The organism is Aquibacillus koreensis, from assembly GCF_025154055.1.
Classification (GTDB): Bacteria; Bacillota; Bacilli; order Bacillales; family Amphibacillaceae; genus Aquibacillus_C; species Aquibacillus_C koreensis.
This window is the reverse complement of sequence record NZ_JAOALK010000054.1, coordinates 1-40452: the sequence shown is the minus strand read 5'-3', so window position 1 is coordinate 40452 and position 40452 is coordinate 1. Positions and strand designations below refer to the sequence as shown.

At 36.2% G+C, this 40452-nt stretch carries 37 protein-coding genes and 1 other annotated feature; of the genes, 5 read left to right on the top strand and 32 right to left on the bottom strand.

Annotated elements, in window-relative coordinates; genetic code table 11:
- Positions 1 to 451: 451 nt before the first annotated feature.
- From rplT to NYQ66_RS15680, 22 genes are all read right to left on the bottom strand, one after another.
- Positions 452 to 808, bottom strand: coding sequence for a 50S ribosomal protein L20 (rplT, locus tag NYQ66_RS15785; protein ID WP_259870759.1), 357 nt, complete (start codon positions 806 to 808; stop codon positions 452 to 454).
- Between the two features lie 44 nt (positions 809 to 852).
- Positions 853 to 1050 (bottom strand): 50S ribosomal protein L35, encoded by a 198-nt coding sequence (gene rpmI / locus NYQ66_RS15780; protein ID WP_259870758.1) that lies wholly within the window; start codon positions 1048 to 1050, stop codon positions 853 to 855.
- Between the two features lie 38 nt (positions 1051 to 1088).
- Complete coding sequence (gene infC, locus NYQ66_RS15775) at positions 1089 to 1592, bottom strand: translation initiation factor IF-3 (RefSeq protein WP_259870757.1); 504 nt, start codon at positions 1590 to 1592, stop codon at positions 1089 to 1091.
- A gap of 200 nt (positions 1593 to 1792) precedes the next feature.
- Positions 1793 to 1915, bottom strand: a sequence feature (ribosomal protein L20 leader region).
- A gap of 167 nt (positions 1916 to 2082) precedes the next feature.
- On the bottom strand, positions 2083 to 3057 hold the full coding sequence (locus NYQ66_RS15770; protein WP_259870756.1) for an aldo/keto reductase family protein: 975 nt from the start codon (positions 3055 to 3057) through the stop codon (positions 2083 to 2085).
- A gap of 134 nt (positions 3058 to 3191) precedes the next feature.
- Complete coding sequence (thrS, locus tag NYQ66_RS15765) at positions 3192 to 5138, bottom strand: threonine--tRNA ligase (protein WP_259870755.1); 1947 nt, start codon at positions 5136 to 5138, stop codon at positions 3192 to 3194.
- Between the two features lie 410 nt (positions 5139 to 5548).
- Positions 5549 to 6382, bottom strand: a complete 834-nt coding sequence (ytxC, locus tag NYQ66_RS15760) for a sporulation protein YtxC (protein ID WP_259870760.1) — start codon at positions 6380 to 6382, stop codon at positions 5549 to 5551.
- 178 nt (positions 6383 to 6560) lie between these two features.
- A complete protein-coding gene (dnaI, locus tag NYQ66_RS15755) occupies positions 6561 to 7490 on the bottom strand; it encodes a primosomal protein DnaI (RefSeq protein WP_259870753.1) in 930 nt (309 codons plus the stop codon).
- Between the two features lie 27 nt (positions 7491 to 7517).
- Positions 7518 to 8879 carry a replication initiation and membrane attachment family protein gene (locus NYQ66_RS15750; RefSeq protein WP_259870752.1) on the bottom strand — a complete coding sequence of 454 codons (1362 nt, stop codon included), beginning with the start codon at positions 8877 to 8879 and terminating at the stop codon, positions 7518 to 7520.
- A 78-nt stretch (positions 8880 to 8957) separates the two neighbouring features.
- Positions 8958 to 9419: a transcriptional regulator NrdR gene (nrdR, locus tag NYQ66_RS15745; protein WP_259870750.1), complete on the bottom strand. Its 462-nt coding sequence runs from the start codon at positions 9417 to 9419 to the stop codon at positions 8958 to 8960.
- Between the two features lie 28 nt (positions 9420 to 9447).
- Positions 9448 to 9843 carry a cytosolic protein gene (locus tag NYQ66_RS15740; protein ID WP_259870749.1) on the bottom strand — a complete coding sequence of 132 codons (396 nt, stop codon included), beginning with the start codon at positions 9841 to 9843 and terminating at the stop codon, positions 9448 to 9450.
- Between the two features lie 153 nt (positions 9844 to 9996).
- Complete coding sequence (gene speD / locus NYQ66_RS15735) at positions 9997 to 10374, bottom strand: adenosylmethionine decarboxylase (RefSeq protein WP_259870748.1); 378 nt, start codon at positions 10372 to 10374, stop codon at positions 9997 to 9999.
- Positions 10375 to 11346: 972 nt separating this feature from the next.
- Positions 11347 to 11943 (bottom strand): dephospho-CoA kinase, encoded by a 597-nt coding sequence (coaE, locus tag NYQ66_RS15730; protein ID WP_259870746.1) that lies wholly within the window; start codon positions 11941 to 11943, stop codon positions 11347 to 11349.
- Positions 11944 to 11964: 21 nt separating this feature from the next.
- Entirely contained in the window at positions 11965 to 12597 is a 633-nt protein-coding gene (gene ytaF, locus NYQ66_RS15725) for a sporulation membrane protein YtaF (RefSeq protein WP_259870745.1), read from the bottom strand.
- Between the two features lie 73 nt (positions 12598 to 12670).
- Positions 12671 to 13495, bottom strand: a complete 825-nt coding sequence (gene mutM, locus NYQ66_RS15720; RefSeq protein WP_259870744.1) for a DNA-formamidopyrimidine glycosylase — start codon at positions 13493 to 13495, stop codon at positions 12671 to 12673.
- Positions 13496 to 13512: 17 nt separating this feature from the next.
- Positions 13513 to 16149, bottom strand: a complete 2637-nt coding sequence (gene polA, locus NYQ66_RS15715) for a DNA polymerase I (protein ID WP_259870742.1) — start codon at positions 16147 to 16149, stop codon at positions 13513 to 13515.
- Between the two features lie 167 nt (positions 16150 to 16316).
- Positions 16317 to 17249 carry a protease modulator HflC gene (gene hflC / locus NYQ66_RS15710; RefSeq protein WP_259870740.1) on the bottom strand — a complete coding sequence of 311 codons (933 nt, stop codon included), beginning with the start codon at positions 17247 to 17249 and terminating at the stop codon, positions 16317 to 16319.
- The gene (gene hflK, locus NYQ66_RS15705; protein WP_259870738.1) at positions 17242 to 18219 is read right to left on the bottom strand and encodes an FtsH protease activity modulator HflK; all 978 of its coding nucleotides are present in this window, start codon (positions 18217 to 18219) and stop codon (positions 17242 to 17244) included. Before hflK ends, hflC begins: the two co-directional genes overlap by 8 nt.
- Before the next feature lie 164 nt (positions 18220 to 18383).
- On the bottom strand, positions 18384 to 19766 hold the full coding sequence (gene pnpS / locus NYQ66_RS15700; protein WP_259870736.1) for a two-component system histidine kinase PnpS: 1383 nt from the start codon (positions 19764 to 19766) through the stop codon (positions 18384 to 18386).
- Positions 19767 to 20462, bottom strand: coding sequence for a response regulator transcription factor (locus NYQ66_RS15695; protein ID WP_259870734.1), 696 nt, complete (start codon positions 20460 to 20462; stop codon positions 19767 to 19769).
- Between the two features lie 745 nt (positions 20463 to 21207).
- Entirely contained in the window at positions 21208 to 22479 is a 1272-nt protein-coding gene (gene icd / locus NYQ66_RS15690; RefSeq protein ID WP_259870733.1) for an NADP-dependent isocitrate dehydrogenase, read from the bottom strand.
- A 94-nt stretch (positions 22480 to 22573) separates the two neighbouring features.
- The gene (citZ, locus tag NYQ66_RS15685; protein ID WP_259870732.1) at positions 22574 to 23689 is read right to left on the bottom strand and encodes a citrate synthase; all 1116 of its coding nucleotides are present in this window, start codon (positions 23687 to 23689) and stop codon (positions 22574 to 22576) included.
- A gap of 258 nt (positions 23690 to 23947) precedes the next feature.
- Positions 23948 to 24412: a DUF441 domain-containing protein gene (locus NYQ66_RS15680; RefSeq protein ID WP_259870731.1), complete on the bottom strand. Its 465-nt coding sequence runs from the start codon at positions 24410 to 24412 to the stop codon at positions 23948 to 23950.
- A 161-nt stretch (positions 24413 to 24573) separates the two neighbouring features.
- On the opposite strand from NYQ66_RS15680, the gene ytvI reads away from it, so the two are divergent.
- The gene (ytvI, locus tag NYQ66_RS15675; RefSeq protein WP_259870729.1) at positions 24574 to 25698 is read left to right on the top strand and encodes a sporulation integral membrane protein YtvI; all 1125 of its coding nucleotides are present in this window, start codon (positions 24574 to 24576) and stop codon (positions 25696 to 25698) included.
- A gap of 22 nt (positions 25699 to 25720) precedes the next feature.
- Here the strand turns inward: ytvI and NYQ66_RS15670 are convergent, their stop codons facing one another.
- From NYQ66_RS15670 to dnaE, 7 genes are all read right to left on the bottom strand, one after another.
- Positions 25721 to 26113, bottom strand: coding sequence for an FxsA family protein (locus tag NYQ66_RS15670; RefSeq protein ID WP_259870727.1), 393 nt, complete (start codon positions 26111 to 26113; stop codon positions 25721 to 25723).
- 98 nt (positions 26114 to 26211) lie between these two features.
- A complete protein-coding gene (gene pyk / locus NYQ66_RS15665; RefSeq protein WP_259870726.1) occupies positions 26212 to 27972 on the bottom strand; it encodes a pyruvate kinase in 1761 nt (586 codons plus the stop codon).
- A gap of 119 nt (positions 27973 to 28091) precedes the next feature.
- The gene (gene pfkA, locus NYQ66_RS15660; protein WP_259870725.1) at positions 28092 to 29051 is read right to left on the bottom strand and encodes a 6-phosphofructokinase; all 960 of its coding nucleotides are present in this window, start codon (positions 29049 to 29051) and stop codon (positions 28092 to 28094) included.
- 247 nt (positions 29052 to 29298) lie between these two features.
- Entirely contained in the window at positions 29299 to 30258 is a 960-nt protein-coding gene (gene accA, locus NYQ66_RS15655) for an acetyl-CoA carboxylase carboxyl transferase subunit alpha (RefSeq protein ID WP_259870723.1), read from the bottom strand.
- A 12-nt stretch (positions 30259 to 30270) separates the two neighbouring features.
- A complete protein-coding gene (gene accD / locus NYQ66_RS15650; protein ID WP_259870722.1) occupies positions 30271 to 31113 on the bottom strand; it encodes an acetyl-CoA carboxylase, carboxyltransferase subunit beta in 843 nt (280 codons plus the stop codon).
- 54 nt (positions 31114 to 31167) lie between these two features.
- Positions 31168 to 31773 carry a FadR/GntR family transcriptional regulator gene (locus NYQ66_RS15645; protein ID WP_259870720.1) on the bottom strand — a complete coding sequence of 202 codons (606 nt, stop codon included), beginning with the start codon at positions 31771 to 31773 and terminating at the stop codon, positions 31168 to 31170.
- A gap of 411 nt (positions 31774 to 32184) precedes the next feature.
- The gene (gene dnaE, locus NYQ66_RS15640; RefSeq protein WP_259870719.1) at positions 32185 to 35535 is read right to left on the bottom strand and encodes a DNA polymerase III subunit alpha; all 3351 of its coding nucleotides are present in this window, start codon (positions 35533 to 35535) and stop codon (positions 32185 to 32187) included.
- Between the two features lie 301 nt (positions 35536 to 35836).
- On the opposite strand from dnaE, the gene NYQ66_RS15635 reads away from it, so the two are divergent.
- From NYQ66_RS15635 to NYQ66_RS15625, 3 genes are all read left to right on the top strand, one after another.
- Complete coding sequence (locus tag NYQ66_RS15635; RefSeq protein ID WP_259870718.1) at positions 35837 to 36169, top strand: YtrH family sporulation protein; 333 nt, start codon at positions 35837 to 35839, stop codon at positions 36167 to 36169.
- On the top strand, positions 36169 to 36675 hold the full coding sequence (gene ytrI, locus NYQ66_RS15630; RefSeq protein ID WP_259870717.1) for a sporulation membrane protein YtrI: 507 nt from the start codon (positions 36169 to 36171) through the stop codon (positions 36673 to 36675). The genes NYQ66_RS15635 and ytrI overlap by 1 nt, the downstream gene beginning before the upstream one ends.
- Positions 36676 to 36817: 142 nt before the next feature.
- A complete protein-coding gene (locus NYQ66_RS15625) occupies positions 36818 to 37003 on the top strand; it encodes a hypothetical protein (RefSeq protein WP_259870716.1) in 186 nt (61 codons plus the stop codon).
- Positions 37004 to 37075: 72 nt separating this feature from the next.
- Here NYQ66_RS15625 and NYQ66_RS15620 read toward each other — a convergent pair whose 3' ends face one another.
- Entirely contained in the window at positions 37076 to 38032 is a 957-nt protein-coding gene (locus NYQ66_RS15620) for a DHH family phosphoesterase (protein WP_259870715.1), read from the bottom strand.
- Positions 38033 to 38146: 114 nt separating this feature from the next.
- On the opposite strand from NYQ66_RS15620, the gene NYQ66_RS15615 reads away from it, so the two are divergent.
- On the top strand, positions 38147 to 38440 hold the full coding sequence (locus NYQ66_RS15615; RefSeq protein WP_259870713.1) for a YtpI family protein: 294 nt from the start codon (positions 38147 to 38149) through the stop codon (positions 38438 to 38440).
- 134 nt (positions 38441 to 38574) lie between these two features.
- Here NYQ66_RS15615 and NYQ66_RS15610 read toward each other — a convergent pair whose 3' ends face one another.
- Positions 38575 to 39888, bottom strand: coding sequence for a DRTGG domain-containing protein (locus NYQ66_RS15610; RefSeq protein ID WP_259870712.1), 1314 nt, complete (start codon positions 39886 to 39888; stop codon positions 38575 to 38577).
- A gap of 75 nt (positions 39889 to 39963) precedes the next feature.
- Complete coding sequence (locus NYQ66_RS15605) at positions 39964 to 40191, bottom strand: hypothetical protein (protein WP_259870711.1); 228 nt, start codon at positions 40189 to 40191, stop codon at positions 39964 to 39966.
- Positions 40192 to 40452: the final 261 nt, after the last annotated feature.

Genomic DNA, 40452 nt, shown 5'->3' with positions numbered 1-40452 from the left:
GCTTTCCGTGGGGAACGCCTCAGCCTCCTCATTCGCAAAGAGCGCTCACTGCGGGGTCTTCAGACTGTTCCTTTCCCACAGGAGTCTCGTATTTTCCCTCCGCTTCGTACACATTCCTTTAATTTTGAGAAAGATCATAAATGAGTCGCCAAAATATCCATTAGCCAGAAAATATAATACAGTGGAGGCAGAATACGAAGACTCCTGCGGGAACAGCGCGAGCCGAAGATCCACTCAGGAGCGCACTTTGCTACTGAGTTAGCTGAGGCCGTGCCCGCGGAAAGCGAAGTATTCTGCCGGAACGGCGTTATAGCACACACCTGTTTAACAAAATCAAATAAATATAACTGCACATTTTACGATTGCTGTGTCAGATTTAATTTTGAAGTATGTATATAAAAAACAAACTCGACACTCCTATGATGAGTGTCGAGTTTTATAAAGTAAAGTCCTATTTAATAGCAGCTTTTGCTTTTTCAGCTAATTGTGCAAATGCTTTTTCATCGTTAATTGCTAACTCAGAAAGCATTTTACGGTTAACTTCGATACCAGCTTGCTTTAAACCGAACATTAAACGGCTGTAAGAAAGACCATTTAAACGAGCTGCAGCATTGATACGTGCGATCCATAATTTACGGAAGTCACGTTTTTTCTGTCTGCGGTCACGGTAAGCATATTGACCTGATTTCCATACTTGTTGTTTAGCTGTTTTAAATAATGAATGCTTGGCACCATAATATCCTTTAGCAAGCTTTAATATACGTTTACGACGTTTGCGTGTAACTGTTCCACCTTTAACACGTGGCATAGTAATTCCCTCCTAGTATATATGAACGAGTCTCTCGTAGTTTATTATTTGTTTGGTATCATTTGCTTGATGCGTTTGTAATCTCCTGCAGAAACAAGTGCGTCTTTACGAAGTTTACGCTTTTGCTTTTGAGATTTGTTCGCAAATAAGTGACTAGTATATGCATGGGAACGCTTTAGCTTCCCAGAACCTGTTCTTTTAAAACGTTTTGCAGTACCGCGATGAGTTTTCATTTTTGGCATGAGTAGTTCCTCCTTGAATGTTATAACTAACTTTTTGTCTATTTTTCGTTTACTGGTGCTAGCATTAAGAACATACTACGACCTTCCATCTTCGGTTTTTGTTCAACCGTAGAAAGATCTTTACATTCGTCTGCCATTTTAACTAGAACTTTTTGACCAAGTTCTTTGTGGGTAATCGCACGTCCACGGAAACGAATCGATACTTTAACTTTGTCGCCTTTTTCAAGGAACTTTCTTGCATTACGCAATTTTGTATTAAAGTCATGATCTTCAATTCCAGGGCTAAGACGTACTTCTTTAACGTTGATAATTTTTTGCTTCTTACGAGCTTCTTTTTCTTTCTTTTGTTGCTCAAAACGGAATTTACCATAATCCATAATACGGCACACCGGTGGTTTTGCAGTCGGTGCAACAAGTACAAGGTCTAATTCTCTAGTTTGAGCAATTTCCAACGCTTCTTGACGTGATTTAACACCAAGTTGATCCCCATTTGAATCAATAAGACGTACTTCGCGTGCACGAATTTTCTCATTGACGTTCATATCTTTGCTAATAGTCAGCCACCTCCGAGAGTTTTTAAAGCAAAAATTTCAATGATCTTCTACCATAGTCTAGATGACAATAGCAACATGACCACATATTGGTCACTCGACAAGTTGGTTGCTAGTTTCCATAGAAATTAATGATTTTCATTAATTTCTAATTCTGCAGGTCTCCCTGTAGAATTTTTACACTATTACATAGCATAAAAAAAGTGTCGGTACACACTGCACCCACACATATCCTGTATTTAATCAGAATTGTAACCTGCCAACTGCTACATTAGCGTCAATCAGGTGAGAAGCGGGTGCCTCTACTTGTCATTGATCATATTCAATTTCACTCATAAAATTATATCATGGTTGAATATTGAAGTCAACCACTTTTCATATTTAATGTCTATTTATGATATTAGCACACTTTATAAAGTTAAGCAATATAAAAAGAAGAAATGATCACTAGTCAGTGGAAGTGATCATTCCTTCAAAATTCTTATCTTGCTGGGTGAAAATCTTTAATCTCTTCTAATATAATTTCCATTTTTTGAAGTGTATCCTCCGATAGTTCTATATCAACTGCTTTTACATTCTCTTCTATTTGACCTGGTCTACTTGCACCTATAATGGCTGAACTAACTCCTTGTTGGCGAAGAATCCATGCTAGTGATAACTGGGTAAGTGAGACCTCTAGCTCCTTTGCAACATCATTTAATTTTTGAACCGTTTGAAGTACGTCGTTTCGCATGTAACTATTGATAACCATGTTCGTGTCATCATTAGCAGCACGACTATCATCAGGAAGGGAAGCATCTGGTTTATATTTCCCAGTTAGTACTCCTTGTGCTAATGGTGAAAACACGATTTGACCTAACCCTAACTGATTAGATACAGGAAGCACTTCATCCTCAATATACCTTTCAATCATATTGTAGATAGGTTGATTGGAAATGATTGGATGCAAGCGGTAATCTTTGCCGATATCTACTGCGCTTTGAATTTGTGCAGCAGTCCATTCACTTACACCTGTATACAATACTTTCCCTTGCTTAACTAGATCGTCTAATGCTAAAAGTGTCTCCTCAACAGGTACACTAGGATCGAAACGATGACATTGATATAGATCAATATAATCTAGACCTAGGCGTTTTAAGCTTGCGTCACATTGCTCTATGATATGTTTCCTTGACAGCCCGCGATCATTTGGACCAGAACCCATTGGAAAAAATACTTTAGTTGCTACAACATAACTGCTTCTTTCATAGTCTTTTAAAGCATTGCCTAATACCACTTCTGCCTTACCAGCTTCATAAGCATTCGCAGTATCAAAGAAATTAATTCCTAATTCGTAAGCTTTATGTATGCAATCTTCAGCTGTTTTATCTTCTACAGCTTTACCATACGTTAACCAACTACCTAAGCCCAATGCACTTACTTTCAGTCCACTTTTACCTAATTGTCTATATTTCATTTAAAAATCCCTCCTATACTATACAATAATACGATTGAATGAAAAGGCATACATTTTAGCTCAAAATTTTTTGCGCATTTATTTGAGTTATTAGAAAAGCCCTTCCCAAAATGAAAGGGAAGAGCTCCAATCTTTTACTTTCTTAGTGTTTTCTTTTCGATTTCTTCTTTTATGTCTGCTATAAATGTAGTTAAAGCTTTTGTTTCTGAATCTTTCTCTCCATAACGACGAATGTTCACGCCTTCTGCTTCTACTTCCTTATCCCCAACAACTAATGCAAACGGTATTTTTTGAATTTGCGCTTCCCTGATTTTGTATCCGATTTTTTCATCTCTTTCATCTATTTCAACACGGATCCCATTCATTCGTAGCTCGTCTTCTACCTTTTTCGCATAGTCAAGGTGTACATCCGCAGATACTGGGATGATTCTTGCTTGAACAGGAGCAAGCCATGTAGGGAAAGCACCTTTGTATTCTTCAATTAAGAATGCTACAAAACGTTCCATTGTTGATACAACCCCGCGGTGGATTACTACTGGACGATGTTCTTTGCCATCCTCACCGATATACGTTAAATCAAAACGCTCTGGTAAATGGAAGTCTAATTGAACTGTAGAAAGTGTCTCATCTTTACCTAATGCAGTTTTCACTTGTACATCCAGCTTAGGGCCATAGAATGCCGCTTCGCCAATAGCTTCCACATAGTCAAGCTCCATGTCTTCCATTGTTTCTTTTAACATGGCTTGCGCTTTTTCCCACATTTCATCATTATCAACATACTTTTCTGTATCTTCAGGATCACGATAAGAAAGTCTGAAGTAATAATCATCAATGCCAAAATCTTTATAAACGTTCTGTACTAGTTGCACAACACGGATGAACTCATCTTTTAATTGATCCGGTCTTGCAAAGATATGTGCATCATTTAATGTCATTGCACGGACACGTTGTAAACCAGCAAGCGCTCCAGACATTTCATGACGGTGCATCGTTCCAAGCTCCGCAATACGAACTGGAAGATTACGATAACTATGCAGTTCATTTTTAAAGACCATCATGTGGTGTGGGCAGTTCATTGGGCGAAGCACTAAATCTTCGTTATCCATTTCTAGCGTTGGGAACATGTCATCTTTATAATGGTCCCAGTGCCCACTCGTCTTATATAAATCTACACTACCTAAAACCGGAGTATAAACGTGGTTATAACCAAGGCGTTCTTCAAGGTCAACAATGTACCTTTCAATTGTACGACGAATCGTAGCTCCCTTAGGTAACCATAAAGGCAAGCCCTGACCAACCTTTTGAGAAACAGTAAATAGGTTTAATTCTTTTCCTAATTTACGATGGTCACGTTCTTTCGCTTCTTCACGTAAACGTAAATACTCATCTAGCTCACTTTTCTTTTCAAACGCTGTTCCGTAAATACGTTGTAGCATTTTATTTTTACTATCACCGCGCCAATACGCACCAGATATACTCAACAATTTAAATACTTTAATCTTACTTGTTGAAGGAACATGCACCCCTCTACAAAGATCAAAGAATTCCCCTTGCTCGTAGATGGTCACTTTTTCGTCAGCCGGAATGGCATCTAAAAGCTCCAATTTAAGATTATCGCCAATTTCTTCATACATTGCTTTTGCTTCATCTCTTGTTACTTCTTTACGAACAACTTCAAGATTCTCGTCAGCAATCTTTTTCATTTCTTTTTCGATTCGTGGCAAATCTTCTGGTGTAATCGACTCTTCCATATCAATGTCGTAATAGAATCCACCTTCAATAGTTGGACCTACACCCAATTTCACATTGTTATATAAGCGTTTAACCGCTTGTGCCATTAAATGAGCTGTAGAATGACGCATAATTTCAACGCCATCTTCATTTTTGATCGTAATAATTTCAATTGCACCATCACCTGGTAAGGCAGTACGAAGGTCATATAGTGTACCATCGAGTTTTATTGCTAATGCTTGTTTTTTTAATCCAGGGGAAATAGATGCAGCTACATCTTCACCTGTTGTTCCTTTTGGGAATTCCTTGGCATTGCCATCTGGAAAAATAATTTTGATTTGTTCAGCCATTACAATCACTCCTTTTGTTTATGTACTTGTTTTTTAATGCGATAGTTGTATACCATTCCTATTGAATTGATCCATAATAAAAAGCCCATCCCCTTGCTTATTACAGCAAAGGGACGAGCTTAGCTCGTGGTTCCACCCTAGATTTCCATATAAACATAGACAAATAATTATATGGCTCAATAGCACCTGTAACGTAGGTGAAACGCTGTAATCTACTTAAAAGTAACGTTCGAAAACAGAGTTTAGAGGTGGTAACCTTATGACGGATGAACAAGAAGCTTTCAGCAAGTACTTCTCTCTCTATAGAACTCCAATCACAAAATCATGTCCTCATCAATACTTTTAGAATGTTATATGAATGTATGATCGTATTATAGCGAGACAAACTTAAAAAATCAAGTACCACTTTATTAAACCTTCTGATCATGAAAAGGAAATGATTGATAGGCTTCAAATGTTACTCGTTCCTGAAAAATATTTATGATGGTCATTGTTTTTGCCTCTGATGGATGATCTCCGTACACCTTTATTTTTCTGGGAGCCATTGCAATAAGTGGAGTCAAGTTCATTTCATGCTCGTCTAATCCTACTATGTATAAAGGTTCACTTCTAATCATTTTCTTCAAGTCATCTTCTACTATCCTTCTTCCATCTTCGTAAAAAAAAGTGAAATTATCTCCTTGTACCACATAAATTTCTTCACTTTTAATTTCCTTTTTTGCAATATACTCTCTTAATGATTGAATAAATGATTGATACTCTTCTTCTCGCTTAAATTCATCAATGGCTAGTCCTACAAGATTGATCAATTCTTGTCGGTAAGCATGTAATCGAAATTGCACAATGGAATCAAAGTGAAGATGATCTTGATCCATGTTGGTCTCAAAAAGCGTTACCAGCATATCTCTTGGTTTCCCGCTCCTCATAATATGACCCAAATCTTCATCTTCATTTGAAATGATCGATTGACTTAGGTCGATGATTCTTTGAATTTCCACTTTGTTTGTGAAATAGAACTTTCGTTTGATAATATGCGTAATCCAGTTTAATTCGCGTTTTGAAATAAACACATCAGCCATTGCAGATGCAACACATTCCAGTTCCATATCATTGTGATATTTCGCTTCAATTTTAATCTTGTTTCCTAATTCTAGTTCCGCTTGCCAATTAGCTTTCAAATTACCGTCATATTGAACCAACCTTTCACAAAAATAAGTTGCCTCATCCTTATTCTCAAAATACACCTCAAGCAATACTTATCACCCTCACCACGCTCAAACTGTTACATTATATGGGTGAATGATGAAAAAAATGTATTGTCTAGTTAAATTACCGTTACTAGACTTGTACTAGATTGATTTCTCTATCAAAATTGTTGTAAATACAAAAAAGAAACACCGTTTAAGATTGGTGTTTCTTTCCTTAACTTTGATCTCTTCTATTATCGCCAAATAGTGGTACTTCTTTACTCACTTGTTTAATTCGCTCAATGATACGGCCAGCCTTCAACGTTTCTGTATCACCGCGATTAGAAGTAGCAAGATGTTGTTCTAATTGTTCTAGACTATAGTTCGAGCTGAAAAATACAGGCAATCTTTCCATCATACGATATTGTAAAATGGAACCTAGTATTTCATCACGAAACCAAGACGATATGGATTCGGCCCCTATGTCATCAAGCATTAAAACCTTCACCTTTTTGAAATAATCTATTTTTTGATTAAGCGAGTCGTCCTTTAATGACGATTTTATTTCTCTCACAAACTCTGGCATATAGATCAATGTAGAGGAAATATTTCTGTCCGCTAATTTATTTGCAATTGCTCCCAGAAAATAGGTCTTTCCCACACCAAACGGTCCATATAAATACAGACCTTTCTCCGCTTTCTTGGTTCCAAGCGATTCCAAATAGGTAGCTACTTCCTGAATAGCGTTTCTCCGCTCTACTACATGATGATCTAAACCTTCCATTGACGCTTCTAATATATCCTTTGGCATATACAAACTGTTTACTAATTTTTGCTTACTTTGCTGCTCTTCATGTTGTAATTTTTGTCTACATTTATCATACGTAAGATGGATATCTTTACCTTGCACCTGATAATGCGGCGTATAGCCTGGTAAAATATTTTTACATGCTTGAAGTGAAGGACAGTCTTCACAATTCTTTGATTGCGTCTTATATTCATACAATTTTATTAGATTACGGTCTAGATCTAACTCTGGGTGTTCCGCTACAATAGGACTTATTTCGCTATCACTAAGTAACTCTCTTTTCATGTGATTAAAATTATCTTGAAAACTTTTATTCTCACGCATCCATTTTTTCAACGAAGCTTGAATGGGTTCCATTTAAATCATCCTTATCGATAACTATTTTTACGAATCTCTAAGTTTCTTCATTAGTTCATCAATATCAACGTCACTACTAGTTGATTGCTTTTCTTTTTCTTGTTTCACCGGTTGCTTTGTCTGCTTTCTATCTTTAAACCAATCTGGTATAACTTCTTTCTTTGTTGGTTTTTTATAATAAGACTGTTTACTAGTCCCCCACTGTTGATATTTATTGTGCTCTGACTTTGCTAATGTCATTGCCTGTCTTACTGTTGTAACATTTTTTCTAGCCCAATGACTAGCGATTTTTTCAAGATATGACTTCGTTAACTTCATATCGGTTTTAAGTAAAACATAATGGATTAAAACATTCATAACTCCAGGAGTCAAGTTTTGTTGACTCATTACTTCACTAACAATTTTAAGGTCTTGTGTTGATGCGTAATTACCACCCGATAAATCTTCTAATAATTGACGTGGTGAAATCTTTTCAAGCATTTCAATAAATTGCTCTTCTTTTGTCACTGGCTTTTTAGCTTTACTTTCATTTCCGTCTATAGAAGTCTTGCGGTCCAGAACCTTTTCATTCGGTTGCTGCTTTCTTCTTGTTTGATATAGGTCTAGACATGCAGACTTAAACTCGTCTGTAATTAAACTATTTTCATCACTAAGTGCCCAGAGCAAAGCTTTTTCTATATCCTGATTTGTTAAATTATATAAAGCATACATTTGTGCAATGAGCTTTTTGTTAACAGGGCTTAAAATCTGTTCGACTGGAAGCATCCGTTGTTCTAACATTTGGGACATCAAATTGTAATCAACCGCCTCTATATCTACATTTGGTCCATCATTCGGCGCGGTATTAGGTTTCGCAACACTTACATCTTCTTCTGAACTATAAGACGTAAAAACCTCCCGGAAGCTTGCCGATACTTTATCACCAAGAATATGTTGTCTAGGATAATGTAGTTTAAACGCCTGATAAAGCTTATCACACTTGTCACTTCCTAATTCATGATATAAAAGTTGTGTTAGCATATCATTACTAAAAAACTCGGTTGGTGTACACGGCGCATATAGCTTGTACACATATACTTTATTTTGCTCCGATTCTTGCTGGTACGTATCCAATAAACCGATCGCTTCTAATTTTAAACGAGCTTCATAGATCTGATCCAATGGTAAAGAAAGGTAAGTCATCAACACATGATGTGTTTGAGGATTATCCCAATCAGAACTCCAAAGCGATTCATTCAATAGCGTTTGGTATAATGCAATCGCTTGAATACCTATGAGTGGTTGGTACAAATGCGTTAATGAGTGGAAATAAGTGGATGAGATGTCACCTTCATAAACCACCGTGTATCCTTCGATGGGTAGAAGTTTACCAATATATTGCTGTTTCATTTTTATTTCCTACTCCTCTCTAAATTGAGAAAACACTTCGATATAAGAAAAAATGAGCCGACTCGGCCCATCGGCAAACTATTTTTTGTCAGCTCTAATTAAATCTTTCAATTCATCTAAAAATACACTTATATCTTTAAATTGTCTATATACAGATGCAAAGCGAACATAGGCAACATCATCCACTGAGGACAATCGGTCCATCACCATTTCTCCTATTTCCTTACTTTGCGTCTCCGATGTTCCACGATTTCGCAATTCTTTTTCTACTTCCAGTGCAATTTCTTCAATCTGCTCTAATGCAACTGGTCTTTTTTCACAAGCCTTAATTAATCCTCTGATTAATTTATCCCTGCTATATTCTTCTCTTGTTCCTTCTTTTTTAACTACAATTAAGGGAACTTCTTCAAGTCGCTCAAACGTTGTAAACCTAAAGGAACAGTCTTCACACTCACGTCTTCTTCTAATGGACCGACCTTCTTCTATAGGTCTTGAATCCAATACTTTTGTACTTTTATATTGACAATTTGGGCATCGCATATGTAATCAGTCCCATCATTTATAGCCTTTATCTTTCTGAAGATGTCCCTATGTAAGCAAGCTCTTTTTTAAGATCATCATAAATTTTTGGTATTAATTTATGACTGTATCCTAAATCAAAGGGAACAATGGATTCTGTTGTAATCGAAAGGTCGATCGCTGTTCGGAATGGTTGAACCATGATAATGGTTGCTGTGACAAAAGCTTTACGCCTTCCTAGGAAATTAACACTTATTTCACCATGTTGTTCGGACATACCAACAATTTCATATTTTGAAGAACGTCTAAAGAAATCCTCCACTGCTTGAAATCCTCTTTCTTTTGTTGTCTTAAAATAATGTGTTCGGAGTTTTGGGTCCCAGTGATTTTCCTTTGTTTCGGAATGCGTATTAAAAAACTTATCAAATTGTTGTCGAATAGACATACATGCACCTCATTATTTTATTATTATTCCATAATTAGTTATCTTTATTTTAACATGTTTTCGCATGTAAGACGATAAACAACCTTTTTTATTCTGTTATTCTTGTCTAAATATGAAAAACCCTTGCTGTTTCCCAGCAAGGGTTTTTCATATTTATAATGTCTTAAATTTATCAACATTTACTGGCGCCATTCCTCGAGGAACTTCAACCTTTTCACAAGTTTTAGATTCTAGAGCTTCAGCAATATATGCTGTAGCCTCGTTAGGGTCAATGATATCACCACAAGTATATACATCGATACTTGCATAACCATGTTCAGGAAAACTGTGGATCGTCAAATGTGATTCTGAAATAATGACTACACCACTCACACCATGAGGCGCGAACTTATGAAATGCTACTTCCCGAACTTCTGCACCAGCTTTTAATGCAGCATTTACAAATATCTGTTCAATTAATCCTATATCATTTAGTTTATCTATATTACAATCCCACATCTCTGCAATGACGTGTCTTCCCATTGTATCCATTTTAAAACTCCCCCTTTTACATATCTCTTTCAAATAATCATGCATGAATTGCCACGGGGGAAAGTTAGTCCAGAGAGGTCCTAACCCTTTAAGCATTCAATTGCGCATGCATTTAAAAGTATAAAAAAAGCATAACATGTACACTTTTATTTTGTACACCTATAATGGTGCAAAAAAATATATAGGCTCTACCCCGTTTTGGCAAGATCGATTTTTAAGTTTTCAAGGACTAGCTATGGGCTTGGGACCTAGTCCTTAACTCATTAATATACAGAGGAACTTCATTAAAGGATAAGGTTCCATTACTTATTATAGTATATACATATATCTTTATCCGTATTGATCTGTGTCATACACGCTTTTACTATTCCTACGTTTGTTCTTCTTCGTTTGTTTCATATTTCATACAGGATATTGGATATTGGATATTGGTATGACGCATTAGATATAAAATGCGACGTAACGCTAGTCTATTCTAGGATAACTCCCAGATTATAATTAGCTTAGATTCCTTTTTCGAGATCTTCCGGCATCATAACTGACATTTGATTCCCTTTTGAGCTCCTCCGTCATCCTTTCGGGCATCATAACCGGCATTTGATTCCCTTTTGAGATCCCCCGCGATCATTTCGGGCATCATGACCGGCATTTGATTCCCTTTTGAGCTCCCGCGCGATCATTTCGGGCATCATGACCGACATTTGATTCCCTTTTGAGATCCCGCGCGATCATTTCGGGCATCATGACCGACATTTGATTCCCTTTTGAGCTCCTCCACCATCATTTCGGGCATCATAACCGGCATTTGATTCCTTTTCGAGCTCCTCCGTCATCGTTTCGGGCATCATGACTACTTTCTATTTGAATATAGATTGTTACGTCAAAGTTTATAGAAAATCTGAAATAGTTCATGATGAAATTAATGGCGCAAAAAAATACAAAACTTCAGCTAATCAGCCAAAGTTTTGTATGTTAAATTACGTTCCATTTCCGTAGTATATCTTCCAATTGTCGTCGCGACTCATCTATGGTTCCGCTATTGTCAATAACTTCGTCTGCCATTTTCGCCTTTTCTTTCGTGGGTATTTGTGATTGGATTCTTTTTAATGCTTCTTCTTCAGAAGATTGATCTCGATCCATTAAGCGTTTTAATTGAATTGATTCATCCACATAGACCACCAAAGTTTTTTCAACTAGAAAGGTTAAGTTCTTTTCAAAAAGGAGTGGTATATCAAATACAATCGTTGTTGCTCCTTGTTCAAGCAGTTCTTTTTTCCTTTCGATCATCCTTTCCCTAATAGCTGGATGAACAATTTGGTTTAGTTGTTCTAATTTTTCCTTATCCGAAAAGACAATTTGGCCTAATTTTTTTCGATTTAACTGTTGATTAACATCAATTAAATCTTCTCCAAAGACCTTAATAATATTCTCAAATGCGGTTTCACCTGGTTCAACCACTTCCCGCGCGATCAAATCTGCATCAATGACTGGAATATCATATGCTTTAAACATTTTTGCTACTGTACTTTTTCCAGTTGCTATACTTCCCGTTAATCCGATTATTGCCACATCTATCACACTTTCTACAACTTATGTCATTTTGATGATCCCTATAACGATTAAAATAACCCCTGGAATAAACGTTAATCTTTCCATCCACTTCCAATATGAGAACGAATAGCCAATTTTCAGTCCAATGAATAAAAATAAGCTAGTAGTAATCCCGATACCTAATGCCGCTAGCATTGGGACAAATCCTAACATCGCGGCTCCAATTCCTGCTCCAAAAGAGTCCAATGATAAAGCTAACCCTAGTAAGAATGCTTCTATTCCGGTTATCTTCCCTGATTGGTCTATATCCGCTACCATTGGTTTCTTTAATATCTGAATAACAATTCCAAGCGATTTTATTTCGAATTTAACGACCTTTGGTTGTTGGTCATTTTTTGAATTATCTGTCCTAAAAAACTGAATGATTACCCATATACCAACAATAATCAGAACACATCCGCCAATCGCCTCTGCAACATGAGGTGATAGAAAGGACGCAATTGATTTACCAATTAACATGGACAGGTAAAAGGTCAAGCAAGAAATGATTCCGATTATCATAATGGATCGTATGGGCAAGATCATCTGTCTTAATCCATACGTAAATGCAACCATAAAACTGTCTAAACTTACAGCAAACGCTAGTAGTAAAAAGGTAGTGATTTCAGCCATGTTAATAGCCCCTTCTCCCAATGATTTTACAATACTAGTAGTATATGGAGGGAGCTATTTTCATGTGCTTATCTTATTTTTGACAGGTTAAACAAAGATGTGTTCCTCGACCATTTACCTTCATTTTCTCAATTGGAGAACCACAATTTTTACAAGGTTTGTTCTCTTGTCCATAGACAAAAAGTTGTTGCTGGAACATGCCTATTTGGCCTTGACTATTTACATAAGATCTTATCGTCGTACCGCCTTGTTCAACTGCCTCGGCGAGCGTTTCTGTCGCGTATCTTTGAATTCGTTCTGCTTCTTCTTTTGATAAACTATTGCCTTTTCTTAGAGGGTGGATACCAGCTTTATACAACGTTTCATCCACATAAATATTTCCAAGCCCAGCGATAACTGTTTGATCTAATAAGATGTTTTTTATTGCTCTTTCACTCTTTTTAACTTTTTCATAGAAAGTATCGAAATGAAAACTCTCTTCAAATGGATCTGGGCCTATTTGACTCAGTGGTTTGTTAGTTAGCTCTTCACCTTTCTCAAACAAATGCATCGTGCCAAATTTTCTTACGTCGTTGTACCGTAATTCATGGCCATCGGTAAAATGAAATACTACATGCGTATGTTTTAGCACCGATTCTTTTTCGTTAAATACTCCATACTTTCCTTCCATTCTCAAATGAGATACTAGTATATAGTCCGTGAGCTCAAATAATAGAAATTTTCCCTTCCGACCAATCTCTAGAATGGTTTGCCCTTCTAACATTTGTTTAAAAATCTCAACATCATCTGGTTGTTTAATCATTTTTGGCCAAAAGACAGATACTTCTTTGATTGTTTTGTTTAACACTAACTGTCTTAAGGTTTTTCTAATCGTTTCTACTTCTGGTAATTCAGGCATTATACATTATCTCCTTGTTACTTGGCGTCGTACCATGTTCGTCCAAATGCATAATCCACTTTTAATGGAACAGCTAACTCGATTGCATTCTCCATAACCATAGGTACAAGTTCCTTAAGACGCTCTAGTTCTTCTTCAGGTGCTTCTAAAATCAATTCATCGTGTACTTGTAGCAACATCCGTGCTTGCAGGTTTTCTTCTTTTAATTTCGCATGCAAATCAATCATTGCTAGCTTTATGATATCAGCAGCCGTACCTTGGATCGGTGTATTCATTGCGGTCCGTTCTGCAAAACTTCGCACATTAAAGTTTCTACTCGTAATATCCGGCAAATATCTTCTTCTATTCAATAATGTTGTCACGTACCCATGTTGCTTTGCATCTTGAATAATGTTGCTCATGTATTCCTGTACACCTGGATAACTATCTAGATATCGATCTATAAATAGCTTTGCTTCTTTTCTTGTAATGCCTAAGTTCTGTGATAAACCGTAGTCACTTATACCATATACAATTCCAAAGTTAACAGCTTTCGCTTGGCGTCTCATGTTATCAGTGATCTCATCAGCACTAACATGGAATACATCCATCGCCGTTCTCGTATGGATATCCATCCCTTGTTGGAATGCTTCCGTTAACTTTTCATCCTTTGCGATATGTGCCAAGACTCTTAATTCAATTTGAGAATAGTCAGCCGCAAATATATACCAGTCTTTTTCTGAAGGTATAAACGCCTCTCTAATTTTCTTTCCTTCTTCTAGACGAATAGGAATGTTTTGTAGGTTAGGTTCAATGGAACTAAGTCGACCAGTTTGCGTTAATGCTTGGTTAAATCTCGTGTGAATCTTATTTTCATCTTGATGAACCACTTTTAACAATCCTTCGATATAGGTGGATTGCAACTTACCTAATTGTCTGTACATTAGAAGTTTCGGTATGATTGGGTGTTTTTCTTGTAATTGCTCTAAGACATCTGCAGAAGTGGAATATCCCGTTTTTGTTTTCTTTACAACAGGAAGTTCTAACTTCTCAAATAATATTGGTCCTAATTGTTTTGGAGAATTAATGTTGAACTTTTCTCCTGCTAATTCGTGTACTTCACTTTCAATACGTTTCAATCTTTCCTGTAGTTCTTCACCCATCCGTTTTAATCGCTCTACATCAACTTGGACACCAGTCGATTCCATTTCACCCAATACAAGTGAAAGAGGTAACTCTAAGTCTTGTAACAGTTCCAATTGACTATTTTCCGTAAGCTCTTGTTCTACTTGGTCTTTAAGTAAATAAATCATATTTGCTTTTCTTGTCACATGATTCATCAACTTTTCAACTTCAGGAACCTTTAATTTAGCACCTTTTCCATATACTTCCTCATCAAATAACACTTGTTTTTTACCAAAACGATGGCTAATTGCCGGGATATCATGGTGATTTTCCGATGGATCAATCAGGTAAGATGCAAGTAATAAATCAAATGAAATACCATGTATATGAATATCGTGTTTTAACAAAGCTACCGTTACTTTCTTGGCATCAAATACCCATTTCTTTTGGTTCGAATCCTCTGCCCACTTTTTAAATACGTTTGATTTTACAGCAACGTCAGTTGGGATAAAATACTTTTTATTTTCATTGACCAATCCTATTCCTTCAATTGGTGCGACATGATAGCTATCTCCTAACATTTCAACTTCTAGCGCTTCTATTCCAGTAAAAATGGATTCGTCAATGCTATCTAGCACTTCTATTTCGATGTCATTTAATTCTTCTTTGCTATCCTCTAAAGATACTTCCCCTTCCAACCTCGTTAACAACGATTGAAAACCGAGTTCTTTAAATATGCTACTAACTTGATTCGCCTCATATCCGGTATATTGAATGTCATCTAATTTAATCTCAATTGGTGAATCACATTTTATTGTTACTAACTCTTTACTCATAAAGGCATCATCTTTATGATTTTCTAATTTTTCTTTCAACTTCTTACCGCTTACTTCATCAATATGTTCATATAAATTTTCTAATGTTTGATATTGCTTTAACAACTTTACTGCCGTTTTTTGACCGACTCCAGGCACTCCAGGAATATTATCAGAAGCATCACCCATTAAAGCTTTCATATCAATGACTTGGTCTGGTGATATTTCTAACTTTTCTTCCATAAAAACAGGCGTGTATGTATCGACTTCAGACAATCCCTTTTTGGTTAAACTTACTTTTACGCGATCAGATACCAGCTGTAATAAATCCTTGTCACCAGATATGACATTAACTTCCCAATCTTCTTTTTGCCCTTGGGTTGCAAGTGTTCCAATAATGTCATCCGCTTCGTATTCACTTAGTTGATAATGTTTGATATTAAAAGCGTCCAACGTTTCCTTTAATAACGGGAATTGCTCAGAGAGCTCAGATGGAGTCTTTTGTCTACCACCCTTATATTCCCCGTATGTTTTGTGACGGAAAGTGGTTTTTCCAGCATCAAAAGCTACTAGCAAGTGTGTTGGCTTTTCGTCCTCTAAGATGCGTAATAACATCGTTGTAAATCCGTACACTGCATTGGTATAAACACCCTTGTCATTATTTAAAAGTGGTAATGCAAAAAAAGCTCGATAAGCAATACTATTTCCATCAATAAGTACTAGTTTATTTGTCATGTTTAGCACTCCTTCTTATTCAAAAACATTATTAGTTATGTATCCTATTACTTTTCTTCTACTTTCTATATTACCATGATCATGGTATAGATGAAAAAAACTGACCTGATGAAATTACTAACATCAGGTCAGTTTTGCTACTTATATTGTTTTCCTCTAACAAAGGATTACTCCGTATAACCAGATAATAATTCTGCATACGGAGAATTACTTGGTAAAATAATTGTTGTTTCGTTGTTAATAGTCTTTTTATATGACTCTAAGGTTCTGTACAACTGGTAAAAATCTTGATCACGAGAGAATGCCTCGTTATACATCACAGCTGCTTCTTCTTCACCTTCTGCACGAATTTGAGCTGCTTCTGCATTTGCTTTTGATAGCAACTCTTTTACATCACGGTCAGTTTGAGCAATGATACGTTTCTTTTCTGCTTCACCCTGAGATAAATACTCCTGTGCCTTTGATTCACGTTCAGAGATCATTTGTCTAAATACCGCTTGTTCGTTTTCTTCAGGTAAATCCGTTCTTTTGATACGTATATCATTTACTCTTATACCATATTCATCGCGTGCTAATAGTTCATTTACACGTGCTGTTACTCGCTGGTTAATATCTCCACGTGTACTTCCCTCATCATTTATTATTTGTCCATAATTCATGGTACCAAGTTCAGATCTTATAATAGAGAAAATAAACTCTCCCATTCTAGCTTCAGCGTTAATTTCAGTTTTAGCATTCGTAATCATCTGGGTTGGATTAATAATTTCCCATATAGCATAATTATCAATGATAATTCTCTTTTTATCTAATGTATTTATTTCTTTTTCAGTAACATCATATATCATCTTTTTATTTGGTAATGTCGTAATAGAATGTAGGATTGGTACACGGAAATGTAATCCAGGCGTATCCTTAATATCGATTACTTCCCCAAATTGCCGAACTACTTTGTATTCGCCTTCTTTTACAATAAACATACTACTGATAAACAAAGCTACAATAACTATCAGAAGGATACCTGAAATCCCCATCTTCACATAGCGTTTAACCTCATTGGATGATTTTTTACTATTCATGTCAAGTATATTTTCATCACTCATTCTTTTCACCTTCTTCTGTAGCAGTAGAATTGTTATTGTCATCAGAACTTGGAACCGGTGTAGTTGTTCGAGTATTTGTGTTGTTAGGGTTCAATGGTAAATATTTCAATGTATCTCCATCATCGTTCATAATATAAACATTGGCATCCGCAAGTACCTGATCCAACGTTTCTAATAGCAGGCGTTCTCTAGTAATATCAGGACTATTTTGATACGCTTCGTACAATGCATTGAATTCAGCTACATTACCTCGCGCAATTTCAATACGTTCAATTTTATCTCCTTCAGCACGAGATATAATCGCGTCTTTCTCACCAAGCGCTTCCTCTCTTTGTTGATTCTCATATTTCTCTGCCTCGTTTTTCTTTGTATTCATCGTTTCACGGGCATCCGTAACTGTCATAAATGCTTGTCTTACCTCTTCATTTGGTAAATCTACTTCTTGAAGTTTTACATCTGAAATAGATATTCCTATGTCATAGTCATCAATTAGTGAAATGAGCAGTTCCCTTACTTCATTTTCAACTTTCGCCTTTCCATCTGTTAATGCTTCATCAATCGTAGAAGAACCAATAATGCTTCTAAGTGCAGCAGATGTGCCATTGTTCAAGATCGTTTCTGGATCCGTTGATTCAAAAAGAAACTTTTCAGGTTCCGCAATTTTCCATTGCACAACTAAGTTCGCTTGAATAATTTTTTCATCTCCAGTAATCATTCTAACAGTATCCGTATCATCAAGACCTAAGTCCAAACTAAATGTTTCTTTCGATAGTTTTTCTACTTCTTGCAATGGCCAAGGTAATTTAAAATGTAATCCGGATTCTGTAACTGCTTCTTCTGCTTTACCAAAAGTTAGGATTACCGCTTGATCTGATTCATCTACAGTGTACCAACTAGTAAGACCAACAAAACCAAGAATAACAATTGCAATTACAATACCTAACCAACTGTAGATTTGTTTTAAAGTCATATTTCTCCCCCTTTTTTATGCATAATACACATACGTTTACAATACTAGATTGGTTTCATTTTCTACCCCCTATTTCTTTTTAAGAGGTATTTTTTCACCCAAAAAGTAAAGTAGCCTGGCAACAAATTACATGCCAAGCTACTTTTGTAAAGGATAAAATGTCATCAAACCTGTCTACTTACAGGTATTTCTATTCTAAAAGTGGAACCTTGATCTAACCTACTCTCAACATGAATAGTTCCTTTGTGAGCTTCCACAATATGTTTGACAATCGCTAGTCCTAATCCTGTACCACCAGTATTTCTACTTCTTGCACGATCTACTCTATAGAACCTTTCAAAAATCCGATTCTGTACTTCTTCCGGTATTCCGATTCCTGTATCACTTACGGTGATTTCAACAACTTCTTGGTTTTCTTTTACCACTAACTCCACCTTACCACTTACAGGCGTATAGTTTATAGCATTATTTAACAAATTGATAAACACTTGCTTTAACCGATCATGATCGGCACGCATATAAATCGAATCATCGATAGTAGCAGTAAACTCGATATCTTTCTTTTCTGCTTGTTGTTCAGTAATGGCTATAATCCCTGACAATAGCTTTGTAATTTCTATATTTTCATAGCGTAATTTGAACTCATCTCTTTCCAACTTAGATAGCTCTAATAAATCATGAACCAATGCTTGAAGTCTTTCACTTTCAGTCAATATAATCGCCAAAAATTGTTTTCGTAGATCATCACTGTCCATATCTCCATCTAATAGTGTTTCTGCAAATCCACGGATCGACGTAATTGGTGTTTTCAATTCATGCGATACATTTGCTACAAAGTCTTTTCTCATTTGCTCAACACGTTTTAACTCTGTGATATCATGAAAGACTAAAACAGCGCCTTTTAATTCTTTTGTATCAGTAAAGATAGGAGCTCCTACAATTTCGATGTATCTTTTTTCCACTTCCATAGAAATTGTGAAGGAACTTTTTACTTTTTCTTCATATAAAAAAGCTTCTTGTACTGCCTTATGTATCCTTACTTGCTCCAACACATCATAATATAAGAATCCTACATACTCCGATACTTCTTTGCCAAAAATTTGAATAAACTTTCTATTGACTAAATGCACATACCCTTTCTCATCAATTAACATTAGTCCACTTTCCATATTATCAATGACAGTTCTTAATTGATTTCCCTGCATTTTTTCTTGGATTGTCATCTCTTGTAAACTTCGTGCTAACTTATTAATAGAACTACTTAGCTTTCCAGCATCTCCATAATGATTTACATACGTTCGAGCTTTGTAATTACCTTTCACTAGCTCATTAGCGACCATGGCAGAGGCCCGTACTGGTTTTATATACCTGTCAAAAATATTGTAAATTAGTATTAATAGCACAATTAATCCACCAAGCATCACCAACCCGACAATGATCCGTTCCGTACCGGAAACAAATGGAATAATGATACTACCAATACTGGTCATAATTAGAAATGCAATAAATGCATACATGAAAAACAAACGTTTATTTGAAGCACCCATTTAAGAAGGCTCCTCCATTTTATACCCAAGACCACGAATAGTCTTTATATAAACAGGGTGCTTTGTGTCAGGCTCAATCTTTTCTCGTAAGTGACTTACATGAACATCCACAATCCTTGTATCTCCTACAAAATCATAATTCCAAACCGCACTTAGTAATTGATCACGAGATAAAACCTTGCCTTTATGCTTAGCCAAATACAATAATAGCTCAAATTCTTTTCTCGTGAAGGTTAACGTCTCATCTCTGATCGTCGCTTCGTATTGTTCTGGATAAATAAGTAGTTCAGAAACTTTTATAAATGACTGTTCAGGTTCACTCTCTCGTTTACCTGTCCGTCTTAAAATGGCCTTTATCCGTGCCACAACTTCTTTTGGACTAAAAGGTTTTGTTAAATAATCATCTGCACCAAGTTCCAAACCTAATACTTTGTCGAATTCATCATCTTTAGCTGTAAGCATTAAAATAGGTGTGTCGATTTGTTTTTGTCGCAACTGCTTGCAAACTTCTGTTCCTTCTAATCCGGGCAACATTAGATCTAATACAATCAAATCAAATGATTGAGAAGTTGCTTTATGTAATCCATCGGTACCAGTATATGCTACATCTGTTTTAAAACCTGCTTTTTCTATATTATATTGGAGCAGGGTTACGATTGATTCTTCATCATCTACAATTAAAACCTTTTGATTCATCCTAACACCCCATCTTCTATGTTATGTTCATCATACAATGAAGAAAGTCTTATGTGAATACTAGTAAACTATAAAGTTGTTCAATAAAATGTAAATTTTTATTTACAATTCCATCTTTTCGCTTAGCTCTAGATCTATTTGATTGATTGTTAAGACGTAGTATTTATAAAGTGCGACGTAGTTAACTTAGCTATTACGGAAGCACTGCTTTCTAACGCGTTAAATCAGGGTTCGCTCTCTGACGCGTTCGAATACGACTCTTGCGAACGTGTTAGCTCAAGGTTCACTCTCTGACGCGTTCGAATACAACTCTTGCGAACGCGTTAGCTCAGGGTTCGCTCTCTGACGCGTTCGAATACAACTCTTGCGAACGCGTTAGCTCAGGGTTCGCTCTCTGACGCGTTCGAATACATCTCTTGCGAACGCGTTAGCTCAAGGTTCACTCTCTGACGCGTTCGAATACAACTCTTGCGAACGCGTTAGCAAGAGGTTCATCCTCTGATGCGTTCGAACGTGATAGCTCCATTATTATAAGCAATAATTGTGTCGCATTTTATATCTACTATGCAGCTTCATAAGAACAAAAAAAATAACAAAAACCTCCAAGCCTATTCACATAAGCTTGGAGGTTTTTTATAGGAGTAATGGGTATGTCCATCACTCTGCGTTGGCAGTTATATCCCCACATAATCCACCGTTTTACTGAAACTTTCTCCATTTATAGTCATAAAACCCCTTTTATGACTTAGTCCATATTCTTAATTAATTCATCACCGAATTCGGAAGTTTTTACTTCAGTTGCGCCTTCCATCATTCTAGCAAAGTCATACGTTACTACTTTAGATCCAATTGTCTTATCCATTGCTTTTGTAATCAGGTCAGCAGCTTCTCTCCAACCAAGGTGTTCAAGCATTAACACACCTGAAAGAATTACAGAAGATGGATTTACTTTATCTAATCCTGCATATTTTGGAGCTGTACCGTGCGTTGCTTCAAAAATAGCATGACCAGTTTCATAGTTAATATTCGCACCTGGTGCAATACCGATACCACCAACTTGTGCAGCTAGTGCATCAGAGATATAGTCACCATTTAGATTCATTGTTGCTACAACGTCGAACTCGCGTGGACGAGTTAGGATTTGTTGCAAGAAGATATCAGCAATCGCATCTTTTACGATGATTTTGCCAGCGTCTTCAGCTGCTTTTTGTGCTTGATCTGCAGCTTCACGACCTTTTTCTTCCACAATTTTATCATACGCAGCCCATGTGAAGACTTTATCACCATACTCTTCTTCAGCAAGCTCATAACCCCAGTTTTTGAATGAGCCTTCTGTGAATTTCATGATGTTTCCTTTGTGTACTAGCGTTACACTCTTACGTCCTTCATTGATCGCATAATCAATTGCAGCGCGTACTAAACGCTTTGTACCTTCTGCTGATACTGGTTTCACACCAATACCTGACGTTTCAGGGAAACGAATATTATGTACACCCATTTCATTTTGAAGGAAGTCAATTACTTTCTTCACTTCGTCCGAGCCTTGTTGCCATTCAATACCAGCATAGATATCTTCTGTGTTCTCACGGAAAATAACCATATCTGTATCTTCTGGACGTTTTACTGGAGAAGGAACTCCGTCAAAATAACGTACTGGGCGAAGACAAGTAAATAAATCTAGCTCTTGACGTAATGCAACGTTTAAAGAACGAATTCCCCCACCAATTGGTGTAGTTAAAGGTCCTTTAATTGCAATTTTATAGTCACGGATTGTATCTAGCGTTTCATTAGGAAGCCATTCACCAGTTTTATCGAATGCTTTTTGACCAGCGTAAACTTCTGTCCATTCGATTGCTTTTTCGCCATTATAAGCTTTATCAACTGCTGCCTCTAAAACTCTTCTTGCTGCCGCCCAAATGTCAGGACCAGTTCCGTCTCCTTCAATAAAAGGAATAACTGGTTTATTTGGTACATTCAGAACCCCATTGTTAACTGTAATTTTTTCTCCTTGTGCCATGAAAAAATCCTCCCTTTTCTATTTAAGTAACACTATAGATACTACCACATTTTCAAATAGTTTTGACAATTTATGCACAGTTCAAGCTAATTGTTTAACGTTCCTCTACTGGCACATAATACTGGTTTTTTGGACCAACGTATTCTGCACGTGGACGGATTAAGCGGTTATTATCATATTGTTCAAGCATATGTGCTAACCAACCAGAGAAACGACTCATGGCAAAAATAGGCGTAAATAAATCATGATCTATTCCTAAGCTGTGGTACACAGATGCTGAATAAAAGTCTACATTAGCAGGTAATCCTTTTTCTGCTTTAATATAATCCTCTATTTTAACAGACATTTCATACCATTTTGATTGACCAGTAAGCTCTGTTAATTCTTTAGACATTTTTTTCAAATGTTTCGCTCTCGGATCACCTTTTCTATAAACACGGTGTCCCATACCCATGATTTTTTCTTTGTTCGCCATCTTTTCCTTAATATAAGGAATAGCGTTGTCTACTTCACCAATTTCAGTAAGCATCTTCATTACACGTTCGTTCGCTCCACCATGTAATGGACCTTTTAAAGCTCCAATAGCTGCTGTGATACCAGAATAAACATCGGACAAGGTTGCAACACAAACACGAGAAGTAAAAGTAGATGCATTTAATTCATGGTCCGCATGTAAAACAAGTGCTTTATTAATTGCTTCCACTTCGATTGCTTCTGGCTCTTTGCCGTTTAGCATATAAAGGAAGTTTGCTGCATAGCTATAATCACTTTTCGGTGAAATAGGTTCCTTACCTTCTCTGATTCTTGCAAACGCAGTAACAACCGATGCAATTTTAGCTTGGAGTCGAACAGCTTTACGTAGGTTTGCACTAGGATCCATTTCATCAGCTTCTGAATCGAACAAACCAAGTAAGGAAACAGCCGTTCTCAAAGCTGCCATTGGATGAACAGTTTTTAAGTCATAAGATTTAAAATGATCAATGACTTCTTTTGGGAGTTCCATATTTTGATTAAGTTGGCTTTTAATTTCTTTTAATTCTTCGCTATTCGGGAGTCGCTTATTCCATAACAGAAACACTACTTCCTCAAAGCTAGAATTCTCCGCTAAGTCATCAATCGTAAAACCAACATAAGTTAGTTGGTCATCAATAATCGAACTAATCGATGATTCTGTGGCAATAACCCCTTCTAGTCCTTTGGTGGTTGACATTGCATCCCTCTCCTTTTCTTTATCCTATTAGCTACATGTGGCCAAATATTTACATAAATAGACCACCTGAGTCTATGCTCTGAGCATCCCCACTGTAATTATAAATTATTTGGAATTGTTTGTGAAATGAAACCGATTAAATTTTTTATAGCCCCCACACTAATATGGAAATTATCATCTCTATTTTAATGTGATTTTGGTAGACTAACCGAAGCATAACTTTCTATTTTATAAACATATTTTTTACATTTACCTACATTATGTAATAAAAAAATCTACTGCTTTCATCACCATATAAGCTATTCCTGCACCAATTAATGGACCAACTGCGACACCCTGAAAAAATACAACTGCCAGGATCGTTCCCATCACTAACGCTGTTGTTATATGCGGGTCATCTGCCAATAACGTTAACCCATTTTTAGCGATTAATGCAACAAATACACCTGCACCAAGTGCAATCCATGCATAGTACGATTTTACACTTTGAAGTAGATCATGAAAACCTATTTCACCAGTTGCAATTGGAACTAGTACCGCTATTGTAATAATCGTTACTCCCAATCCAATTCCTTTATCCTGTAGATAAGGAAATAACTTATCATCCATCTTGAAAAGTTGAATCCCAATCAGTACATAAACGGCAATCATAATCGATTGATTTTTTCCTATATAACCTAATAAAAAAAGGACTAATAAGAACAGAGTTGATTGATGAAACATCTCGTGGTCCTCGCTTTCTTCATTCTTGTAGCTCAGTACAATAACCTCACAAATAAAAATAATTTGGGCTACTATTAGTCTCTATCCAAATCTAGTTTTAATACTACCACATATTTTTTGCATATAGACAATATCTATATACTAAGAAGGAGTGTGGCAAGATGAGCCTTACTAATATTTATCGAATGCTGCGTTTGATTATCGTGCTAATTTCGGTTGTCGTAATCGCACTATGTCTGTTTTATATTACTACTTATACATATCCGTTTATTTTTGCTGTCATGATTGCGTTTATACTTAACCCGGTTGTAAACTTTCTAGAGTTCAAACTAAATATAAATCGTCCAATAGCTGTTTTTCTTTCAATCTTGTTTGTACTTGCGTTCATTACTGGGATTATAACAATTCTCGTCGTTGAATTAATAAATGGTACAACCTACCTTGCAGAGCAAATACCTACACATTATCAAGCTTTAGTCATTTTCTTTCAAGAATTAATTGCAGAAAAAATCATTCCTATCTATCAACAAATAGCATCCATGTTTAGTACGCTTGAGGAGAACCAACAAGACGTTATTTTACAGAACATACAAGATGTTGGGGAAAATATTGCCTCGCAAGGTGCACTACTGCTACAACAAATCTTACAAAATATGCCGAAAGCGCTTGGGAACGTATCAAATTACGTCACAATCCTTATCTTTTCCTTATTGGGTACTTTTTTTATTAGTAAAGATTGGTACAAGCTAAAGGAAATGTTTATGAAACACACGCCAGAACTCGTTAATACTTCAACCTCTTATATTATTAAAGAATTAAAAAAAGCATTATTCGGGTTTGTAAAAGCACAATTCACCTTGATTACGATAACAGGCATCATTGTCATGATTGGCTTGGTAATTCTTCAAGTAGAATACGCCTTTACTATCGCTATCATTACGGCTGCCATTGATATCCTTCCATACTTAGGAACCGGTTTAGTTTTTATTCCTTGGATCGTTTATTCATTCTTATCTGGTGACTACTTCTTAACGATTGGGTTGTCCATTTTATATGTTACTGTTGTCGTACAAAGACAGTTAATGGAACCTAAGGTATTATCTAATAATATTGGGTTAAACCCTTTAGCAACCTTAATCGCTCTTTTTGTTGGTTATCAAATATGGGGATTTCTAGGGTTAATCATTGGTCCAGTCTTACTTGTAGTACTAAACACGATCCATCGTGCAGGTGTAATCCACTATGTATGGTTGTATATTAAAGGAGATGAAATAAAAAAGAACTGATGGTAGATCAGTTCATCAAGGTCTATCGTCTATAAAAGGTGATCGTGCCTCTTTCCATCATTGTTCTTAAGGCTTTTTGCATGCCTCGTTTTATTGGATCTCGCGTAACAGGAAGTAATAATAGGAAGCCCATTGCATCGGTAATAAAACCAGGTGTTAATAAGACTGCTGCTCCAAGTAATATACAGATGCCATCAAATATTTCACCATGTGGCAATTGCCCATAAGACATCGATTGTCTTGCTCTATTAATCGTATCTAACCCCTGTTTCTTGGCTAACCATGCACCGATTACACCTGTTAATACAATGAGAAGTACGACCCACCATGGTCCGATTATTCCACCTGCCCAAACGAGTATTCCGATCTCCAATGCTGGGACAATAAGTATAAACAATAACATCCATCGAAACATTATCAGCTCTCCTTACTTTCATGTCATTCATTTAACGAAAGTGTAAAAGTAAAGAGAAGGGAAATTCCCTTCTCTCTTTCTCGTTTGTTGTTTAAAAATTATAGTACACTAGCGTGGCCTTCGTATATATCGCCTCTATTAGCATCGATCGTTATATCTTTGCCACTTTCAATTAATTCAACAGCTTTTTCTACACCTACAATAACTGGAATACCTAAACTTAATCCAACTACTGCAGCATGTGAAGTAAGGCCACCTTCTTCTGTAATAATCCCACTAGCCTTTTCAATAGCAGGCATCATGTCTTTATCAGTACCATAGGTAACAATTATATCATCTTGTTGGACGTTTTGAAGTGCTTCTTCTGTATTTTTTACAACTACAGCTCTACCATAAGTACTTCCTTTACCAACACCTTGTCCTTTTGCTAGGACATCACCAATTACGTGAATTTTCATTAGGTTTGTCGTACCACTTTCTCCTACAGGAACTCCTGCTGTAATAATCACACGATCACCACGTTTAAACCTGTCTGTAGCTAATCCGCGTTCTATAGCTACATCCAATACATCGTCCGTTGTATAAGCTAATTCACCAGTAATCGTTTCTACACCCCAAACAAGTGATAGTCTACGACTTACTTGCTCATCAAAGGTTACAGCGATAATAGGTGCCTCTGGGCGGTATTTAGAAATCATTCTAGCAGTATGTCCACTTACTGTTGGTGTAAGAATAGCATCAACATTTAAGTTCATCGCTGAGTGATTAACCGATTGGCTGATCGCATCTGTGATTGTCATATCACTTGATTTAGAACGTAAGTCAAGAATTGCTTTGTGATCAAGTGCTGTTTCAGCTTTTTTAGCAATATTACTCATTGTTTGAACAGCTTCGACTGGATAATCACCAGCTGCAGTTTCACCAGACAACATAATTGCATCTGATCCGTCAAAAATTGCATTCGCGACGTCAGAAGCTTCTGCTCTTGTTGGTCTAGGGTTTCTTTGCATAGAATCTAACATTTGCGTAGCAGTAATAACCGGCTTTCCAGCAGTGTTACATTTGCGAATCATGTCTTTTTGTACTAGTGGAACATCTTCAGGTGGGATCTCAACACCTAAGTCACCACGAGCTACCATTAAACCATCACTTACTTGAAGGATTTCTTCTAAGTTATCTACACCTTCTTGGTTTTCGATCTTAGGAATGATGTGGATATGTGTCGCATTATTTTCTTCAAGTAACCCTCTAATTTCTAATACGTCAGATGAACGACGAACAAAAGATGCAGCAATAAAGTCTACGCCTTGTTCAATACCAAACTTGATATCTTGTGCATCCTTCTCTGTAATACCTGGTAAATTTACACTTACGTTCGGTACGTTTACACCTTTTTTATTCTTAAGTAAGCCAGAGTTTAACGCTATTGTCTTTAACTCATTTTTATCTTTTAAGACTTCCGTAACTTCTAGTTCAATTAAACCATCATCTAGTAATAGTTTTGACCCAACATGAACATCATCAATTAATTGTGGGTATGTTACAGAGATTCTTTCAGCAGTTCCTTCGATATCTTCCATGGATACATAAACAGTAGCACCCTTTTCCAACTGTGCTTGGCCATCTTTTAATGTACCTGTTCTAATCTCTGGTCCTTTAGTATCTAATAATATTGCTATCGTTTTACCCGTTTTTTTGGCAGCTTCACGGATATTTACAATACGTTGGCCATGTTCTTCAAAATCACCATGTGAAAAATTTAAACGTGCAACGTTCATACCAGCTTCCATTAGTTGTGTTAGTTTCTCTACTGATTCTGATGCTGGTCCAATCGTACAAACAATCTTAGTCCTTCTCATTTCTTATTTCCTCCTTAATTTCTAAAACAACAATATAAGAATCGATATTCATTAAAGTATAACGAGTATCGCGGTTCTTCATTCATAATCCTACTTAGTATGAGTTGATTAACCCAAAATTAAATAGACAATTCATTGGATAATCTGTACATATCCATATTAATATGGTGCTTCTGTTGCAAAATTTCTATTATATCATGGTCTACGAGTTCATTTTTCTGAATCCCAACCATTCTTCCTGCCTTGCCATCTAGTAATAAATCAACGGCCTTGGCTCCAAGTCGACTAGCTAATACCCGGTCAAATCCAGATGGTGAGCCGCCTCGTTGAATATGACCCAATACAGTTACTCTCGTATCCATATTAGTAGCCTCTTCTATACGCTTTCCATAATCGATACCACTACCAATTCCTTCAGCTAATATGATAATACTATGTTTCTTTCCTCTTTTTTGACCTCTGATTAATTTTTGAACAACAGAATCAAAGTCATCTGGCTTCTCTGGTATAAGAATACTTTCGGCGCCGTCTGCAAGCCCAGCCCATAAAGCTAAATCTCCCGCATTTCGCCCCATTACTTCAACAACATATGTACGTTCATGTGATGTAGCTGTATCTCGAATTTTATCAATCGCATCTATTATCGTATTTAAAGCTGTATCAAATCCAATGGTGAAATCTGTACCAGGAATATCGTTATCGATTGTTCCAGGAACACCAATACATGGATAACCTTTTTGGGTCAATTTTTCTGCTCCACGAAAAGATCCATCACCGCCAATCACAATTAAACCTTCAATTCCAAATCGATTTAATTGTTCAATAGCCTTCTGTTGACCTTGTTCCGTTTTGAACTCTTCCGATCTTGCTGAATAGAGAATCGTACCTCCACGTTGAATAATGTCTCCAACAGAACCTAATATCATCTGTTTAATGTTACCTTCCATAAGTCCCTGATAACCATTATAGACGCCATAAACCTCAATATCATGGTAAATGCATTTTCTAACAACAGCACGCACTGCTGCATTCATTCCAGGAGCATCCCCGCCACTAGTTAGAACACCTATTTTTTTCATCACGCTCACCTCTTTAAAAATATATCTTATAAACTGTCCCCATTACAAGTTAACCTTAAACAAGATGAATTCCAATTTAGATTATACAGGAAAGATTTGATTATCTCATCCCCAAATATGACAAATTTGGAGCAATTCCACTTCGGAACATAATTTACCCTTGCCAACGACGTTGACAAGGGCAATTTTAATACTATCACATCTTGCACGGATAGTAATAGAAAAATTACCACTTAAAGAGAAAAAATTACGAAAGGATACCTACATCACCAATCTGCTTATATTTTTCCCATCTTTTTTCAAGTAATTCTTCTTTACTCATTTTATTCAATTGTTCAAGAGATTTAGTTAAAATTCCCCCCATATAATTAGCTTGTTCTGTTACATCACGATGCGCTCCACCCCTTGGTTCTTGGATGACTTCATCAACAATATTTAATTCTTTTAAATCATAAGAAGTTATTTTTAATGATTCCGCTGCTCTTTGTGCTTGCTTTGAATCCTTCCAAAGTAAAGCCGCTGCTCCCTCTGGAGAAATAACAGAATACGTAGAATTTTCTAACATGTGGATATGGTCTGTCACACCTAGAGCTAGTGCACCACCACTACCACCTTCACCTATAACAACACTAATTAAAGGCACGGTTAATCCAGCCATTTCCATAAGGTTTCGAGCAATCGCTTCACTTTGCCCTCTTTCCTCAGCTGCTTTACCTGGATAAGCACCTTTTGTATCGATAAAAGTTATAATTGGACGATTAAATTTATTTGCTTGTTTCATGTGTCGCAATGCTTTACGGTACCCTTCAGGATGAGGCATACCAAAATTTCTGGTAATGTTCTCTTTCGTATTTTTACCCCGTTGTTGACCAATAACCGTTATTGGTTTACCTTGAAACTTTGCAATACCAGATACAATCGCTTCGTCATCACCATATAAACGATCTCCATGAAATTCAATAAAATCAGTAAAAAGACATGAAATGTAGTCTAATGTAGTGGGACGATCTGGATGTCTTGCAATCTGCACACGGTCCCATGGCTTTAAACTACCGTAAATATCACTTTCTAGTTTTTCTAAGCGTTGTTCTAATGTATTTATTTCGTTAGTAAGGTCAAAATCACTATCTGCTGTTAACCTTTTTAACTCATCTATTTTTTCTCTTAACTCTATAATTGGTTTTTCAAATTCTAGCACTTGTTTCAAGGTGATTCCCCCTTACTGATGAATATCTAGTATCGTTGATAAGACGCTTTTCATCTCATGTCTAGGAATTACTTTATCCAACTGACCATGTTTTAATTGGAATTCAGCTGTTTGAAAGTCATCTGGAAGTTTTTCTCTTATTGTTTGTTCTATAATTCGTCTTCCTGCAAAACCGATTAACGCACCCGGTTCGGCAAAGTTGTAATCTCCTAAGGTTGCAAAACTTGCAGATACGCCACCAGTAGTTGGATTGGTCATGACGGAAATAAATAGTCCCCCAGACTTATTAAATCGCTCAATTGCTACCGATGTTTTACTCATTTGCATAAGACTAAGAACCCCTTCTTGCATTCTTGCTCCACCAGAAGCAGTAAATATGATTAGCGGAATCGACTCAGTCCTAGCGTTTTCAATTGCTCTTGCGATTTTTTCGCCAACAACCGAACCCATGCTTCCCATACGGAATCTAGCATCCATCACAGCTATAGCCGTTTCCAAACCATTTATTTTACCTTTTCCAGTTACAACTGCTTCGTTAATCCCCGTTTTTTGTCTATCTTTTTCTAGTTTTTCCTCATAATCCGGAAATTGTAGTGGGTTTTTTGAGATTAATTGGTCATCCCATTCCATAAAGGTGTCCTCATCTAATAAACTTTCAATGCGATGATGTGCACTTAATTGATGATGGAAACCACATTCAGGACAAACATTTAAGTTTTTAATCATTTCTTTGCGATACATGATCTTTTGGCAACCCTGACATTTTTGCATTAATCCTTGTGGTATTTCTTGTTTTGCTTCCTCTCTTGGAATAGAAGCATATTTCTTTTTCTTACTAAAAAAATCTTTAAGCAAAGGTTTTTCCTCCTTTAAAGCCCCCAGGTTCATTGACTAATCTTTCTAGTTCTATTAATTATTCATAAATTGTGCTTCTATTGATACAAATTGCTTCTTTTTATAAGCCTGTAGGATTTCGATATAAAAAGACTGGTTATAATAGTTAGTTTCTTCCATTGTACTAGAAAAGTCATAAAGTAACTTCCAAATTGTTTCTAGCAAATAATTATCTGCCTTTTTAAAAATAATGATAAAAAACTGCTCATACCTTTTTTTAGGGTCTAGTCCATTATTTGAATAAACGGATTCTAATTCTTCTATTACCCCTTCATTCATTTTACTATAAGCAAGCTTTGCAGCCTCTTTCTCTACAATTGCTTTACAAGAAAGAATATCCTTTCGTGTTTTTGTCTCCTGTAGAATAAATGCAGATAACAATTCTACCGTGTGATACGTTCGATAAGGTTTCAAAAATGTCCCCTCACCACGACGGGTTTCAATAAGTCCAAGTAGTTCTAGCGCTCTTAAAGCTTCACGTACAGAAGACCTACCCGCCTGCAGTTGCTCAGATAGCTCTCGCTCAGAAGGTAGTCTGTCACCTGGAGAAAGCTTATTTTCTTTTATGAAATGCTTAATTTGATCTAATATTTCTTCATATACTTTAGATTTTGTTGACATGGACTGCTGAGCTGTCCCTCCCTCAAAATTCCAAGATGTCTGCATTATTCGTTACCAATTGTTAGAGAAACACGCATTCGCTCGCCCTTTTGCTAATGTGTTCGTCCATAAAGGGATAACCAAGACCCTTATTCTTAGACTTATAACCACACCGAATAAACTTGTTCACATAAAACTTAGTCCTTCTTAACGTAAAATTAAAATAATAGCAAAACTATTTTTCACTTTATATTGGTCAGACCACTTAACTATTACATTATAACAGATGAAAAAGTCGTGTAAAGCATAGACAACATAATCCCTTTTCTAGTAAAAATCATTTATCCTGTTTATTGTTTCTTTATTATAGTAGCCCCTATCTAAATCCCTTTACACTAATAAAGAAAGCAACGTATTATCAAAATACGTTGCTCATCCATGTTTATGATCTGTTACATTTTTTAGAACTACTTGTTTAGATCCAAAGATATTTTCTAAAGCAGTAATTGCTGTTTTAGAACGATGAATATAATAGTCACTTGCTAGCTGATAGGTTTTCTTTGTATGTTCATCATATACGATGATCGGAACCGTACCAGGATTCTCTTCTGCAACCTGTCTTATTTGTTGTAATCCCATTTTACTATTTTCTTCTGTTAGTTTGATAAAGATTCTTGTTTCCACTTTATTTTCCAGATTGGCATCTTGAAAAGGAGTAAGTTCAGCGATAAGAAGCTGCGTTCTGTTATTTCTAACTTCTACCTTCCCCTTCATACATACTAACATTCCATCTTTCATCCATGGCTTTACTTGTCTAAATACATCTGGAAATAATACGGCATCCATTTCATCTGTTTCATCAGAAAAACTTACAAATGCCATTCCTTCGCCACGTTTCGTGCGAATTGTCTTTATCTCTTGTACTACTCCACTAGTCAACATATTTTGTTTTCCTACATGCTTTTGTATTTCCATTAAGCTAAGATAACCATTTTCTCGTAATGTTTTTCGATGCTCTGCTAGTGGATGACTAGAAACATACATGCCAAGTAATTCTTTTTCTAACGTTAATTGCTTCATTTGAGGAAAAGGATCTGTTTCATTATAGGATACATCTAGTTCAATATCTTTTTGAAAAAAGGAGGGTTGATCATCGAACTCTTTGAATAATTCTCCTTGCTCCATAGCTGAATCTAGACTTGCCAACAAACTAGCACGATTAGGATTCGTATCATCAAAAGCACCTACTAAAATTAGTACCTCAATTATTTGTCGATTGATAATGTTCAGTGGCACACGTAAGCAAAAATCAAATAAGTGCTTAAATGGTCCATCTTTTCGCACCTGTATTATTTCTTTTATCACTTGGTGCCCAATACCTTTAATAGAAAGAAGACCCATTCTTATTGCATTTTTCTCGACCGTAAACTTCCCAAAGCTTTTATTGATCGAAGGAGGTAAGATATTAATTTGCAATTCATTTGCTTCTTTTAAATAAGCTCGTATCTTGTCATGTTGACCTGAAATTGAGCTTAATATTTCTGCCAAAAAATGCGTAGGATAATGTGCCTTCAAGTAAGCCAACTGATAGGAAATCATACTATACGCAACTGCATGACTTCGGTTGAACCCATAGTTTGAAAACCGAACAATCCATTCAAATAGCTCTTCCGCAACTTTTCGCTGATAGCCATTTTTCATGCATCCAGAAATAAAATGTTCTCTTTCTTCCTCCATGACTGCTTTTTGTTTTTTACTTATTGCTCTTCTTAATAAATCTGCTTGTCCTAATGTGAAACCAGCCACCTTATTGGCAATTTGCATGATTTGTTCTTGATAAACAAGGACACCATAGGTTTGCTTTAAAATTGGTTGTAAATCACCATGTGGGTAACTAACGGGTTCTTCCTTGTGCTTCCTTTTTATATACACAGGGATATATTCCATTGGACCTGGTCGATACAAAGCATTGACAGCAACCACATCTTCAAAATGATTTGGCATTAACTTTTTCAATACATTTTTCATCCCTTGCGACTCCAATTGGAATACACCGTTTGTTTTTCCCTTTTGTAAAAGCGAAAAGGTTCTTGGATCCTGTAATGGAATAGCATCTAAGTCAATGACTTTCTTCTCTTTTCTTTCAATCGTTGCCACTATTCTTTCTAATAACGTTAAGTTTCGAAGACCTAGGAAATCTATTTTGAGTAAGCCAATTGTTTCTAATTCTTTCATGGCATACTGCGTTAAGTAGCCACCATGTGATGTAGTTAGGGGCACATGTTCAACTAATGGCTGTTCACTTATGACGACACCAGCTGCGTGGGTGGAAATATGTCTTGGTAAACCCTCCAACTTTGTAGCAATCTTAAACAACATTTGTAATTTTTCCGACTGTTTCACGTATTCCGTAAGCTCTTTTGACGCTTTGACACTCGTAACAACAGAGCCTGAACCTTGTGCAGGAATCTCCTTCAAAATAAAAGAAGCGTCTTGATCATCGATGTCCATTACCTTAAATAACTCACGCAAAACAGACCTTGTAGCAAAAGTTCCAAACGTAATAATTTGTGCAACATGATCTATTCCATATTTGTTTCTTACATACGCAATCACTTCGTCTCGACGCGCATCTGAAAAGTCGATGTCGATATCTGGCATCGTCACGCGCTCTGGATTTAAAAAACGTTCAAATAGAAGCTTATACTGAATTGGATCCACATTTGTAATATCTAATAAATAGGCTACTAAAGAGCCTGCTGCCGATCCCCTCCCAGGACCGACCATAATACCTTCTTTTCTAGCAAAACGGATGAAGTCCCAAACAATAAGAAAATAATCGCTAAATTGCATCTCTTGTAGCACTTTTAATTCATAATCAAGACGATTATTGATCTCCGGTGTCATTTGCTTGTATTTCGCAGGCAAAGACTCCATACACAGTTTTCTTAAGTAGGTTGCGGAAGTCTCATTTTCAGGAACTTGATACTTTGGTAGCATCTGTGTGTGTAGCTCTAATTTCACGTTACATTGCTCGACAATGTCACTGGTCTTTTGTAGTAAAGAAGGCCATGATCCGAATCTAGTTTGTAATTCTTGTTTACTATATAAATGGTTGCTAGAAACGCCACTCTCTTCATCCTGGCTCCATTTTCTTCCTTCATTTATTGCTTGTAAGCAAGTGAAAGCAGCTAAGTCAGCCTCATGTAAAAACCTAACATCACTTATAGCTACTCCTTGCAATCCCTGGTTCATGCAAAATGCTTCGATTCTAGATTGCATTGATAGTTGATTTTGATCAATTCCTAAATAAAAACTATCTACTTGTACAACCTTTTTCCAGTCTTCTATGTATGCATTTGCCTCTTGATCACGATCGTTTGACAAGAGATCAAGTAAATGAGTACGCATAGGAAGAATAACAACGAGGTTCGAAGTGTAGAACTCTAAATCATTTTGATGCATTCGCTTTTGCTCTTGTAACTGGATATGGGAACTCAACTGTAACAAATCACGATATCCGTCTATGTTTTTCGCTAACACAATACATGTGTGCATTTCTCCACTTACTACTTCGACGTCAATCGTCATCCCAATTATTGGTTTGATTCCTGCTTTATAACAAGCCTCGTAAAAGGAAATAGCTCCATACATCACATTTTCATCTGTTAATGCAATGGAACGAAAACCTAATTCCTTTGCACTTTTAACCAATCGCTCTATTTGAATTGTACTTTGCATAATACTAAATCCACTTCTTACCTGTAAGTGAGCATAGGTCATTATTTTCCCACCTTAATAATCTAGTTCGTTACTTATGTTAAGGTCCTAAGCCAGCATATGGTCTTTACACCTAATTCTTCCATGATCATTAAACTTTCTTAACTTCTATTATAACGGAAGGACTATACAATCAAAATCATTAACATATCTTGTCCATTCCTTTCATAAATTTAAAGGAGTGAAGGATCCAATGGCAAGGTATATGTTATTCGTATTAAACGGCTTGCCTTAACAGGTGAAAGCCTTTGTTTTTCTCATTCGATCTACCATAATGATAGTAGACCAAAAAGGAGAGGGAAATATGGAAGAAAGATTTATTTCCTCTATGATTCAATGTTATTTTATAGCATTAGGAGTTATCATGGGAGGCTCATTAATAGGCAGCATAGGTGCTTTTGCTACGGGAGAACCACCACTAACACTTATGGGACGCATTGCGAAAAGTTTAAGAATATGGGCCATTGTAGCTGCAATCGGAGGAACATTTGACGCCATTTCAAATTTTGAAAAAGGAATTTTTGAAGGATCAACTTTAGATATGTTAAAACAAATTTTACTGATCGTTACAGCAATGGGTGGTGTGCAGACTTCACTCATGGTCATTGAATGGTTAACACAGGAGGAGATCGAGTAATGCACATACCTCCTTACTATAAACGGGCGGGCTGGCAACGTTTTTTAGCGGGAGCATTTATTGGTGCTATTATTTCCTTTGCGATTTTCCTCTATATGTATGGTCAATTCCAAGAAAGATGGATAGAAGACAATTTAAGTCTTAGATCTGAACTCAATACGTTACAGCGAAATTATGAGGCGCTTGAAGAAAGTAAAAATAAACTTGATGAACAATCAAAAAAAGAAATAACGGTTGAAGAGATCGAGATAAGTATAGAAAATGAAAAACAATTAAAACTCGACCGACTTATCGTTCATACATTAGAGCAAAAAATACTAGACGAAATAAATCATGTCATTGGCCAAAGTACGAATAGCTTATCTGAAAACTATCAACTCTTAACTGCAGCGATTGAAAACAAAACATTACATGAAGATAACTTTTCGTATCAAGCTGTCGTGAAAAACCTATTTATCATATCACAACGTCTAGTAATTAATGTGGAGCTCAAACTGGCAAATTAAAGCATGAACTTTTTTTGAATTTTTTCAATTTCTTAGGTCAATCCTTCTTTTCTTTAATATAATTATAATAAGATATCATTAGGCTTTTGTTTGTCTATAGATGTAGACAGTGTAAAATCCGAATAGAAGGGTGTGGTTGATCATGTTCATTATGAGCCGTAGCCTTATCGTAAAAGAAAAGTTAGATCGACTTACAAATGGATACAATGCGTATGCAGAATCCGATGAAATAATTCAAATGATGAAACGTGAAATTTCAAAATTGGATTTCACTGTTGTGTGTGATGAGTCGGAACATGGATGTTGGTTTATACCTCAAAGACCCTAACTTGCTTCAGATCACATTACGAAGGACTACCAATTGAATCGAGGTAGTCCTGTTTTTGTTGTTACTATATCATTATTGATTATTTGCACATGCTTCTTCTAAGTCTTTAATGACAGCCTCAGCTTCGTCCCAGTTATAGATGGTTGCACCAGAAGCCAGTGGATGTCCTCCTCCATTATACTTAGCAGCAATATCATTAATTACTGGACCCTTTGATCGCAAACGAACGCGGATTAAGTCCTCTTCCTCAACAAAAATTACCCAAGCACGTATTCCTTCGATATCACCTAAAATCCCAACGATTGAACTCGTTTCCGATGATGTTAATCCGAATTCCTCTAGTTTTTCCATCGTAATCTTTATCGAACTTACACCAGATTCTGACACATGGAAATTCTGTAATATATATCCTTTTAAACGAGCAACATTCATTTTTGTTTTATACATAGAGTCATATAATGCAGTTCGGTCAAAATTATAGGTAACCAGATCTGATGCATACAAAAAAGTTTTTTCCGTGGAACTGGGAAATAAAAACCTTCCAGTATCTCCAACAATACCTGCATATAATAAACTTGCTGCTCGATCATTGCACTTGAAACCTGATTCTTTTGCATGCATAAATAATTCATAGATCATCTCACTAGTAGAACTTGCTTCTGTATTTACCCATGCAATATCACCATATGGGTCAACACTTGGGTGATGGTCAATTTTGATTAACTCTTTTCCAGTACTGTAACGTTCATCAGCTATACGAGCTTGGTTAGCTGTATCACACACGATAACCAAAGCGTCTCGATACACTTCATCTTCAACTTCATCCATTTTCGCAAAAAAGGATAAAGATATATCTTCATCGCCAACAACGAATACACTTTTCTCTGCAAAAGAATGCTTTATAATTTCTGCCAATCCCACTTGCGAACCATACGCATCAGGGTCTGGCCGAACATGGCGGTGAATAATGATCGTTTGATATTCACGTATTTTATTTATTATCTCTTGTATCTCTTTTGTGTATTGCATTCGTACCAACACTCCTTCAATCATTTGCCTATTCAATCTTACATTCACATACCTAGCAAATCTATTAAAAAAAAGCTACAATGGAGAAAGACTAGATAGTTAGGAGCAAATCATATGATTATTTTCCCAATTGTAATTGTAGTTTCATTAATTTTATATGTGTACTATAAAGTGACGATCATACGAAGTAAAGATATGTTACAACAAGTTTACTTAAATGCAAAAGCAAAAATTTCACTCGGTGTATTTATTAGCTTTTTTGGAATTAATCAATATCTGTTTTATGAAACTAAATTTGCTTTATATGTAACGATTGTTTTTGTCATCCTAGGTGTTGCCCAAATCATTAGTGGATTTAAACGAACAAAACACTACGCCAATGAAATAAAGAAAAGGGAACAATCATAACCATGGGTGTTCCCTTTTTATTTGTTACTATAATACTAAAGGAAAGTGTATGTAATTGCTAGGTTTTGTTATAGATAATAAATAGAATTAACCTGAACGATCATGGACTTTGTAATGGCTAGCTTAAATGGAGGTTAACGGTCAATGAGTTGTCCCATCAGCACAGCTTTTCCTACAAGATCTTTATCATGAAAAACTTCCACGTCTACTTTTGCAGATTTACGTCCGACTTCTAGTATTCTTGATTTAATTTCTAACACACTTTCTAATTGTACTGGCTTCAAAAAGTACACGGACAGATTTTCCACCACAAGATCTCCCTTTTTATATTGTCTTAAGACTCTACCTCCTGCTTCAGTTACAAAAGAAACTAATACACCATATGATAATGTTCCTAATTGATTTGTCATTTGCGGCGTTACATCTGAGCGAAAAACCATGTTTTGATTGTCATCAGATAATACTTCTAACCTGCTTGTAACAATATCATCAATTGTTTCTCCAACTTGTGGTTGGCGTTGAATATGCTGCAATGCTTTTAATACATCCTGTCTTGAAATAAGTCCTACCAGTTTATTGTGATTATCAACAACAGGCATAATTTCTATTCCTTCCCAAACCATCATGTGCGCAGCATAGGCTAGAGATGTTTCTTTTAAAACTGTCATTGGATTTTTTGTCATTACTTTATCAATAGAGACGAGCTTATCTTTCCCAATAATATCCTTTGAAGTAACCATTCCAACTACCCGGTTATTTTCGTCTACTACAGGATATCGACTATGCGTTGTTTGTTCATTAAATTCATACCACTTCGTTAATTGATCTTTCGTTGTTAGAAAAAAAGTATGATCATATGGGATGAAGATATCGCCAATTAGTACAATCTCTTTTTTGATCAATTGATCATAGATTGCCCTATTAATCATTGCTGCAACTGTAAACGTATCATAGCTTGTAGAAATGATTGGTAGTTTCTTTTCATCAGCTAAACGTTTGACTTGGTCTTCCGTATCAAAGCCACCTGTAATAAGAACAGCCGCTCCTTCTTTAATTGCAAGCTCATGTGCTTCTACCCTATTTCCAACAATTAGCAACGAATCTTTTTCTGTATAACGCATCATGGCATCTAATTTCATTGCTCCAATAACAAACTTATTTAACGTTTTATATAATCCTTCTCTACCACCAAGGACCTGTCCATCTACAATACTAACAATTTCAGCAAAAGTTAGATGTTCAAAGTTCTCTTTTTTCTTTCGTTCAATTCGGATTGTCCCAACTCGTTCAATCGTACTAACAAGCCCTTGGTTCTCCGCTTCTTTAATCGCTCGATAAGCTGTTCCTTCACTTACATTCAGTTCTTTTGCAATTTGTCTAACTGATATTTTGTTTCCAACTTTAAGTGATTCAATAAAATTTAATATCTGTTCATGTTTGGTAGCCAAAGCCTCTCACCAATCTTTCCATCTGTACTAATTAATTATCCCCTATTGTTATTATACAGATGTGGAAGGATTGTATCAATTTTTTCCAAATTGATATTGTTTTTTATTTTCTTGTTCCATTGCTGGTGGCTTGGTCATTTTTAATAGTGTTGCTAAGTTAGAACCCACTACTAATATAAAAGAAGTAAGCCATCCTGCCCAAAAAACAGATGATGCTTTTGTTACTTCTCCGTTAATTGCAGGCCAAGCGAGATAGAGTAGAAAACAGGCTAATAAAATCCGTAATAAGGCATACTGTTTCATATCTTTCACTCCTCTGTATTATATATACCTAATACTATGCATACATTAGAGCGTTCATGATTTAAGCACACAAAAAGCCAGAAGAATACACTTCTGGCTTTTTTATAGTAAGCAATTAATACTGTGTAGTTGATCCATACTGTGCAGTAATTAAAGATGATAATACTGCTCTACCGTTCCGGAAATACACTCCGCTTTCCGTGGGGCGAGCGCCGAGCCGCTTCGTCGCTTCGCTCCTGCAGGGTCTCGCCTGTCTCGCAG

What these genes read in the sequence shown, in the direction of transcription:
- rplT (WP_259870759.1), bottom strand. Translation starts at nt 808, where the DNA reads ATGCCACGTGTTAAAGGTGGAACAGTTACACGCAAACGTCGTAAACGT.
- rpmI (WP_259870758.1), bottom strand. Translation starts at nt 1,050, where the DNA reads ATGCCAAAAATGAAAACTCATCGCGGTACTGCAAAACGTTTTAAAAGA.
- infC (WP_259870757.1), bottom strand. Translation starts at nt 1,592, where the DNA reads ATGAACGTCAATGAGAAAATTCGTGCACGCGAAGTACGTCTTATTGAT.
- NYQ66_RS15770 (WP_259870756.1), bottom strand. Translation starts at nt 3,057, where the DNA reads ATGAAATATAGACAATTAGGTAAAAGTGGACTGAAAGTAAGTGCATTG.
- thrS (WP_259870755.1), bottom strand. Translation starts at nt 5,138, where the DNA reads ATGGCTGAACAAATCAAAATTATTTTTCCAGATGGCAATGCCAAGGAA.
- dnaI (WP_259870753.1), bottom strand. Translation starts at nt 7,490, where the DNA reads ATGGAACCCATTCAAGCTTCGTTGAAAAAATGGATGCGTGAGAATAAA.
- NYQ66_RS15750 (WP_259870752.1), bottom strand. Translation starts at nt 8,879, where the DNA reads ATGAAACAGCAATATATTGGTAAACTTCTACCCATCGAAGGATACACG.
- nrdR (WP_259870750.1), bottom strand. Translation starts at nt 9,419, where the DNA reads ATGCGATGCCCAAATTGTCAATATAAAAGTACAAAAGTATTGGATTCA.
- NYQ66_RS15740 (WP_259870749.1), bottom strand. Translation starts at nt 9,843, where the DNA reads ATGTCTATTCGACAACAATTTGATAAGTTTTTTAATACGCATTCCGAA.
- speD (WP_259870748.1), bottom strand. Translation starts at nt 10,374, where the DNA reads ATGGATACAATGGGAAGACACGTCATTGCAGAGATGTGGGATTGTAAT.
- ytaF (WP_259870745.1), bottom strand. Translation starts at nt 12,597, where the DNA reads ATGGCTGAAATCACTACCTTTTTACTACTAGCGTTTGCTGTAAGTTTA.
- mutM (WP_259870744.1), bottom strand. Translation starts at nt 13,495, where the DNA reads ATGCCTGAATTACCAGAAGTAGAAACGATTAGAAAAACCTTAAGACAG.
- polA (WP_259870742.1), bottom strand. Translation starts at nt 16,149, where the DNA reads ATGACAAATAAACTAGTACTTATTGATGGAAATAGTATTGCTTATCGA.
- hflC (WP_259870740.1), bottom strand. Translation starts at nt 17,249, where the DNA reads ATGAGTGATGAAAATATACTTGACATGAATAGTAAAAAATCATCCAAT.
- hflK (WP_259870738.1), bottom strand. Translation starts at nt 18,219, where the DNA reads ATGACTTTAAAACAAATCTACAGTTGGTTAGGTATTGTAATTGCAATT.
- pnpS (WP_259870736.1), bottom strand. Translation starts at nt 19,766, where the DNA reads ATGGGTGCTTCAAATAAACGTTTGTTTTTCATGTATGCATTTATTGCA.
- NYQ66_RS15695 (WP_259870734.1), bottom strand. Translation starts at nt 20,462, where the DNA reads ATGAATCAAAAGGTTTTAATTGTAGATGATGAAGAATCAATCGTAACC.
- icd (WP_259870733.1), bottom strand. Translation starts at nt 22,479, where the DNA reads ATGGCACAAGGAGAAAAAATTACAGTTAACAATGGGGTTCTGAATGTA.
- citZ (WP_259870732.1), bottom strand. Translation starts at nt 23,689, where the DNA reads ATGTCAACCACCAAAGGACTAGAAGGGGTTATTGCCACAGAATCATCG.
- NYQ66_RS15680 (WP_259870731.1), bottom strand. Translation starts at nt 24,412, where the DNA reads ATGTTTCATCAATCAACTCTGTTCTTATTAGTCCTTTTTTTATTAGGT.
- ytvI (WP_259870729.1), top strand. Translation starts at nt 24,574, where the DNA reads ATGAGCCTTACTAATATTTATCGAATGCTGCGTTTGATTATCGTGCTA.
- NYQ66_RS15670 (WP_259870727.1), bottom strand. Translation starts at nt 26,113, where the DNA reads ATGTTTCGATGGATGTTATTGTTTATACTTATTGTCCCAGCATTGGAG.
- pyk (WP_259870726.1), bottom strand. Translation starts at nt 27,972, where the DNA reads ATGAGAAGGACTAAGATTGTTTGTACGATTGGACCAGCATCAGAATCA.
- pfkA (WP_259870725.1), bottom strand. Translation starts at nt 29,051, where the DNA reads ATGAAAAAAATAGGTGTTCTAACTAGTGGCGGGGATGCTCCTGGAATG.
- NYQ66_RS15645 (WP_259870720.1), bottom strand. Translation starts at nt 31,773, where the DNA reads ATGTCAACAAAATCTAAAGTATATGAAGAAATATTAGATCAAATTAAG.
- dnaE (WP_259870719.1), bottom strand. Translation starts at nt 35,535, where the DNA reads ATGACCTATGCTCACTTACAGGTAAGAAGTGGATTTAGTATTATGCAA.
- NYQ66_RS15635 (WP_259870718.1), top strand. Translation starts at nt 35,837, where the DNA reads ATGGAAGAAAGATTTATTTCCTCTATGATTCAATGTTATTTTATAGCA.
- ytrI (WP_259870717.1), top strand. Translation starts at nt 36,169, where the DNA reads ATGCACATACCTCCTTACTATAAACGGGCGGGCTGGCAACGTTTTTTA.
- NYQ66_RS15625 (WP_259870716.1), top strand. Translation starts at nt 36,818, where the DNA reads ATGTTCATTATGAGCCGTAGCCTTATCGTAAAAGAAAAGTTAGATCGA.
- NYQ66_RS15620 (WP_259870715.1), bottom strand. Translation starts at nt 38,032, where the DNA reads ATGCAATACACAAAAGAGATACAAGAGATAATAAATAAAATACGTGAA.
- NYQ66_RS15615 (WP_259870713.1), top strand. Translation starts at nt 38,147, where the DNA reads ATGATTATTTTCCCAATTGTAATTGTAGTTTCATTAATTTTATATGTG.
- NYQ66_RS15605 (WP_259870711.1), bottom strand. Translation starts at nt 40,191, where the DNA reads ATGAAACAGTATGCCTTATTACGGATTTTATTAGCCTGTTTTCTACTC.